This window comes from Streptomyces sp. NPDC086080 (assembly GCF_044540255.1).
GTDB lineage: Bacteria > Actinomycetota > Actinomycetes > Streptomycetales > Streptomycetaceae > Streptomyces.
The window spans coordinates 136,167-193,837 of record NZ_JBITRU010000006.1 but is presented as its reverse complement, the minus strand read 5'-3'; the positions used below and the strand labels follow the sequence as shown (position 1 = coordinate 193,837).

Sequence of the window (57,671 nt, the reverse complement as noted above, 5' to 3'; positions counted from 1 at the left end):
GGGCATGGTGTTGATCTCGTTGATCACGAACTCGCCGCCCTCGGTGAGGAAGAAGTCCGCGCGGACCAGCCCCTCGCAGGACGCCGCGTCGAACGCCTCGACCGCGAGCCGGCGCACCTCGGCCGTCTCCTCCTCGGTCAGCGGCGCGGGCACGAGGCCGGGCGTGGAGTCGATGTACTTGGCCTCGAAGTCGTAGTACGCGTGCGCGTCGGGCGGCGGGATCTCGGCGGGCACCGAGGCGCGCGGGCCGTCCTCGAACTCCAGCACGCCGCACTCGATCTCGCGGCCGCGCAGCGCCGCCTCCACCAGGATCTTCGGGTCGTGGCGCTGGGCCTCGGCGATCGCCTCGTCGAGGCCGGAGAGGTCGTCGACCTTGGTGATGCCGATCGACGAACCCGCGCGGGCGGGCTTCACGAACAGCGGCCAGCCGTGCTCCCCGGCGAAGCCGATGATCTTCTTGCGGGCGGCGGACTCGTCCGTCTCCCACTCGCGCGGCCGGATCACCAGGTACGGGCCGACCTTGAGCCCGAAGGAGGTGAACACCCGCTTCATGTACTCCTTGTCCTGGCCGACGGCGGAGGCGAGCACACCCGAGCCGACGTAGGGGACGCCGGAGAGTTCCAGAAGGCCCTGGAGGGTGCCGTCCTCACCGTAGGGGCCGTGCAGCACCGGGAAGACCACGTCGACCTCGCCCAGGGCCTTGGGCACCGAGCCCGGCTCGCTGTGGACGACCTCACGGTCGGCGGGGTCGACGGGGAGCACCACGGTGCCTTCCGAGGACTCGGCGATCTCGTCCACACTGGGGGTGCGGCGGTCGGTGATCGCCATGCGTTCCGGCTCGTCGGCGGTGAGCGCCCAGCGGCCGTCCTGGGTGATGCCGATCGGCAGGACGTCGTACTTGGTCCGGTCGATGGCGTTGAGGACGGCGCCGGCGGTGACCACGGAGATCCCGTGCTCGGAGCTGCGCCCGCCGAACACAACGGCCACACGCGGCTTGCGGGACGGCTGCTGCTCGGGGCTCTGGGGGAGGTTCTCGGTGCTCATATCGCGATGAGAGTACCCGTTGCCGGAGCCCGGAGTCAGCGCCCGCAACGCCACCCGTGAGCCGAACGGAGGGGGTCCTCGCTCAGCGTCGCTCGGGCTTCGCGCTGCGCGACATGAGTTCCTTGACGGCGACCATCGGCGGCTTGCCCTCGTGCACGATGCGGACGACCGTCTCGGTGAGCGGCATGTCGACGCCGTGCCGCCGGGCCAGATCCAGCACCGACTCGCAGGACTTGACGCCCTCGGCGGTCTGCTTGGTGACCGCGATGGTCTCCGCCAGCGTCAGCCCCCTGCCGAGGTTGGTGCCGAAGGTGTGGTTGCGGGAAAGGGGCGAGGAGCAGGTGGCCACCAGGTCGCCCAGGCCCGCCAGTCCGGAGAAGGTCAGCGGGTCGGCGCCGAGCGCGACACCGAGCCGGGTCGTCTCGGCGAGGCCGCGGGTGATGAGCGAGCCCTTGGTGTTGTCACCGAGTCCCATGCCGTCGGCGATGCCGACGGCCAGCCCGATCACGTTCTTCACCGCGCCGCCCAGTTCGCAGCCGATGACGTCGGTGTTGGTGTAGGGGCGGAAGTACGGGGTGTGGCAGGCGGTCTGGAGCCGTCGGCCCACCGCTTCGTCGGTGCAGGCGACCACGGAGGCGGCCGGCATACGGGCGGCGATCTCCCGGGCCAGATTGGGGCCGGTGACCACGGCGATGCGGTCGGCGCCGACCTTGGCGACGTCGTCGATCACCTCGCTCATCCGCATGGCGGAACCGAGCTCGATGCCCTTCATCAGGGACACCAGGACCGTGCCGGGCGCGAGCAGCGGTGCCCACTCGGCGAGGTTGCCGCGCAGCGTCTGTGAGGGAACGGCGAGGACGGTGAAGTCGGCGTCGCGCGCGGCTTCGGCGGCGTCCGTGGTGGCCCGGAGGTTCTCCGGGAGTTCGATACCGGGCAGGTAGTCGGGGTTGGCGTGGGTGGAGTTGACCGCTTCGGCGAGTTCGGGCCGCCGTCCCCACAGGACGACGTCGCACCCCGCGTCGGCGAGGACCATGCCGAAGGCCGTCCCCCACGATCCGGTGCCGAATACGGCCACCCTGACCGGCTTGCTCACGTGCCCAGCCCTTCTTCCCGCGCGGTGGGCGCGGTGCCCCGCGTCCGGTCCCGCCGTTTCTGCCTGTGTGTCTTGCGGCGCTGCTCGATCCGTTCCCGCCGCGGGTCGTAGGGCGTCTGGGGGGCCTTCTCGCCGCGGATCCGCTCGAGCTGGCGGGTGATATCCGCCATGATGGCCTCGGTCGCCTCCTTGAGCAGTTCCGGGGTCATCTCGCGGTCGTAGAAACGGTCGAGGTCCACCGGGGGCCCGGCCAGCACCCGGCTGGTCTTGCGGGGCAGCAGACTGGGCTTCCTGGCGTACGGCGGCAGCAACTCGTTGGCGCCCCACTGGGCGACCGGGATCACGGGGCACTTGGTCTGCAGCGCGACGCGCGCGGCGCCGGTCTTGCCCATCATGGGCCAGCCGTCCGGGTCGCGGGTGAGGGTGCCCTCGGGGTAGAAGGCGACGCATTCACCGCGCTCCACGGCGTCGATCGCGGCGCGGAAGGCACTGAGTGCGTCCGAACTCTCCCGGTAGACGGGGATCTGACCGGTGCCGCGCATCACGGCGCCGATGAATCCCTTGTTGAAAAGTCCGCTCTTCGCCAGGAATCGCGGAACGCGTCCGGTGTTGTACTGAAAGTGCCCGTAGGCGAAGGGATCGATGTGCGAATTGTGGTTCACCGCGGTGATAAATCCACCCTCGGCCGGAATGTTCTCCATTCCACGCCAGTCCCGCTTGAGCAGAACAACCAGCGGCGGTTTGGAGATCACCGCGGCGAAGCGGTACCAGAAGCCGATTCTGCGGCGCGGCACGAGTACACCTTCCTCTTCCGAATGACAGGGCCCGGACCCGGGGGCCGAACGGGCCGCACAAGTGTCGCCCCGGGCCGCCGGTCTGTCGAGAACACCGTACGCCCGCCCGTCTTGCGCCAGCGCCCTTCCCGGGAGCTCCGCACGCCTCCCCCGGCCCTCCTGCCTTCCGGCGCTCCGGGTGAGAATGGCCGCGACAAGAGAGGGACGTAACACTCGTGCAGTGGACCTTGGTGGTACCCCTGAAGCCGCTGGCCCAGGCCAAGAGCAGGCTCTCGGACACCGCGGACGACGGCCTGCGCCCGGGCCTCGCGCTCGCCTTCGCCCAGGACACGGTGGCGGCCGCGCTGGAGTGTCCGTCGGTACGGGATGTGGTGGTCGTCACGAACGACGCCCTGGCCGCGCGTGAGCTGGCGACGCTGGGCGCCGGAATCGTCCCCGACCTGCCGCGCGGCGGACTGAACGCGGCGCTCGCCCATGCCGCGACGGTGGTGGGTTCCTCCCGGCCGACGGCATCCGTCGCGGCCCTCAACGCCGATCTGCCGGCCCTCCGTCCGCCGGAACTGGCCCGCGTTCTCGATGCGGCGGCCGCGTTCCCCCGCGCGTTCCTCGCCGATGCCGCCGCGCTCGGCACGACGTTGCTGGCCGCGAGCCGGGGCCGGGAACTGCGCCCGCTCTTCGGTCCCGGGTCCCGGGCCCGGCACCGGGCGTCCGGGGCGGTGGAACTGTGCCCGGAGGCGGTGGATTCCGTACGGCAGGACGTGGACACCGGGGACGATCTGCGGGCGGCGCTGGCGCTGGGGGTGGGCCCTCGCACGGCCGCGGTCGCCGCGCGGCTGCTGATAACGGAGCAGTAGGCTGCCGCTATGCAGGCCACCGCGTACACCTACGACCCCGACAGCCGCAGCGGTCAGGTGCTTCTCGACGACGGCACCCCGGTGCCCTTCGACGCCCCGGCGTTCGACGCGGGGGGTCTGCGGCTGCTGCGCCCCGGGCAGCGGGTGCGGATCGAGACCTCCGACGAGGGCGAGGCCCGGCGGATCACGCTGGTGACGCTCCAGACGTTCTGACCGCCCGCCAGCCCGTCTCCCGGCCGCCGGCCCTCCTCGCGGATCCCGGACACACCGCGGGCCGGGCTCCTCGTCGGAGTCCGGCCCGGCACGTGAGAACCGCTTGCCCGAGGGGGCGGACGCGTCCGCTACTTATTGCGGGCGGTGGTCTTCTTGGCGGTGGTCTTGCGCGCGGTCGACTTCTTGGCGGGAGCCTTCTTCGCCGTGGCCTTCTTGGCGGGGGCCTTCGCGGCGGTGCTCTTGGAGGCCGCCGCGGTCTTCGCGGGCGCCTTCTTGGCCGTGGTCTTCTTCGCGGCCGTCTTGGTCGCGGCCTTCTTCGCGGTCGTCTTCTTCGCCGCGGTCTTCTTCGCGGCGGCGGCCTTCTTCGCCGTGGTCTTCTTCGCGGCGGCCTTCTTCACCGTCGCCGAAGCACCGCCGGTCAGGCTGCCCTTGGGTGCCTTCTTGACCGAGACCTCTCCACCACGCGGCAGCTTCTTGGAACCGCTCACCAGGTCCTTGAATCCCTGGCCGGCGCGGAAGCGCGGAACGGAGGTCTTCTTGACCCGAACCCGCTCGCCGGTCTGGGGGTTGCGGGCGTAACGGGCCGGACGGTCGACCTTCTCGAACGAACCGAAGCCGGTGACCGAGACCCGCTCACCCGAGACCACCGCGCGGACGATGGCGTCCAGTACGTGGTCGACGGCGTCGGCGGCCTGCTGGCGGCCGCCCACCTTGTCGGCAATCGCTTCTACGAGCTGCGCCTTGTTCACGTCTTCCCCTTCGGAGACATCGCCAGAACGAATGTGTTCAAGCTTTTTCGCACGTTAGGCAGATATATACCGCAAATCAAACACGAAACGGGCTAATCACCCTTGTGCCGCAACGAACTCGGCTGTCTCGACCGGTTCAGCGTTCCTCTCCGGGGAATCGACCCGCGTCGAGGTCCTCGACGAACCGCTCCAGACGCCTTGCGGCACCGGCGAGATCGTGTTTGGCCGCGGCCGTAATGACCAGCAGCTTCCGGGCCAGCGCCATCCGTACGCCCTCCGGGACTTGCAGTGCGCGCACCCTTGCATGCGCTTCCTTGAGCTGGTCCGCGACGGCCGCATAGAGCTCGAGTTGGCCGTCGCGTTCCATGCACAGATTGTGCCATCTGGGGCGAGTTGTCGCCTGCTCAGGGGGCAACTATCGCCTCGGACCGCCATCCGCGCACACTCCGGGATCACCCGCACGTGACACGTGTACCCCGGCAACCACCTTCCTAACGTGGGAAGTTGAGGAGGCTCAAGGCGGCGCGCGGGGCCGAACGGGTGCAGACACGGCCGTACCCCCGATCGGACCGATCGGGGGTACGGGAGGGGTCCGCGGTGGCCGAAAGTCGACCTCTCGCGAGGACTTCGGCCGGGGCGCGGGTCAGGCCGAGAGCGTCCTCGGCTTGAACGAGGGGCGCTTCGCCTCGTACGCGGCGATGTCCGCCTCGTCGCGCAGCGTGATGGAGATGTCGTCGAGCCCGTTGAGCAGCCGCCAGCGGGAGTTCTCGTCGAGTTCGAAGGCGGCGGTGATGCCCTCGGCACGCACCTCGCGGGCCTCCAGGTCCACCGTGATCTCGACGGTGGGGTCCGCCTCCGTGAGTTCCCACAGCGCGTCCACGGTCTGCTGGTCGAGGACCACCGTGAGCAGCCCGTTCTTCAGCGAGTTGCCGCGGAAGATGTCGGCGAAGCGGGAGGAGATCACGGCCCTGAAGCCGTAGTTCTGCAGCGCCCAGACGGCGTGCTCACGGGAGGAGCCGGTACCGAAGTCGGGGCCGGCCACCAGCACCGAGGCGCCCTCGCGCTCCGGGCGGTTGAGCACGAACTCCGGGTCCTTGCGCCAGGCCTCGAACAGCCCGTCCTCGAAACCGTCCCGCGTCACCTTCTTGAGCCAGTGGGCGGGGATGATCTGGTCGGTGTCGACGTTGCTGCGGCGCAGCGGGACGGCCCGGCCGGTGTGGGTGGTGAATGCTTCCATGACTGATCAGACTCCAGCGGGCGTACGGGCGTCGGCATCGGCGAGGTCGGCCGGGGAGGCCAGGTGGCCGAGGACCGCGGTGGCGGCGGCGACCTGCGGGGACACCAGGTGGGTACGGCCGCCCTTGCCCTGCCGACCCTCGAAGTTGCGGTTGGAGGTGGAGGCGGAGCGCTCACCGGGGGCGAGCTGGTCGGGGTTCATGCCCAGACACATCGAGCAGCCCGCGTGCCGCCATTCGGCGCCGGCCTCCTTGAAGACCACGTCCAGGCCCTCGGAGACGGCCTGCAGACCCACCCGCGCGGAGCCCGGGACGACCAGCATCCGTACGCCGTCGGCGACTTTGCGGCCGTTGATGATGTCCGCGGCGGCACGCAGGTCCTCGATGCGGCCGTTGGTGCAGGAACCTACGAAGACGGTGTCCACGTGGATCGAGCGCAGTTCCTGGCCGGCCTCCAACCCCATGTACTCCAGGGCCTTTTCGGCGGCGAGCCGCTCCGAGGCGTCCTCGTACGAAGCCGGGTCGGGAACGGACGCCGAGAGCGGGGCGCCCTGGCCCGGGTTGGTGCCCCAGGTGACGAACGGCGACAGTTCGGCGGCCTCGATGACGACCTCGGCGTCGAACTCGGCGTCCTCGTCGGACTTCAGCGTCTTCCAGTAGGCGACGGCCGCGTCCCAGTCCTCGCCCTTCGGGGCGTGCGGACGGCCCTCGAGGTAGGCGAACGTGGTCTCGTCCGGGGCGATCATGCCCGCGCGGGCGCCGGCCTCGATCGACATGTTGCAGATGGTCATCCGGGCTTCCATCGAGAGCTTCTCGATGGCCTCACCGCGGTACTCCAGGACATAGCCCTGGCCGCCGCCCGTACCGATCTTCGCGATGATCGCCAGGATCAGGTCCTTGGCGGTGACACCGTCGGGCAGTTCGCCGTTGACCGTGATCGCCATGGTCCTGGGGCGGGCCATGGGCAGCGTCTGGGTGGCCAGGACGTGCTCGACCTGGGAGGTACCGATGCCGAACGCCAGTCCGCCGAAGGCGCCGTGCGTGGACGTGTGCGAGTCACCGCAGACGACGGTCATGCCGGGCTGGGTGAGACCCAGCTGCGGACCGACGACGTGGACGACACCCTGCTCGACATCGCCCAGCGGGTGCAGCCGGACACCGAACTCGGCGCAGTTCTTCCGCAGCGTCTCCAGCTGGACCCGGGAGACCGGGTCGGCGATCGGCTTGTCGATGTCGAGGGTCGGGGTGTTGTGATCCTCGGTCGCGATGGTGAGGTCGAGACGGCGCACCGGGCGGCCGTTCTTGCGGAGGCCGTCGAAGGCCTGGGGGCTGGTCACCTCGTGCAGCAGGTGCAGATCGATGAAGAGGAGGTCGGGCTCGCCCTCGGCGCGCCGGACGACGTGGTCGTCCCAGACCTTCTCCGCGAGTGTCCTACCCATCGCTTTCCCTCCGGCCGGCACCCGTTGTGCGCCGGCCCAACTAGATCTGTGCGGAGACGGCGCCCTCGCCCCTGGTCCCGGGCGTCCGCCGCCAGGCCCGGTGGTCACGGGCCTCATTGCTTCCGTGCTTCAAGAGTGGCGCGTTCCACGGAAAATTGAACTTGCGTTTCACAGAGTGAGACGCAAGTATCGTTTCATGGACAACAGTAGCGGCGTCGGCGTTCTGGACAAGGCGGCCCTCGTCCTGAGCGCTCTGGAGTCCGGTCCGGCCACCCTCGCGGGGTTGGTCGGGGCCACCGGACTGGCACGACCCACGGCCCACCGCCTGGCCGTGGCGCTGGAACACCACCGCCTGGTGGCACGCGACATGCAGGGCCGGTTCATTCTCGGCCCGCGCCTGGCAGAACTGGCCGCGGCGGCGGGTGAGGACCGGCTGCTCGCCACGGCGGGCCCGGTGCTCACCCACCTCCGCGACGTGACCGGCGAGAGCGCCCAGCTCTACCGCCGCCAGGGCGACATGCGCATCTGCGTCGCCGCGGCGGAGCGGCTTTCGGGGCTCAGGGACACGGTCCCGGTGGGCTCCACGCTCACGATGAAGGCCGGCTCCTCGGCGCAGATCCTGATGGCCTGGGAGGAGCCCGAGCGGCTGCACCGCGGCCTGCAGGGCGCCCGTTTCACGGCCACCGCCCTCTCCGGCGTCCGGCGCCGCGGCTGGGCCCAGTCGATCGGCGAGCGCGAGCCGGGCGTGGCGTCCGTCTCGGCGCCGGTGCGCGGTCCCTCGAACCGCGTGGTGGCCGCCGTTTCGGTCTCCGGCCCCATCGAGCGGCTGACCCGCCATCCGGGCCGGATGCACGCACAGGCCATCATCGACGCCGCCGGCCGCCTCTCCGAGGCACTGCGCCGCTCCTGACCACCGCCCCCGCACGTCCCCGGGGGTATACGGGCCCGCCCCAACGCCGCGGCGGGCCCGTATACCCGCTTCAGACCACTGATCCGGGCACTCCTGGCAGCTCCTGGCACTCCCGGCACGACGAAAGCCCCCCACCGAAGTGGAGGGCTTCCCTCATACGTACCCCCGACCGGATTCGAACCGGCGCTACCGCCTTGAGAGGGCGGCGTGCTAGGCCGCTACACAACGGGGGCTCGGATCATGCGTTTCCGCAGATCCTGCTGGTCTACCTGGACTCGAACCAAGACTAACTGAACCAGAATCAGTCGTGCTGCCAATTACACCATAGACCAATGATGGTTTAGACCAGTCAGTACCCCCGACCGGATTCGAACCGGCGCTACCGCCTTGAGAGGGCGGCGTGCTAGGCCGCTACACAACGGGGGCCCTAGCGATCCTGCGTCAAGAAGAGAGGGTGCGACCCGATCTCTCCTCGCGGGAAGGATCTGTACCCCCGACCGGATTCGAACCGGCGCTACCGCCTTGAGAGGGCGGCGTGCTAGGCCGCTACACAACGGGGGCCTGCGGATACGCTCCGCGGTTTGCAGATGAGCTCTGCGAGCTGGCCTACCTGGACTCGAACCAAGACTAACTGAACCAGAATCAGTCGTGCTGCCAATTACACCATAGGCCACTGGAACGCAAGCCCCTGAAGGCTTCTTGTTCTAGTTCGACGCTTCGGGACTCCGGCCTTCCGGCCCGCTCCCCGCGGCGCAGGAAGAACATTACCCGAAGGTCGACGGGGCTCCAAAACGAGTATCGGCACGCAGCAGCGAGGGGAGTTCGGCGAGCGAGGCGATACGGCGCGGCCCCACGGGCGGTTCGACGGTCGCGAAGGTGCCCGCGCGGTCGATCCAGACCGACAGCAGCCCGGCGTCGGCGGCACCCCGGCCGTCGATCTCCGGGTGGTCCCCGACGTACGCGACCTGGTCCGGGGAGAGCGCCAGGGCGTCGCAGGCGGCGAGGAACGCGCCGGCCTCGGGCTTGGAGACGCCCAGCTCGGCGGCGCACAGGATGACCTCGAAACGGTCGTGCACGCCGAGCAGGCGCAGTTTGCGGTCCTGGACGTGGAGGCTGGAGTTGGACAGCACCGCGTGGCGGTGGGTCGGAGTGAGGGCGTCGAGCACGGGCAGCACGTCCGGGAAGAGACTCCACGCGGACTCGTAGTGCGTGACGTACCGCCGGAACCAGTCGTCCGCCTCGGCGTCGGTCAGCTCCGGCCGGTCCAGGAAGACCCGGGTGCGGTCGCGCCGCTGCGTCTCGAAGTCCACCTCCCCGGCCGCGAACCGCGCCCACTGGAGCTCGGTGACCTCCCGCCAGCGCACCAGCGCCTCCTCGGCGGTGGCGTACCCGGCGAGCAGCCCCTCGGCGGCCAGATGGGCCCGCATGCCCTCGCGATCGGCGGTGGTGTAGTCGAAGAGTGTGTCGTCCACGTCCCAGACGACGGCCCGGATCACCATGCCACCGACGGTACCCCCGGACCGGCTGGGGGCCCGGGGGTTATCCCCCGATGTGCGCAGCGTCGAAGAGTGTGTCGTCCACGTCCCGGACGACGGCCCGGATCACCATGCCACCGACGGTACCCGGAGACGGCTGAGGGGACGCCCGGACGACTCCGGGCGTCCCCTCACGGGCCTGTGGCTACGCGACCAGCTTCGTCAGGGCCGCGTCGATCCTGGCCAGCGTCTTCTCCTTGCCCAGGACCTCCAGGGACTCGAAGAGGGGCAGGCCCACCGTGCGGCCGGTGACGGCGACACGGACCGGGGCCTGGGCCTTGCCGAGCTTGAGGCCGTGGGCCTCGCCGGCGGCCAGGACGGCCTCCTTGAGGGAGTCCGGGGACGTCCAGTCGGCGGACTCCAGCTTCTCCCTGGCCGTGCGGAGGAGGGCGTCGCTGCCTTCCTTCATCGCCTTGTTCCAGCTCGCCTCGTCGAAGACCGGCTCCGGGAGGAACAGGAAGTCGACGTTGTCGGTGATCTCCGACAGCACCTTCAGGCGGGTCTGTGCGTGCGGGGCGATGGCGTGCCACTTGGCCTCGTCGAAGGCCTCCGGGGTCCACGGAGCGAAGGGGGCCTTGAGCCAGGGGGCGCAGCGCTCGGTGAAGTCCTTCACGTCGAGCATGCGGATGTGGTCGCCGTTGATCGCCTCGCACTTCTTCAGGTCGAAGCGGGCCGGGTTCGGCTGCACGTCGGCGACGTCGAAGGCGGCGACCATCTCGTCGATCGAGAAGACGTCCTGGTCGGCGGAGAGGGACCAGCCGAGCAGGGAGAGGTAGTTGAGCAGGCCCTCGGGGAGGAAGCCGCGCTCCCGGTAGAGGTTCAGGGACGACTGCGGGTCGCGCTTGGAGAGCTTCTTGTTGCCCTCCCCCATGACGTACGGCAGGTGCCCGAAGGCGGGGGTCCGCTTCGCGATGCCCAGTTCGGTCAGGGCCTTGTAGAGGGCGATCTGGCGCGGGGTGGAGGAGAGCAGGTCCTCGCCGCGCAGGACGTGGGTGATCTCCATCAGGGCGTCGTCGACCGGGTTGACCAGCGTGTACAGCGGGGCGCCGTTGGCGCGCACGATGCCGTAGTCCGGGACGTTCTCCGGGGTGAAGGTCAGCTCGCCGCGGACCAGGTCGGTGAAGGTGATCGTCTCGTCGGGCATCCGGAAGCGGACGATGGGCTCGCGGCCCTGTGCCTGGTACTCCTCGACCTGCGCGTCGGTGAGCGCGCGGCAGTGGCCGTCGTAACCGGAGGGCTTGCCGACGGCGCGGGCGGCCTCGCGGCGGCTGTCCAGCTCCTCCTGGGAGCAGTAGCAGCGGTAGGCGTGGCCGGCCTCCAGGAGCTTCGCGGCGACGTCCTGGTAGATGTCCATACGCTGCGACTGGCGGTACGGCGCGTGGGGGCCGCCGATCTCGGGGCCCTCGTCCCAGTCGAAGCCGAGCCAGCGCATCGAGTCGAGCAGTTGGTTGTACGACTCCTCGGAGTCGCGGGCCGCATCGGTGTCCTCGATGCGGAAGACCAGGGTGCCGCCGTGGTGCTTAGCGAACGCCCAGTTGAACAGGGCGGTGCGGACCAGGCCCACATGGGGGTTGCCGGTGGGCGACGGACAGAAACGGACGCGTACGGGGGAGCCGGGTGCGCTAGCCACGCTTGACAACCTTGTTGGTGAGAGTGCCGATGCCTTCGATGGTGACGGCGACCTCGTCGCCGACGTGGAGAGGGCCGACCCCAGCCGGGGTGCCCGTGAGGACGACGTCGCCGGGGAGCAGTGTCATGGCCTCGGAGATGTTGACGATCAGATCCTCGATGGGGTGGATCATCTCGCTGGTGCGGCCGAGCTGACGCTGCCGGCCGTTGACGGTGAGCTGGATCGTCAGGTCGTTCGCCGAGGCGATGTCGAGGTCCGTCTCCACCCAGGGGCCGAGCGGGCAGGCGGTGTCGAAGCCCTTGGCCCGTGCCCACTGCTTCTCGCGCTTCTGGACGTCGCGCGCGGTGACGTCGTTGGCGCAGGTGTAGCCGAAGATCACGTCCTTGACGCGTTCGCGCGGGACCTCGCGGCACATCCGTCCGATGACCACGGCCAGCTCGGCCTCGTGGTGCACCTCCTGGGAGAAGGAGGGGTACTGGATGGCGTCGCCGGGGCCGATCACCGAGGTGGCGGGCTTGAAGAAGGCGAAGGGGGTGTCGGGTACCTCGTTGCCCATCTCCCTGGCGTGGTCGGCGTAATTGCGGCCGAAGGCGACCACCTTGTTGGGGAGCACCGGGGGCAGCAGCCTGACCTTGCTCAGCGGGACCTTGGTGCCGGAGAGCTCGAAGTCCGCGAACGGGATGCCCTTGATGATGTCCAGGACGAGTTCGTCCTGCTTCTCACCCTCGACCGCGCCGAAGGCGACGTTCCCGTCGATGGAGAATCTGGCGATGCGCACGGGATGCTTGTCCCCTTGACCGATCGGCTGGAGTCTGACGCTCCAGGCTAGCGCGGTGAAGCCGGAGGGCTTCGCAATAACGAGGGGCGTCCCACCACGGGTGGGACGCCCCTCGTTGTCGCGCGGAGGGCTTTGAGCGTTTTCCGGCCACCGTGCGTATGGACCGGTGTCAGACCGCGGCGCCTGCCGCGACCGGGATCTCCATGAGGACGGTGCGCTTGGGATTGGCAGTCTGGGCCGGGAGTTCGACGGTGTGCTCCTGCTGGAGGGGCGTCTGCAGATCGTCGGCGCCGTCGAGGTGGGCCAGCGTCGTACGCCGCGGGTTGGCGATCTTGTGGAACATCGTCGTCGTCTTCACTGTTTACTCGACCCTTGTCCTGTTTCACGGGCACCCGAGGGGTCTGTGACCCCGGGCGGGCGCGGGTTGTCGGTTCTGCCGTCCCTGTAAAGCGTCAGGCTAAACATGCGATTCCCCGCCGATCGGGCCGGGTGTGCGTGATCTAGGTGTGAGTTTGCTCACTGACGGAGGGACAAACGGACCAATCCGGGCCTGCTCCACGGGAGCCGGAATCGGGCATTGTGCTCCTGAAGCCACCATTCCGCTCCTGATCATGCCGACTGGGACACGCGACCTCCCCGGGCGGTACGCCCTGATCCTCCGGTTATGGACCAGATCACTTTCTACCCTCGGTGACCCTCCACTCACACCGTGTCACGTAACCCACCTGTAAGGCTGTGGGCCTTGTTGGAGATCCTGCACTGTGCTGGAATTCCACGGACCGCCGCAGGTATCGAGCCGGTGCACAGGGGGCGCACAGACGCGCCGAGTGGCGGGTGAGAAGGGGGAACCAGCGCCGGTCACTCACCATCACCACTGGGGCGTATTCAGGGCGCCCCTATGACGCCGACACCGTGCCTCGCCGTTCACGCGGAGGGGTGCCTGGTTCAGAGGTTGCGACGCTAGTGCAGGGACGTTTCAAGAGGGATGGCAGCGCTTCGGCAGAGCCGGAGCCGCAGGGCGGGACTGGCCCCAAGGCCGTCAGCTCCTCGCCCCAGCACGCCCAGAACCAGGGGCCGACCACGCCCGGGAACCACGGCGAACGGGCAGGTGCCACGGCACCGACGGCACCGCCGGCTCCGGCCGCCCCCAAGGCTCCACCCGGCCCCGGGTCACGAATAGCACTGCGCAACTGGCGCATCTCGACCCGTCTGGTGTCGCTGCTCGCCCTGCCGGTGGTCGCGGCCACCTCGCTGGGCGCCCTGCGTATCCAGCAGTCGATGGACGACATCCAGCAGCTCGACAACATGAAGCTGCTGACGGACATGACCCAGCAGGCCACCGAACTGGCCCACGCGCTCCAGGAGGAGCGCGACCAGTCCGCCGGCCCGCTGGCGCACGGCGGCAAGGGCACCGACTTCGCGGTCAAGGGCCAGCGCGAGAAGACCGACCGCGCGATGTCGAACTTCCTCGACAGCTCCGAGGACATCGACGCCGCGAGCAAGGACGGCAACCTCAAGGGCGTCCGCGACAACCTGGTGCAGATCGCCGGCGACCTGGGCGAACTCGCGAAGATCCGCAACACGGCCTTCCAGACGGAGAAGAACTCCACCCAGACCGTCGAGGGCTACCACCGCCTGATCGAGAACCTGATCGACCTCTCGCAGGACATGGCGGAGGCGACCAGCAACCCCGACATGATCCAGCGCACGCGTGCCCTGGCGTCCTTCTCCTCCGCCAAGGAGTACGCGTCGATCCAGCGCGCGGTCCTCGCCGCGGCGCTGCCCACGAGCAACATCACCAAGGGCGACCTCTCCGAGAACGACCGGCTCTACGCCGAGGGCGCCCTGGCCAGCCAGAAGTCCGAGCTCCGCAGCTTCAAGAGCATCTACGGCGAGGCGAACGCCTCCGTGCTGCTGCTGCCGATCGAGGAGGGCAACAGCACGATCAAGGCCACCGACGAGTACGCCGGCCGCGCGCTGGCCTCGGAGTTCGGTCTCGCCTCGGTCGGCGCCCGCTCCTACCGGGACTGGCTGGACGACAGCTCCACCAAGATCCAGCAGATGAAGAACATCGAGCTCTCCCTGCTCGAGGAGATGGAACAGAAGGCCCGTGAGCTGCGCAGCGCCACCGAGCGCGACGCGATCATCTCCGGTGCGCTGATCCTGATCGTGCTCGGCGTGTCCCTGGTCGGCGCCTTCATCGTGGCCCGCTCCATGATCCGCTCGCTGCGCCGGCTGGAGGAGACCGCGACCAAGGTCGCCCAGGAGCGTCTGCCCGACCTGGTCAAGCAGCTCTCCGAGACGGACCCGCAGGACGTCGACACGTCCGTGGAATCCGTCGGTGTGCACTCCCGGGACGAGATCGGCCGCGTGGCCGCGGCCTTCGACGACGTGCACCGCGAGGCGGTCCGCCTCGCCGCCGAGCAGGCCCTGCTGCGAGGGAACGTCAACGCGATGTTCACCAACCTCTCGCGCCGCTCCCAGGGTCTGATCCAGCGCCAGCTGTCGCTGATCTCCGAGCTGGAGTCCCGCGAGGCCGACCCGGATCAGCTGTCCTCGCTGTTCAAGCTGGACCACCTCGCCACGCGTATGCGCCGTAACGGTGAGAACCTCCTCGTCCTCGCGGGTGAGGAGCCCGGCCGCCGGTGGACCCGGCCGGTTCCGCTGGTCGACGTGCTGCGTGCCGCCGCGTCCGAGGTGGAGCAGTACGAGCGCATCGAACTGGCCTCCGTGCCGACCACCGAAGTGGCCGGCCGGGTCGTCAACGACCTCGTGCACCTGCTCGCCGAGCTGCTGGAGAACGCGACCTCGTTCTCCTCGCCGCAGACCAAGGTCAAGGTCACCGGTCACGCGCTGCCCGACGGCCGTGTGCTGATCGAGATCCACGACACCGGTATCGGTCTGTCGCCGGAGGACCTGGCGGCGATCAACGAGCGGCTCGCCTCGCCGCCCACGGTGGACGTCTCCGTCTCCCGCCGCATGGGTCTGTTCGTGGTCGGCCGGCTGTCCCAGCGCCACGGCATCCGTATCCAGCTCCGCCCGTCCGACTCCGGTGGCACCACCGCACTGGTGATGCTGCCCGTCGACGTCGCCCAGGGCGGCAAGAAGCCGCAGGGCAAGCCCGGTCAGCCGGGTACCGGCGGTGGTGGTCCCGCCGCCGCGCAGGCTGCCGCCGGTGCCGCCGCCGCACGGCGTGCCGCGGGTGCCGGCCAGTCCGCCGGCGGTGCGCTCGGCGCCGGCTCTCCCGGTGGCCGGCTCGGTGCCGGCCAGGGTCCGCGTGCCGCGCTGCCCGGGCGGGACGGCGGTGGCCGTCCCGGTGGCCGGGGACCGCAGGGCCCGTCGGGCAACCAGACTCCGTCGCTGTTCGACCAGGGCGCGCCCTCCGGTCCTCCGCAGGGCCGTCCCGCGCCCGCCGGCGCGGGTGCCGGCTACGGGGCGCCCGGTGCCTCGCAGGGGATGCAGACCCCGGGTCCGCAGGGCAAGCAGGACGGCCAGGACGTCTTCGGTGGCGGCCGGGGCCAGGTCCCGCCGCAGCGCGGCAACTCCGAGCGTGGCCGTACCCCGCAGCTCCCGCCGCGCGGTGCCGGTGCGCGCCCCGAACTGCCCGGCGGTGACCAGCAGCAGCGTGTACCCAGCTGGAGCGACGAGAACGCCCAGCCGCCGGTGCCCCGTGCCTCGCTGGACACCCCGCGTGGTCACGAGGAGCCCGATGTCTCCCGTACCGCGCCCATGCCGCGGTTCGACGACCGGCAGGGTCCCGGCGCGACGTCGGAGATCCCCCGGTTCGACGAGCGGCAGAACACCGGCGCACCCGCCTACGGTTCCCCCGCCACGCAGAACACGGGCCAGTACGCCCGGCCCGGTACGAACGACGCCCAGAACACGGGCCAGTACGCCCGGCCGGGTGGGAACAACGGTCAGAACACGGGCCAGTACGCCCAGCCCGGTACGAACGACGCCCAGAACACGGGCCAGTTCGTCCGCGGCGACATCTTCGGGGGCTCGCAGGGCGGGCAGAACCCCTCCACGACAGGCCAGTTCCCCGCTCCGCAGGGATACGACAACGGCTCGACCGGCCAGTACCCGGCACCCCGCCAGGACAACGGCTCCACGGGCCAGTTCGAGCGTCCGCAGATGAACGGCACGCACGGCGCGGGCCTCGGTGCCCCGCGTCCGCCGGTGCCGCCGGTCCCGCCGTCCCCGCCGCAGCAGCGGCCCGACGACGGGCGCGGAGCGTCCGACGCCTGGGCGCTGCCGCCGGCGACCGGCCCCGGCGACGGTCGTACACCGTTGTACGACACGCTCGAGACCAACTGGTTCCACGGCGGCGGTGGCGCACAGGAGCAGGGCAACGGCCAGGCTCCGGCGCCTCAGCAGTCACCCCAGCAGTCCCAGCCCCAGCAGTCCCAGCCCCAGCAGCCGCAGGGCCCCACCGGCCCGCAGCGGTCCGCCTCCGCCGCCTGGCGCAGCTCGCCCAACGACGAGCTGGTCCGGCAAGCGGAACGCGTCCGGCAACCGGCCGCGGGCGGCGTCACCACCTCCGGCCTGCCGCGCCGGGTACCCAAGGCGAACCTCGTCCCGGGTACGGCTCAGCAGCAATCGCACCAGAGCGGTCCTCAGGTCTCGCGCGCCCCCGATGACGTGCGCGGCCGGCTGACCAATCTCCGTCGGGGTATCGCACAGGGTCGTCAGGCCGGGTCCGCCCAGACCGGCAACTTCCCGCACCCCACTCACCAGCAGGAGCGTTAGTTGAGCCCGATGAGCCAGGCGGCACAGAACCTCAACTGGTTGATCACCAATTTCGTGGACAACACCCCCGGTGTGTCCCACACGGTCGTCGTATCCGCCGACGGTCTCCTTCTCGCGCTCTCCGAGGGCTTCCCGCGCGATCGCGCGGACCAGCTCGCGGCCGTCGCTTCGGGACTGACCTCCCTGACGGCCGGCGCCTCCCGGATCTTCGAAGGCGGCAACGTCGCCCAGACGGTCGTCGAGATGGAACGAGGGTTTCTCTTCCTCATGTCCGTCTCCGACGGCTCGTCCCTGGCCGTTCTCGCGCACCCCGACTGCGACATCGGCCTCGTCGGCTACGAGATGGCGCTGCTGGTCGACCGCGCGGGGGCGGTCCTCACCCCGGACCTGCGCGCCGAACTACAGGGAAGTCTGCTCCACTGATCGGCTCGGCACCACCCGTGTTACCAAATCACCGTCCGGCCGCCACATTCCCCCCACCGGCCCCGTCAGACGGCTTGACTGACCGACTTGCTGTCCCGCCCGGAGGATCCATGACCCCGCCCACCGCCTCTCATGATCCGTACGCGGAGCCGTACGAGGACGAGGGCGACCAGCCACTGGTCCGTCCCTATGCGATGACCGGTGGCCGGACCAGGCCGCGTTACCAACTGGCCATCGAGGCTCTGATCAGTACGACGGCCGACCCGGCAGCGCTCATGGGGCTCCTTCCGGAGCACCAGCGCATCTGCCATCTGTGCCGTGAGGTGAAGTCGGTCGCCGAGGTCTCGGCGCTGCTCAACATGCCCCTGGGTGTTGCCCGGATCCTGGTGGCCGACCTGGCGGAGGCGAGCCTCGTCGCCGTGCACCAGCCGGGCGGCGACGAGACGACCGGCGCCCCGGACGTGACACTGCTCGAAAGGGTGCTCAGTGGACTTCGCAAGCTCTAGCGGCGGGGCGGTCTCCGAAAGCCGCGCCACCACCTCGGCCAAGATCGTGGTGGCGGGTGGCTTCGGCGTGGGCAAGACCACGTTCGTCGGGGCCGTTTCGGAGATCAACCCGCTGCGCACGGAGGCCGTCATGACGTCCGCTTCGGCGGGCATCGACGACCTGACCCACACCGGAGGCAAGACCACCACCACGGTGGCCATGGACTTCGGACGTATCACCCTGGACCAGGACCTGATCCTTTACCTGTTCGGTACGCCCGGTCAGGACCGCTTCTGGTTCATGTGGGACGACCTGGTGCGCGGCGCCATCGGCGCCATCGTGCTGTGCGACACCCGCCGGCTGGCGGACTGCTTCCCGGCCGTGGACTACTTCGAGAACTCGGGGCTACCGTTCGTCGTCGCCCTCAACGGCTTCGACGGCGAGCAGCCGTACACACCCGAGGAAGTGCGCGAGGCGCTGCAGATCGGGCCCGACGCCCCGATCATCACGACGGACGCCCGACATCGCTCGGATGCGAAGAGTGCGCTGATCACACTGGTCGAGCACGCCCTTATGGCGCGTCTCAGGTAGAGCCGAGCCAGAAGCGACATACAGCGGTTGTCGTAGATGTACCGGTGCCGGTTGTGTCCTTTGACACGACCGGCCCTGGTGTTCATAACGTTTCGGCAGAGGAATCGGGGGATGCCGACACGCGACGCGGTCGCGCGGTATCACTGCGCGCACGAACGGCTCGTCTTTTGCCGGAGGTCGCTCCGTATGACCGATTTATCTGGGACTTACATCACTCGAATTCCCCGCCTTCCCATGTTTGGAAGAGCGCTGGTCGGCATGCTGGAATGCTTGAACTGCCCATTAGTCAAAGACGTACTCAGTAGTCGATGGCATGCCGGGCTCTGAGACGCAGCGGCACGACGAAGGTGCCGACCGCCGAGAGGTTGTTGGTCGAGTGAGGCGAAGCAAGAACAGTCCCGAGCCGTCGGCCCGGGGCAACTTCACGCCGCCGCCGCGCACAGCGGCGCCCGCCCCCGTACCCGGTCCCGAGCCCACGGCCGCGCCCGCCCAGAGCGGAGGTCGCCTCTCCCCGCGCAACTGGCGGGTGGCGACCAGACTGAACGCGATCCTGCTCATACCCGTGCTGGTCGGCCTGGTCATGGGTGGATTCCAGGTGAAGAGCTCGATCGACACCTGGAACGAGGCCGAGGACGCCGAGAACACCGCGCGTCTGGTGCAGGCCTCCCTCGTCTACGCCAACGCCCTCTACAACGAGCGTGACGTCACCGCGGTGCCGCTGCTCCAGGGCAAGGGGCAGAACGACCCGGACGTCGTCAAGGCACGCGAAGCCACCGACAAGGCGGCCGACGCCTTCGACGAGGCCGCGCAGAGCATGCCGTCCAAGCCCGGTCTCGAGCGCCGCCTGCGGCTGTTCCGCGAGGGCGAGCCGAAGCTGACCGACCTGCGGGCCGCCGCGTACACCTCCAAGCTGAAGGGCGTACAGACCGAGGAGGGCTACGTCGAGGTCGGCCACCCCCTGATGGAGTTCGCCAACGAACTCGGCCTCGGCACCGGCAACATCACCAGCTACGGACGTACGGTCTACGCGATCTCGCTGACCAAGGCGGCGCTGTCGCTGGAGCGTTCCATCGGCATGCACCTGCTGGTCAAGCCGGGCCCGACCGACAGCCAGCTCGCCAGCCAGCGGGTCGCCCTCACCTCGTACGCCTATCTCGAGGGCATCGCCATCGAGGAGTACAAGGGCGGTGGCACCGAGGCCGACGCGGCCAAGCTGGAGGAGACCGCGCAGCGGATCCAGGCCGAGGGCGCAGCCATGGCCAGGGCGGCCGCCGAGCAGGACCCGGACTATGTTCCGCCGCCCGCCAAGCCGGAGACGATGATCTCCGAGGTCGGGCGCCTCTCCACCACGGACCCGGCCGCGCGCGCCGAGCTCGCCGAGAAGGGCATCACCCCCGCCAACTGGTGGGCCGTGAACACCCTCAAGTTCGACGGCTATCAGGAGATCGAGTCGGATCTGGCCGACGCCGCGGTGACCGAGGCCGCCCAGATCGCCGACGACGCCCAGCGCGACGCCTTCATCACCGGTGCGGCCGTCGTCATCGCCCTGCTCACCGCGTTCATCCTGGCCGGCATGGTGGCCCGCCAGATGAGCCGCTCCATGCGCCAGCTCCGCAACGCCGCCTTCGGTATCGCCGAGCAGCGTCTGCCGATGCTGGTCGACCAGCTCTCCCGGACCGACCCCGGCCGGGTCGACACCCAGGTCGCGCCGATCCCGATCTCCTCCACTGACGAGATCGGCGAGGTCGCCCGGGCCTTCGACCAGGTCCACCGCGAGGCCGTCCGGCTCGCCTCCGAGCAGGCCCTGCTGCGGGGCAACATCAACGCGATCTTCACGAACCTGTCGCGCCGCAACCAGTCGCTGATCGAGGGCCAGCTGACCCTGATCACCGACCTGGAGAACAACGAGGCCGACCCGGACCAGCTGGAGAACCTCTTCCGTCTGGACCACCTGGCCACCCGTATGCGCCGCAACGGCGAGAACCTCCTGGTCCTCGCCGGCGAGGAGCCCGGCCGCCGCTGGGACCAGCCGGTGCCGCTGGTCGACGTGCTGCGGGCCGCCTCCTCCGAGGTGGAGCAGTACGAGCGCATCGAGCTGTCCGGCGTTCCGGAGGCCGAGATCCACGGCCGCGCGGTGACCGACCTCGTGCACCTGCTCGCCGAGCTGCTCGAGAACGCCACCACGTTCTCGTCCCCGCAGACCAAGGTCCGCGTCACCGCGACCCGTCTGCCCGACGGCCGCGTGATGATCGAGATCCACGACAAGGGCATCGGCCTCACCGCCGAGGACTTCGCGGACATCAACCACAAGCTGGCCAACCCGCCGACCGTGGACGCCGCGATCTCGCAGCGCATGGGTCTGTTCGTGGTCGGCCGGCTGTCCGACCGGCACGGCGTCCGGGTCCAGCTGCGTCCCTCGGGCGAGCAGGCCGGCACCACCTCGCTGGTCATGCTGCCCGACGCGATCACCCACGGTGGTGGCGGCGAGCAGCAGCAGCAGCCGGACCGCGACGAGTTCACGGTCTCGCAGATCATCCCCGAGCAGCACTTCCAGGGTGAGAACTTCAACCAGCAGCCGCTGCGCACCGCCGCGGAGCTGGGCTTCGACGACAGCCGCTACGCGGAGGTCCCCGACGACATCCGCGATCTGGACCCGGTCGGCCGTTCGCTGCTGCGCGGGGAGCGCCGGGCGGCCCTGGAGTCCCAGACGGGGTCCGAGGAGTCCGAGCCGACCGCCGCGAACGCCCAGGAGGCCCCCGAGGGGGCCGGCTACCCGGACGAGTTCGCCGTCCCGCAGGGCTACGACGACGGCCAGGGTTACCAGGACGACGGCCAGGCTTACGAGGTCAACGGCCAGGGCTACAACGGTCAGGGCTTCGACGGGTTCCAGCAGCAGCAGGGCGCCGGGTACGACCAGCAGGCGTACGACAACGGGCAGCAGACGGCGTACGACGATCAGCAGCAGCAGTCGTACGGCGAGAGTTACTACGCCCAGAACGGCCACCTGCCGCAGAACGACTCCTTCTCGTCGGGCGGTGGATACCAGGACGCCTCCTACGCGGAGCCGGCCCAGGGCGACCACGCGGCGGCGGGTGCCGCCGACGGCTTCCCGGCCTTCACGGACCGGGGTCAGCAGGACGACTGGCCGCAGGACGGCTACCGCAACGGTTACCCTGCCCAGTACCCTGCTCAGGCCCCGGATGCGGAATCAGCGCAGGCCTCTGACGTACGCGAGCAGGACGGCGTAGGCTTCGAGCGTCCGGGACCTGCTGCCTCCGAGGGTCACGACCTGACCAACGCCGGGCTTCCCCGCCGCGGATCCACCGCGAGCGGTGCGAACGGCACGGGTGGTGCACCTCGCGCGACCCCGGAGCCGCCTGCCTCCCGTGCGGAGAGCAACGGCGACAGCGGCTGGCGTTCGGCGAACGACGAGCGCTGGCAGCAGGCATCGTCGCTGCGGAAGCCCAAGGCAGGCGGAGTGACCTCCTCCGGTCTGCCGCGGCGGGTCCCCAAGGCCAACCTGGTCGAGGGAGCCGCCGAAACCACACCTCAGGGAGGCCCACAGGTCTCCCGCGCCCCGGAAGACGTCCGGGGCAGGCTGAGCAACCTGCGTCGCGGTGTCCAACGGGGCCGCAACGCGGGCAGTGAAACGAACGGCCAGGGCCTCGGTCCTGACAGCACCTACAACCAGGAGCGTTAGTGTGAGCCCGATGAGCCAGGCGGCACAGAACCTGAACTGGTTGATCACCAACTTCGTGGACAACACCCCGGGGGTGTCCCACACGGTGGTGGTCTCCGCCGACGGACTCCTTCTGGCAATGTCCGAAGGCTTTCCTCGCGACCGCGCCGACCAGCTCGCGGCTGTCGCCTCCGGTCTGACGTCCCTGACGGCAGGCGCCTCCCGGATCTTCGAGGGCGGCAGCGTGAACCAGACGGTTGTGGAGATGGAGCGGGGATTCCTCTTCCTCATGTCCATTTCCGACGGTTCGTCGCTCGCGGTTCTCGCACATCCTGAGGCGGACATCGGCCTCATTGGGTACGAGATGGCCCTTCTGGTCGACCGTGCCGGTACGGTCCTGACACCGGACCTCCGTGCGGAGCTGCAAGGGAGCCTGCTCAACTGAAGGACGATCGGTGCGGTTCGGCGTCCTGGGGCCGTAAGGTTTCGGGACGCGGCTCCACAGTGATAGGTGCCAGGCACAGTCGGAGGAGGAGACAGTGGCAACACCCCCAGGCGGTTCGTCGTCGGGCAACTGGTCGTACGGTCCCGTACAGGGCCAGAACGACGGTGGCCAGAGCGGGTACGGCTACCCTTCTGCCCCGGACCACCGGCAGCCGTACGCGCCGCAGGGCCCCGGCCCTTCGCCGTACGACCAGCCGCACGCGCCCCGCATCCAGCCCGTGCAGCCGCAGCGCCGCACCCCCGAGCCGGCGCCCGCAGGGGCGTCGAACAACCCCCTGGTGCGCCCGTACGCGATGACGGGCGGCCGCACCAGGCCGCGGTACCAGCTCGCCATCGAGGCACTGGTGCACACCACCGCGCAGCCGCACCAGATGCAGGGCCAGTTGCCCGAGCATCAGCGGATCTGCCACCTCTGCCGGGAAATCAAGTCGGTGGCCGAGATCTCGGCCCTGCTGACCATCCCTCTCGGCGTGGCCAGGATCCTCGTCGCCGACTTGGCGGAGGCGGGACTGGTCGCCATCCATCAGCCCGGCGGCGACGAGAACGCCGGCGGCCAGCCAGACGTGACACTGCTCGAAAGGGTGCTCAGTGGACTTCGCAAGCTCTAGCGGCGGTCCTTCCCGCTCCACCACCTCGGCGAAGATCGTGGTGGCGGGTGGCTTCGGCGTGGGCAAGACCACGTTCGTCGGGGCCGTTTCGGAGATCAACCCGCTGCGCACGGAGGCCGTCATGACGTCTGCTTCGGCAGGCATCGACGACCTCACCCACACCGGGGACAAGACGACCACGACGGTCGCCATGGACTTCGGCCGCATCACCCTGGACCAGGACCTGATCCTGTACCTGTTCGGTACGCCCGGTCAGGACCGCTTCTGGTTCATGTGGGACGACCTGGTGCGCGGCGCCATCGGCGCCATCGTGCTGGTGGACACCCGGCGTCTCGCCGACTGCTTCCCGGCGGTCGACTACTTCGAGAACTCGGGGCTGCCGTTCGTGATCGCCCTCAACGGCTTCGACGGCCAGCAGCCGTACAACCCGGACGAAGTCCGGGAGGCTCTGCAGATCGGTCCGGACACGCCGATCATCACGACGGACGCGCGGCATCGTGCCGACGCGAAGTCGGCGCTGATCACTCTCGTGGAGCATGCGCTGATGGCCCGCCTCCGCTAGCGGCTGCCGCCGGGGCGGGCCGGCCACCCCGCCTTTCGCCGACGCAGCCACCCCGCACGGCGTCCCGCCGCCTGGGGCGGCCCGTACCTGCGGCTTCCCAGGCTGCCTGCGTTCACCTGCCGCCGCCTGCGGGCAGTCGTACCCCCAGGGCGATGGGGGTCCCCCCGCTCGAGCGAGGCCGAGAGTGGGGGAGGGTGGGCGCAGGCGGCACCCCGTGACGCCGGGCTGCGTGACACCCCCCGGCCCCGTGTCTGCCGGGTACTTGTGCAACGCCGGGTGCGGATTGCATGGGGTTGAGCGCGCGGTTCCCCGCGCCCCTGGGGGCGGGACCCGTGTATGCCGGGTGCGGATTGCATGGGGTTGAGCGCGCAGTTCCCCGCGCCCCTGGGGGCGGGACCCGTGTATGCCGGGTGCGGATTGCATGGGGTTGAGCGCGCGGTTCCCCGCGCCCCTGGGGGCGGGACCCGTGTATGCCGGGTGCGGATTGACTGGGGCAGGGCGCGCAGTTCCTCGGGCCCTTGGGGTGGAATGGGCAGGGCCCCTCCCGTGTGGGAGGGGCCCTGTCTGTTGCGTGGCGGAGGTCAGCGCCAGCTGTGCGGCGCGCGGAAGCCCGGCTCTCGTTCCAGGCGGCGCCAGCCGGCCCGCGCCCGGCCCTGGTGAGCGGGAGCCGACGCCGGCGTCGCCGCCCGCGCCAGCAGGATCGCCGTGATCGCGGCGACTTCCTCGGGCTCGGCGTGGCCCTTCTCGACACGGATGTCAGATGTGGTCATGGCTCTCAGTCTCCCTGGGAGAGATGTCCGCCGTGTTACTGCGGCGGGTTGCCGTGCTTACGGGACGGCAGATCGGCGTGCTTGGTCTGCAGCATCGCCAGCGAACGAATCAGCACCTCACGCGTCTCCGCGGGGTCGATCACGTCGTCGACCAGACCGCGCTCGGCCGCGTAGTAGGGGTGCATCAGCTCGGACTTGTACTCCTTGACCATGCGGGCCCGCACGGCGTCGGGGTCCTCGGCCTCGGCGATCTGCCGGCGGAAGATGACGTTGGCCGCGCCCTCGGCGCCCATCACGGCGATCTCGTTGGTCGGCCAGGCGTAGGTGAGGTCCGCCCCGATGGACTGGCTGTCCATCACGATGTAGGCGCCGCCGTACGCCTTGCGCAGGATCAGCGAGATCCGCGGCACGGTGGCGTTGCAGTACGCGTACAGCAGCTTGGCGCCGTGCCGGATGATGCCGCCGTGCTCCTGGTCGACGCCCGGGAGGAAGCCGGGGACGTCCAGGAAGGTGAGGATCGGGATGTTGAAGGCGTCGCACATCTGGACGAAGCGCGCGGCCTTCTCGGACGCCTCGATGTCGAGCACGCCCGCCAGTGACTGCGGCTGGTTGGCGACGATGCCGACGACCTGGCCGTCCATCCGGGCCAGCGCGCAGATGATGTTGCGCGCCCAGCGCTCGTGGACCTCCAGGTACTCGCCGTCGTCGACGATCTCCTCGATGACCTTGGCCATGTCGTAGGGCCGGTTGCCGTCGGCCGGGACCAGGTCCAGCAGGACCTCGCTGCGGCGCTCCGCCTCGTCGGAGCACTCCACGCGCGGCGGGTTCTCCCGGTTGTTCTGCGGGAGCAGCGAGAGGAGGTAGCGCACCTCGTGGATGCACGTCTCCTCGTCGTCGTAGGCGAAGTGGCAGACGCCGGAGGTCTCGGCGTGCACGTCCGCGCCGCCGAGGCCGTTCTGGGTGATCTCCTCGCCGGTGACCGCCTTGACCACGTCCGGGCCGGTGATGAACATCTGCGACGTCTCACGGACCATGAACACGAAGTCGGTGAGGGCGGGGCTGTAGGCCGCGCCGCCCGCGCACGGGCCGAGCATCACGCTGATCTGCGGGATGACGCCGGACGCCTTGGTGTTGCGCTGGAAGATGCCGCCGTACCCGGCGAGGGCCGACACACCCTCCTGGATGCGGGCGCCGGCGCCGTCGTTCAGCGACACCAGCGGCGCGCCGGCCGCGATGGCCATGTCCATGATCTTGTGGATCTTGGTGGCGTGGGCCTCGCCCAGCGCGCCGCCGAAGATCCGGAAGTCATGGGCGTAGACGAAGACCGTGCGGCCCTCCACCGTCCCCCAGCCGGTGATCACACCGTCGGTGTACGGCTTCTTCTCCTCCAGACCGAACCCGGTGGCCCGGTGCCTGCGCAGCTGCTCGACCTCGCGGAAGGACCCCGGGTCCAGCAGCAGTTCGATGCGCTCCCGCGCGGTCAGCTTGCCCTTGGCGTGCTGCGCCCGGGTCGCCTTCTCGCTCGGGCCGGCCAGTGCCTGCGCACGGATCTCGTGCAGTTCGGCCACGCGTCCACGCGCGTCGGCCGGCTCACCTGGCGCCTCATCCAAAACGGTCATGCAGTGACCTTACGAAGCACACCGGGGAATGCGAGCCGTCGACTCCTCACAGTCTCCGGGGCGTTTTCCTGGTACCACTGAACAGAACCGTGGCGACACGCAGGCGTTCCGACTGCTCAGAGGGCGTTCGGCTTGTAGAAGTCACACAAAGACGTCACCTGAGAGCCGCCTCACATTCATGCGTGGCGCATGCCGCCGCGAGGGTGACACGCGGCTTCGGCCCGGGAAGCCGGTGCCCGGGTTTCCCAGGGAGTGCGGGTCCTTCAGCGGCCCGCGCCCCGGGTGGTGCCGGACATTCTCCACCGGTTCACCCGTTCGGGTCGCCCGCTCACGCAGAGCGTAGCGGTACGGCCGGGGCGGCGGAGCAGCGCACTCCCGCGGAGCCGGCGGGAACCCCGACATGCGGGCGCCGCCGGCCGCGCCTGCGGGTCAGCCGAAGCGGTGGAGGAGTCTGCGGTAGAGGTTCGGGGTGAGGGCGCGTACCCGGCCCGGGAGGGTGAGCCAGGCGGGGATGTACGTGTCGTCGCGCGACCGGGAGACCGCGTCCCAGACGGCGGCGGCGACCCGGCCGGGCGAGGTGGGCCGTGGGTGGGCGCGATGGTACGGCCTGCCTCGGCGGGCGAAGAAGCCCGTCTCGACCGGACCGGGCACGATCAGGCTCACGCCCACACCCGTACCGCGCAGTTCCTGCCGGAGCGCCTCCGCGAACGCGGCGAGTCCCGCCTTGGCGGCGGAGTACACCGCCTCTTCCCGCACTCCCACGCTGCCGGCCACCGAGCCGACGAGCACCACGCGGCCCCGGCCTGCCGCCACCATGGCGGGCAGCACCTCCCGTACGAGGTGCAGTGTCGCGTTGAGATCCAGGAAGAGCACCCGGTCGATGTCGGTGTGCGGCATGGTCAGGAACGGGCCCGCCCAGCCGATGCCCGCCCCGGCGACCAGCACGTCGATCCGGCCGGCCTCCCGCAGCGCGGCCTCCGCCAGCAGCTTCGCCCCGTCCGGGGCGGCGAGGTCGGCAGGCAGCAGGACCGCCGAGGTTCCGGACGCCGTCTCCTCCAGCCGGCGCCGGTCCCGTCCACTGAGCAGCAGGTGCCAGCCCCCGGCGGCGAAGCGCCGCGCGGTGGCCGCGCCGATGCCCGAGGAGGCGCCGGTGACGAGGGCGACCCGCCGGTCCGTGCGCGGCGGTCCGTGCCGGCGTGCCCCCGTGCGGGCGGCGGCGCGGGCGGCACCGCGTTCCGGGTCCGCCGGGGGGTCGTAGGTGGGGCCGGAGCCGGTGGTGGTCACGAGTCGGTCTCCCCTGCGCTGTCGCTGCGGTCCTCGTCATCCAGGACACCCCGGGCCCGTCGTACCCCGCCAGCGCTGGAGCCCGTCCGTCCGCCCCCGCGACGCCCGCCGGACGCGGAACCCTTCCCGGTCGGCGCGCGGAGCACCGGTCCGCCGGGGCCCGGTACGCCGCGCCTCAGGACCACTCCTGCGTGCCAGGGATGCGGCCATGCGGGCGTACGGGGCGTACGGGGCGCGGTCCGCCGGGTTACGAAGGGGGCGGCATCCTTCCGTGTCCGGTTCGTCCGGCCCCCGTGACGAGGTCCCTCATGCGTCTGCTGCTCGTCCATCCCAGCGCCCTGATGTACTCCGAGATCTTCCTCCGGCTCGAGCCCCTCGGCCTGGAGCGGGTGGCGGGCGCCGCCCGGGAGGCGGGTCACGAGGTCCGGGTCGTCGACCTGCAGGTGCTCGGTGTGCGGCAGTTGCGCGACGAGGTGCGGTCCTTCCGGCCGGAGGCGCTCGGCATCTCACTGAACTATCTGGCGAACATCCCCGAGGCGATCGCGCTGGCCAAGAGGGTGAAGCAGGAGGTGCCGGGCTGCTTCGTGTTCCTCGGCGGGCACAGCGTCTCCTTCGTCGCGGAGGAGGTCATCGAGCAGGCGGCGGGCGCGGTCGACGCGGTGATCCGCGGCGAGGGGGAACCGGCCGTCGCGCCGCTGCTGGAGGCGGTGCGCGACGGCGGTGTGCAGGGTGTGCCGGGTGTCGTCACGGCCGCCGGACGCGGCCCCGCGCCGCTGATGCTGCACAGCATCGACGAACCGCTGCCGGCCCGGGATCTGATGCGCAACCGACGCCGCTACTTCATCGGCGAGCTCGATCCGTGCGCCTCGATCGAGTTCACCCGCGGCTGCCCCTGGGACTGCTCGTTCTGCTCGGCGTGGACCTTCTACGGCCGCAGCTACCGCAAGGCGTCACCCGAGGCGGCGGCGGAGGACCTGGCGAGGATCCGGGAGCCCAACGTGTTCATCGTGGACGACGTGGCGTTCATCCGGCCGGAGCACGGGAACGCCATCGCCGCCGAGGTGGAGCGGCGCGGCATCCGCAAGCAGTACTACCTGGAGACCCGCTCCGACGTCCTGCTGCGTCATCCCGAGGTGTTCGAGCGGTGGGCGCGGCTGGGGCTGCGCTACATGTTCCTCGGCATGGAGGCGATCGACGCCGAGGGGCTCGACCTGTACCGCAAGCGGGTCAGCCCCGACGAGAACATGAAGGCCCTGGAGACGGCCCGCCGACTCGGCATCAGGGTCGCGATCAATCTGATCGTGGACCCGGCCTGGGACGAGGAGCGCTTCCGCGTGGTGCGGGAGTTCGCGCTGGCCGTGCCGGAGATCGTGCACTTCACCGTGATGACGCCGTACCCGGGTACGGAGATCTGGCACACCGAGTCGCGCCGGCTCACCACCAGGGACTACCGCCTCTTCGACATCCAGCACGCGGTGGTGCCCACGAAGCTGCCGCTGGCGCGGTTCTACGAGGAGCTGGTGCGCACCCAGGCGGTGATCAACCGCAAGCACCTGGGGATGCGCACGGCGTTCGGCGCGGCGCGGGTGCTCGCCCGCAATCTGGCGCACGGGCAGACGAACTTCGCCCGCATGCTGTGGAAGTTCAACCAGGTGTACAACCCGCGCCGGCAGCTCGCCGACCACGCGCGGCCGGTGCGCCACGAGCTGCCGCTGCCGCAGCCTCTGGACGTCGGCGACCGGCGCGCGCTGTACATCCACACGCGGGACACCGGCCGGGGCGCGCCCGCCGGATCCCAACCGCCGAGGACGTAGCCGGCCCCGCTCCGAGGCCGTGTGCGGCCGGTGCCGCGGGGAACCCGGAGCGGGCCGCGCCGGGTGCGGCCCGGGTCGTCCCGGCGCTTCGGACGACCGGGTTTCCGGGCGATCAGGGACATGATCGCGCCACCCCTCCCCAAAGATGTTGAACTTTGAAGGGAATGGGTCTACGGTAGGCCTTGTTCAGTTAGTTGAACATTAAACCTGATCCCCCCAGGAGGAACACCATGGGCATCTTCGGCCGCAAGAACGACGAAACCGCCACCGCGACCACCGCCGGCGCGGTGAGCCCGGACCTGGCCGCGCTGACCGGCGAGTACACCATCGACCCGGCGCACACCACGATCGGCTTCGTCGCCCGCCACGCGATGGTCACCAACGTCAAGGGCGGCTTCCAGGACTTCACCGGCACGCTGCAGCTCGACGGATCGGACCCGTCCAAGTCCACGGCGACCATCGACGTGGTGATGGACAGCATCGAGACGGGCAATGCCGACCGTGACGGTCACCTGAAGAGCTCGGACTTCTTCAAGACGGACGAGTTCCCGACGATGACCTTCCGCACCACCAAGGCGGAGGCCCTCGGCGGCGACGACTACCGCATCACCGGTGACCTGACCATCCTGGGCACCACCAAGCCGCTCACCATCGACCTCGAGTTCAACGGCGCCGCGACCGACCCGTTCGGCAACCAGCGCGTCGGCTTCGAGGGCAAGTCGGAGATCCTGCGTTCGGAGTGGGGTCTGACCTGGAACGCGGCGCTGGAGACGGGCGGCGTGCTGGTCTCCGACAAGATCAAGCTGAACTTCGACATCTCGGCGATCCGCAAGGCCGACGCCTGATCCGCCCCCCGGGGCGCTGCCCCCGGACCCCCGCTCCTCAAACGCCGGAGGGGCTGTTTCAGCCCCTCCGGCGTTTGAGGAGCGGGGTCCGGGGCGGAGCCCCAGGGTCGGGACGGGAACGCGGGTCTCAGAAGCCGCCGCCGAAATCGCCGCCGCCGCCGAAGTCTCCCCCGCCGAATCCGCCACCGAAGTCTCCGGGGTCGAAGTCCGCCCCTGAGACATCGCCGCCCCCGTAGCCTCCGAAGTCGCCGTACCCCGCGCCGTAGTCGGCCGCGTAGCCGGGGCCGGCCATCATGCCGCCGAGCATGGTGCCGACCAGCAGACCGGGCAGCAGCCCTCCGCCGAAGTAGCCGCCGGCCCAGGGACCGTAGGCGGGGCCCGCCTCCCAGTACGGGCGGCGGCCGTGATCGGTGTCGACCTCACGGACCGCGGGGTCCTCGCCGTCGGCCAGGCGGGCCCGGTCGGCCGCGCACACCGGGACCTCGCGTTCGGCTCCGCCCGGGGGTGTCCAGGTGGCGTCGGCGACCGAGGGGCCGTGCCGCGGATCGAAGAAGCACGGCGGGCGGCGTTCCGGCAGCGGGCGCTTGTCGCGGCGGGCGTCGAGGACCGCCAGGGCGAAGCGGCCGTCCTCCACGGCCTGGGTGACGGCCCGCACGTCCTCCGGCTTCCGGGCGGCGGCCATGTACGACTTGGACTGCTCGTAGGCGTCCAGCGCGTGCTCGTAGTCCGCGCGCATCGCATCGTCCGCGCCCGGTTCGCCGGGGTGGAAGTCGAGGCGGTCGAGTTCCTCGCCGAACGCGGTGATGTCCTCGTCGACCACCACCCGCAGCTTCTCCAGCGCGGCCCGCTGCTCCTCCTCGTGGCGGCGCCGGTTGCGGCGGGTCACGGCGTACACGCCCGCGCCGCCGGCCGCCAGCACCGCGCCGGCGGTGATCAGCCCGCCGACGGGGACATCACCGCCGGACCCGTCGGTCCAGGAACCCGGAGCGCCACCGCCGGTGTTGCGCAGGGCGCTGTCGACGAAGTCGTTCAGCTGGGCCTTGGCATCCCCGGCGCCCTGCACGGACGTGACCAGATTCCGCACACCCTGCGGGCTCAGCACACTGCTGTCGGCGCGGGCGTCGAACTGGTCGCCGAGCCGGATGCCGTACAGGCCGGTGACGCCGGTCTCGGTGCGCAGGTTCCGGAAGAGGTTGTCCGTCGGATAGTCCGAGGGGAGGACGGCGACGAAGACGGGTTTGTCCGCGTCCTCGATCTTGGCGGCGAGCGCCTCGGCGTCGGACTCCGCGAGGATGTCCCGTGCCTCGGGATCGACGTAGACGGGACTCTCGCGGAGTTTCTCGGCGATCACCGAGATGTCCGTGGCCGCCTGCGCCCCAGGCGCACCGGCCATCAGGACCGCCAGAGCGGCGGCCACCGGCACGATCAGCAGGCGTACGAAAGTACGCGTCCACGCGACCTTCATATCTTCGAAGCTACCCGAATCGGGGCGGAAACGGGCATCCGGACCGGCAGAGGTTTCCGGTGGCCCCTCTGCCGGAACCGGATGAAGCGGTGGCCGGGCTTGTGGCTGGTGCCGCGGCAGGCAACGTTTACCCAAGGAGCGGCATCCGGTGCGTGCTCCCGGCGTGCAGGCCGGAAGTTCCACGTACTGGACGTACTCGGGCTTTCGGCCGGTGCGGCGAGTGGGGTCCCCCCTCCGGGGGAACGTGCCGGGCGTCGCGACCGGGCGAACGTTGCCCGCCGCGGCGCTAGGCCGCCGGTTCCACGCCCGCCCGCAGCAGCCCGTAGGTGTACGCGTCCTCCAGCGCCTGCCAGGACGCGGCGATGACGTTCTCCGCGACGCCCACCGTCGACCACTCCCCCGCCCCGTCCGAGGTGGAGATCAGGACCCTGGTGGTCGACTGTGTGCCGTGCTTGCCTTCGAGGATGCGGACCTTGTAGTCGACCAGCTCCAGCTTCGCCAGCTGGGGGTAGATCTTCTCCAGGGCGACCCGCAGGGAGCGGTCCAGGGCGTTGACCGGGCCGTTGCCCTCCGCGGTGGCGACGATGCGCTCGCTCTTGGCCCACAGCTTCACGGTGGCCTCGTTGGCGTGGCTGCCGTCGGGCCGGTCCTCGACGATCGCGCGCCAGGACTCGACCTCGAAGTACTTCAGCGGCCGGCCCTCGGCCTCCGCGCGGAGCAGCAGTTCGAAGGAGGCGTCGGCGGCCTCGTACGTGTAGCCGTTGAGTTCGCGCTCCTTGACCCGCTCCACGACCCGGCCGACCAGTTCGCGGTCGCCGCCGAGGTCGATGCCGAGTTCCTTGCCCTTGAGCTCGATGGAGGCGCGGCCTGCCATGTCGGAGACCAGCATGCGCATGGTGTTGCCGACCTGCTCGGGGTCGATGTGCTGGTACAGGTCGGGGTCGACCTTGATCGCGGAGGCGTGCAGGCCCGCCTTGTGCGCGAAGGCGGAGACGCCGACGTACGGCTGGTGGGTGGAGGGGGTGAGGTTGACGACCTCGGCGATGGCGTGCGAGATCCGGGTCATCTCACGCAGCCGGCCGTCCGGGAGGACCTTCTTGCCGTACTTCAGCTCCAGGGCCGCCACGACGGGGAACAGGTTGGCGTTCCCGACCCGCTCGCCGTAGCCGTTGGCGGTGCACTGGACGTGGGTGGCACCGGCGTCGACGGCGGCGAGGGTGTTGGCGACGGCGCAGCCGGTGTCGTCCTGGGCGTGGATGCCGAGCCGGGCACCGGTGTCGGCCAGCACGGTGGCGACCACGGCCTGGATCTGCGCGGGGAGCATGCCGCCGTTGGTGTCGCACAGGACGACGACGTCGGCACCGGCCTCGGAGGCGGCGCGGACGACCGACTTCGCGTACTCGGGGTTGGCGCGGTAGCCGTCGAAGAAGTGCTCGCAGTCGACGAAGACCCGGCGGCCCTGCCCCTTGAGGAAGGACACCGTGTCCCGGACCATCGCCAGGTTCTCGTCGAGGGTGGTGCGCAGCGCGAGCTCGACATGACGGTCGTGGGACTTCGCGACCAGCGTGATCACCTGCGCGCCGGAGTCGAGCAGCGCCCTGACCTGCGGGTCCTGCTCCGCGGTGGTGCCTGCGCGGCGGGTGGCGCCGAAGGCGACCAGCGTCGCGTGCCGGAACTCGATCTCCTGCTGGGCACGGGCGAAGAACTCGGTGTCCCGGGGGTTCGCGCCGGGCCAGCCCCCCTCGATGAAACCGACGCCGAACTCGTCCAGGTGCCGTGCGATGGCCAGCTTGTCGGCGACGGTGAGGTTGATGCCCTCACGCTGGGCGCCGTCGCGCAGGGTGGTGTCGAAGACGTGGAACGAGTCGTCGGGCTCGCTGGTTGCGGTCATGGTCTGAAGGCTCCTGAATTGATCTCGGTCTACCGGAATGACCGGTTCCACCGTTCTCCCATGGTCCCTCACGCTCGTCCCCCGGCTGCGGTTGGGCCAGGAAACAGAAAAACCTCTCGCGGGTGCGAGAGGTCTGCGCGCGGGTCGAGGACGACGGTGTCCGCCCGTACGGTGTCGTACGTGCGGTCACTGCGGACCGGCGCGCCTGCTGCCAATAATCGTGGCGAACGAGAGCACGGAGGCAGTCTGGCACAACCGCCCCCGCGCTCACGATCCGTCTCAGGATGCGGGCGGCCCCGAGGACTTCGAGCCGTCCGGGACCGGGCGGGGGGCCGGGGCGGGAACCGGAATGCCCGCTTCTCGGCCCGCCGAGCAGGGTGGTGGGTGGGGAGGACAGGCACGGGGGCCGAGGGGGGAGTCCCGCCCCCGGTGCCCGCCCGGCCCCGGAGCCCGCGCCTACGCCAGGGTGTGCATCCAGCCGTGCCGGTCCTCGGCGGTTCCGCGCTGGATGTCGAGCAGCGCCTGCCGCAGGCGGAGCGTGACCTCGCCGGGCTCGCCCCCGCTCTGCTGCCACTGGGCGCCGTCCCTCTTCACGGTGCCGACCGGGGTGATCACGGCCGCCGTGCCGCAGGCGAAGACCTCGGTGAGGCTGCCGTTCGCCGTGTCGCGCTGCCACTGCTCTGCGGAGACCCGCTCCTCGACCGCCTCGTAACCGAGGTCGCGGGCGACGGTCAGCAGGGAGTCCCGGGTGACGCCCTCCAGAATGGAGCCGGTGAGGGTGGGGGTGACGATCTTGTCACCGTAGACGAAGTACAGGTTCATGCCACCCAGTTCCTCGACCCACTTGTGTTCCACGGCGTCGAGGTAGCAGACCTGGTCGCATCCCTTCGCTGCGGCCTCGGCCTGGGCCAGCAGGGAGGCCGCGTAGTTGCCACCGGTCTTGGCGTCGCCCATGCCGCCGGGGACGGCGCGGACACGGTCCTCGGAGACCCAGATGGAGACCGGCTTCACCCCGCCCGGGAAGTAGGCACCGGCCGGGGAGGCGATGACCAGGAACAGGTACTCGTTGGCGGGCTTCACGCCCAGCCCGACCTCGGTCGCGATCATGAACGGGCGCAGATACAGGGACTCCTCGCCGCCGTGCGCCGGCACCCACGCCTTGTCCTGTTCGACCAGGGCGTCGCACGCCTCGATGAAGGTCTCGACCGGCAGCTCGGGCATGGCGAGACGGCGCGCGGACCGCTGGAAGCGCTCGGCGTTCTTCTCCGGGCGGAAGGTGGCAACGGATCCGTCGGGCCGGCGGTAGGCCTTCAGGCCCTCGAAGATCTCCTGCGCGTAGTGCAGCACCGTGGTCGCGGGGTCGAGGGAGATCGGCGCGTACGGGACGAGCCGGCCGTCGTGCCAGCCGCGGCCCTCGGTCCACTTGATCGTCACCATGTGATCGGTGAAGTGGCGGCCGAACCCGGGGCTGGCCAGGATCGCCTCGCGCTCCGCGTCGGAGAGCGGGTGGGCCGAGGGCTTGAGCTCGATCGTGGGCGTCGTCATGAGTAGGTGTCCTTCACCGGTTGTAGTGACGGGCCGCGCACACGCCCGTCCGGCCGGTGGCCAGTGCTTGGACGTCCGAGCATTCCCTCATTCCGCGGCTCCGCGTTCGATTATCGCCCGGAGGCGTCGGCGGAAGAAACGGGGTGAATGCGGCCCGGTGGTCGATGGTGACACCCGGCGGGGACAGGGGGAAGCCGCCGGGTGCGGTTGCGACCCGGCGGCTTCGAATGGTGTCGAGAGGGGCGCCGGGTCAGCCGGCTACTCGTGCGGCGAGTGCGTCGCCGATCTCCGAGGTGCTGCGGGCGGGCAGACCGCCGCGCTCCGCGAGGTCGGCGGAGACGGCGTCCTCGATACGGGCGGCCTCGGCGTGGTGACCGAGGTGGCGCAGGAGCAGTGCGACGGAAAGGACCGTGGCACTCGGGTCGGCCTTGCCCTGGCCGGCGATGTCCGGGGCCGAGCCGTGCACCGGCTCGAACATGGACGGGAACACGCCGGCGGGGTTGATGTTCCCGCTCGCGGCAACGCCGATACCGCCGGAGACGGCCGCGGCGAGGTCGGTGATGATGTCGCCGAAGAGGTTGTCGGTGACGATGACGTCGAAGCGGGCCGGGTCGGTGACGAGGTAGATCGTCGCGGCGTCGACGTGGATGTAGTCGGTGGTGACCTCGGGGAACTCCTCGGCCACCTTGTTGAAGACGTTCGTCCACAGATGGCCGGCGAAGGTCAGCACGTTGTTCTTGTGGACCAGCGTGAGCTTCTTGCGGGGGCGGGCCTGGGCGCGGGCGAAGGCGTCACGGACCACGCGCTCGACACCGAAGGCCGTGTTGACGGAGACCTCGGTGGCGACCTCGTGCTCGGTACCCTTGCGGATGGTGCCGCCGTTGCCCGTGTACGGACCCTCGGTGCCCTCACGGACCACGACGAAGTCGATCTCGGGCTGCCCGGCGAGCGGGGTGGCCACACCGGGCAGGAGCTTGCTCGGCCGCAGGTTGACATGGTGGTCGAAGGCGAACCGGAGCTTGAGCAGGAAGCCGCGCTCCAGGACACCGGAGGGGACCGACGGGTCACCGATGGCGCCGAGCAGGATCGCGTCGTGCCGCTTCAGTTCGTCGAGGTCGGCGTCGGTGAGCGTCTCACCGGTGGCGTGGTAGCGCTTGGCGCCGAAGTCGTAGTTCTTGGTCTCCAGCTTCACATCCTGCGGAAGGACGGCGGAGAGGACCTTCAGGCCTTCGGCCACGACTTCCTGGCCGATGCCGTCACCGGGGATCACTGCGAGATTGATGCTGCGAGACATGCGGGCACCCTACTCCTCGTCCCACGGGATGACATACGGCGTCCGGCATGCGGACGCCATCGGCGTGTCAGTGGCCGGTCGAGCCGCCGTTGTCCCGGCGGTCGAGGGCGCGCTGGAGGGCGGCCGCGGCGTTCTTGCGGTCGGATTCGCTCGTACGGGAGGTGTGGCGGACGCGGCGGCGAATGGTCGTCTCGGCCATGGCGCATCGACTCCTTCGGCATACACGGAGTACGGAAAGGGGATTACGACGGACGCCGGGGCGGGGAGCGACGGGCCGCAGGGGTTGCCTGCACCGGGCCCGGCTCACGACCGCTTTCGCTCGATCGAGCGGGTCGTTCGGCTCCTACAAAAGTAGGGGAGCCGGGCGCACCTGTCTGCACAATTACTCGGACTTCCTACTATCTGAGACGGTGGACCGGGTCACACCGCTCCCACCTGCGAACATGCCGGACGGGCCAGGTCGGGGGGGGAGACCTGGCCCGTCCGGGGTCGGGTGGGCGTCAGCCCATGTGCGGGTACGTGTAGTCGGTCGGCGCGACCAGCGTCTCCTTGATGGCGCGGGTCAGCGTCCAGCGCATCAGGTTCTGCGGGGCGCCGGCCTTGTCGTTGGTGCCGGAGGCACGGCCGCCGCCGAAGGGCTGCTGGCCGACGACGGCGCCGGTCGACTTGTCGTTGATGTAGAAGTTGCCGGCCGCGTAGCGCAGCTTCTCCATCGTGTACGCCGCCGCCGCGCGGTCGCCCGCGATGACCGAGCCGGTGAGGGCGTACTCGGACACCGACTCCATCTGGGTCAGCATCTCCTCGTACGTGTCGTCCTCGTAGACGTGGACGGCGAGGAACGGGCCGAAGTACTCGGTGCGGAACACCTCGTTCTCCGGGTCGGAGCACTCGACGACCGTCGGGCGCACGAAGTAGCCGACCGAGTCGTCGTAGGAGCCGCCCGCCACGATCGTGCAGGTCGGGTCCTGCTTGGCACGGTCGATCGCGGCCTTGTTCTTGGCGAAGGCCCGCTCGTCGATGACGGCGCCCATGAAGTTCGACAGGTCGGTGACGTCACCCATGGTGAGGTGGTCGACCTCGGCGGCGAACTCCTCCTTGAAGCCGCCGTTCCAGATGGACGCCGGGATGTACGCACGGGAGGTGGCGCTGCACTTCTGGCCCTGGTACTCGAAGGCACCCCGGGTCAGGGCGGTCTTGAGCACGGCGCGGTCGGCGCTCGGGTGGGCGACCAGGAAGTCCTTGCCGCCGGTCTCGCCGACCAGACGCGGGTAGGTGCGGTACTTCTCGATGTTGTTGCCGACCGTCTTCCACAGGTGCCGGAACGTCTTGGTCGAGCCGGTGAAGTGGATGCCGGCCAGGTCCCGGTGGACCAGCGCGACCTCGGAGACCTCGATGCCGTCACCGGTGACCAGGTTGATGACGCCCTTGGGCAGACCGGCCTCCTCCAGCAACTCCATGAGGAGCACGGCGGCGTGGGTCTGCGTCGGGGACGGCTTCCAGACCACCACGTTGCCCATCAGGGCCGGGGCGGTGGGCAGGTTGGCCGCGATCGCGCTGAAGTTGAAGGGCGTGATCGCGTAGACGAACCCCTCCAGCGGGCGGTGGTCCATACGGTTCCACACGCCCGGCGAGTTGGCCGGAGGCTGCTCGGCCAGGATGCCCCGGGCGTAGTGGACGTTGAAGCGCCAGAAGTCGATCAGCTCGCAGGGGCTGTCGATCTCGGCCTGCTGGGCCGTCTTGGACTGGCCCAGCATGGTCGAGGCGGCGATGGTCTCGCGCCACGGGCCGGACAGCAGTTCGGCGGCGCGCAGGATGATCGCCGCGCGGTCGTCGAAGGACATCGCGCGCCAGGCGGGCGCGGCGGCCAGGGCCGCGTCGACGGCGTCCTGCGCGTCCTGCCGGGTGGCGTTGGCGTAGGTACCCAAGCGGGCCTTGTGGTTGTGCGGCTGCACGACGTCGAAACGCTCGCCGCCGCCCATCCGCTTCTCGCCGCCGATGGTGCAGGGGAGGTCGATCGGGTTGTCGGCCAGTTCCTTGAGCTTGGCCTCCAGCCGGGCGCGCTCGGGCGTCCCGGGGGCGTAGCCGTGCACCGGCTCGTTGACGGGGGTGGGGACCTGGGTCACAGCGTCCATGGGTGGCGTAACTCCTTGTCGTGAGCGGTGTGGTGTCAGCCCTTGGTGATCATGCTTCGCGCGAAGAAGCGCGGGTTCGCCGGCTTCTCCGCCGGCCGCGGCATACCGTGCTTTCCCGGGGGACAACCCCCGGACCCCCGGCCGGAACCAAGACCGCGGCACAGCCACGTCCGCTCAGCCACGGCTGATCACGCTCCGCACGAAGAAGCGCAGGTTCGCCGGCTTCTCCGCAAGACGCCGCATGAAGTAGCCGTACCAGTCGGTGCCGTAGGCCGTGTACACCCGCATGCGGTGGCCCTCGGCGGCCAGTCGCAGGTGTTCCTCGCCGCGGATGCCGTAGAGCATCTGGAACTCGTACTCGTCGAGCTTGCGCCCGGCGGTGCGGGCCAGCTCCTGGGCGATGGAGATCAGACGCGGGTCGTGGGACCCGATCATCGGATATCCGTCGCCTTCCATCAGCGTCCGCAGGATCCGCACGTACGCCTTGTCGATCTCGTGCCTCTGCTGGTGTGCGACCTCTGCGGGCTCCTTGTAGGCGCCCTTCACCAACCGTACGCGGCTGCCTGCCGCGGCGAGGCGGCGCGCGTCCTCCTCGGTGCGGAAGAGGTAGGCCTGGATGACACAGCCCGTCTGCGGGGCGTCCTTCCGCAGTTCCTCGTGGATGGCGAACATCGAGTCGAGGGTGGTGTGGTCCTCGGCGTCCAGCGTGACCGTGGTGCCGATCCCGGCGGCGGCCTCGACGACCGGGCGGACGTTGGCGAGCGCCAGCTCGTGACCGCCGGGGAGCGCCTGCCCGAACATCGACAGCTTCACCGACATCTCGGCACGGCTGCCCAGCTCCAGCGGTCCGATCCGGTCGATCAGCTCCAGATACGCGTCCCGCGCCGCGGCGGCCTGCTCGGGGGTGGTGATGTCCTCACCCACGACGTCCATGGTCAGTTCCAGGCCGTTGCCGGTGAGCTCCTCGATGATCGGCAGGATCTCCTCGACGGTCTCACCGGGGATGAACCGGTCCACGACCTGCTTGGTGACCGGTGCCGCCGAGATCAGGCGTCGCATCCGATCGCTGCGCGACGCGGCGAGAATCACGGGACCCAGCACGGGGCACCTCCACAAGCTGCACGAGGCCGTCACCCGACCTTTCGGGAACGGAACGGAGAACCACCGTGAAACCTAAGGATGACCCCGATCGTGGGCCATCGACAGCTGTCACGCATCCGTGCGGCAGATCTCAGACAGATGTATGAAGGGCTCGGGTGGTGCGGCAGAATGCCCGGGGTGACGTCGGAACACAGGGATGACTACCAGGAGCTGGTGGACGAGATCTCGGAGCTGCTCGGCGCTCCGGCGACCCTGGAGAACCGCGATTTCGAGCTGATCGCCTTCGGGGCGTACGACAGCGAGGGCGATCTCGATCCGTCCGCGCTGGACCCGGTACGCACCCGGTCGATCCTGACCCGCCGTTCCACGGCCGCGGTCCGCTCCTGGTTCGAAGGCTTCGGCATCACGCGCGCGACCGGCCCGGTCCGTATCCCGCGCACCCCCGAGGCAGGCGTGCACCGGGGGCGTGTCTGCCTGCCGGTACGCCATCGGGGTGTCGTCCTCGGTTACGTCTGGCTGCTCGACGACGACCCGGGCCCCTCGGACCAGCAGCTGGACGCGGCCATGCGGGTGACCCTGCGGATCGGGGCGCTGCTGGCGGACGAGGCGCAGCACGGCGCCGACCTCACCCGCGAACTGCGGGCGGTGCTCACCGCACAGCGGGGCTGGCAGCGGGAGATGGCCCTTGCCGAGCTGCGCTCCGCCCTCGGCAACCGGGCCGACGGTCCGCACACCGTGGTCTGTGTCGCCCCCTGGCCCTCCGTCGACCCCGACGACGCCCCGTCGGTCCGTACGGTGCCGGGGGCCACCGCGTTGTGCACCCTGCCGTGGGACAGGGCCTCCCACGCCCCTGACGGAGCGGGAGAGGCCCTGTCCCTGGCCCTGCTGCTGCGGCTGCGCTCGACGGACGTACCGGCCCCCGCGACGACCGCGGCCTCGCGGCTGCTGGAACGGGTGCGGGACAGCGGTCCGGGCGGCCGGGGCGGTGGTTCCGCGGTGGCCGCCGGGATCGCCGCTCCCCGGGCGGGCCTCGCCGAGCTGGGCACGGCGTGGGAGGAGGCAGCGGCCTCGGCGCGGGCGGCGCTGGCCGAGCCCCGGCTGGGACCGGTCGCCTCATGGGCGTCGATCGGCCCCTTCCGGCTGCTGACGGCGCTGCCCCCGGGTTCCGCCCGTGACCCCGCCGTGAGCCCGCTGCTCTCCCCCACGCACACCGAGCTGGCCCGCACCGCCGAGATCTACCTGGACTGTGCGGGCCAGGCCGGCCGTACGGCGGCCGAGCTGGGCATTCACCGCCAGACGCTCTACTACCGCCTGTCGCGGATCGAGAAGCTCACGGGCCTCGACCTGGACGACGGCGAGAACCGCCTGCTGCTGCACATGGCGCTCAAGGCGGCGCGGCTCTGACCGGTCTGCCGTCCGGGCGCCCGCTCAGGTGCGGTAGGCGTAGTAAGCGGCGTTCGGGTACGAGGCGATGATGCTCGACACCGACCGGCGGTTGGTGTTGGTGGAGTGGTACGTCAGGTACGGCACGCCCTGCTGGCTGCGGTACGTGACGATCATCGTGTGGTCCTTGGACCCGTCCTTGTCGAAGTCCACCTGGAGCACGTCCCCGACGTCCATCTGGTACACGTTGGCGAGGCTGGTGACACGCTCGGAGTTCAGCCCGAACCAGGACCACTCGTTGACCCCGATGAACGAGTGCGACTGGATGCTGGCGTTGCCGAACCACCTGGTGTAGTCGTACACATAGCCGGGCACGTGCTTCCAGCCGCCCGCCTTCAGCGACTGGCTGACGAAGTTGGTGCAGTCACCGCCGGCGCCCTGCCCGTCGAAGCTCGGGTAGTCCGGGTTGTAGTCGCGCCAGTGCTTCTCCGCGTAGGCGGCCATCGCCTTGTAGTCGTACTCGCCGCCCGTGAGGTTCTTCGGAGCGGCCGGAGCGGGCCGGGTGGTGGCCGCCCGCGGGGACGACGGCGTGGTGGTGGCCGCGGCCTTGGTGGAAGCGGACGCCGTGGGCGTGGGCGTGGGTGTGGCGATGGGCGCGGGGTCGACCGCGGGCGGGTCCGGCTGGTTGACCGCGAGCTGGTCGTCGCCGGCCTCGCGGACGCCGGTCAGACGCCAGTTGCCGCGCCGGTCGGCCTCGAAGGTCAGCTCGTGGTCCGCCTGGAACCCGGTCGTCCTCGGCTCGTCGCCGCGGACCTTCTTGTACGTCAGCGTCGTGGTCTCGGTGACCGCGACAACGGCCTTGCGGCCGGTGACACGGGCCTTGTTCAGCGTGACGGTGGTGTTGGCCGCGCTGTACTTCTCGCCGTGCTTCGCGAGCCGGTCCCTGCGGTCACCGAGCCGGTTCAGGGCCTTGTCCTCGACGCGGGCCGTCCCGGAGGACAGCGCGACCTTGCCGGAGAAGCCGTCGGTCAGCGACTTCTTTCCCTTGCCGGGCCTGTCCACCAGCGCGTTGGTGCGGTCGGTGAAGACCGCGTCGGCCAGCTGCTGGAACGTTGCCTTCGTCCGGGCGTCCACCGTGGGCTCGGTCGTGGTGGAGGCGCCCGCACTCCAGTTGGGAAGCAGCGCCGCTCCCGCGATGGCCGAAGCGGCGGCCGCCGTGAGTATGGTCGCGCGGCGCCGCGTACGGCTCAGCCTTCTTGACTTCACTGAAGCTCCCCTCTTTCCCGGCGGATTGTTGCCGAGTGAGCGGAGTCTCGCATGCCGCATGTGACTGATGTGAAGGGGGTGTCGCCTTTACCCGCACGGTAGTTACCGGACCGTCACCACTTCGCCCGCACGGGCCCGCCGCCGGTCACTTCACGACCGTGGACCAGTTCGGGGACTGCGCCGGATCCAGGGTACGCAGCCGCTGCAGCGTGGCCGGCTTCTGGACGTCCATCCAGTCCGCGAGCTCCCTGAACGACACGCACTTGACGTCCTTCTTCGGGCACACGGTCTTGATGACCTCCTCGACGGCCTTCATGTAGATGCCGCCGTTCCACTCCTCGAAGTGGTTGCCGACGAACAGCGGTGCCCGGCTGCCGTAGTAGACGCGGTTGAAGCCGCCCATATAGGTGTCAAAGGTCTCCTGCTGCCACCGCGGGTACTGGGCCGGGTCGCCCTCGGTCTCCCCTTCGGACTGGTTGTAGAGGAAGTTGAAGTCCATGGACAGCCCCTGGTACTTGCCGCCCTCGTACGGCAGCATCTGGAGCGGAAAGTCCCAGACGCCGTTCTTCTTCGTCGGCCAGATCTGGAAGTCACCGGCGGAGCTGGCGTCGTAGCGCCAGCCGTATTCCTTGGCCACCTTCAGCAGGTTGGCCTGGCCCTCCAGGCAGGGGGCACGGCCGCCGACGACCTCCTTCTCGATGTCGAAGGGCAGCGGATCGATGTCGGTGAAGCCGGTGTTGGTCTTCCACTTCTTCACGAACCCGTAGAACTGGTCGATCTCGCTCTTCCACTCCTCCGTGCTCCAGTCACCGCCGCCCTTGCTGCCGCAGAAGTGGCCGTTGAAGTGGGTGCCTATCTCGTGGCCGTCCTTCCAGGCGCCCGAGAGCTGTTCCAGGGTGGTACGGATGTGTTCGTCGGTGGGGAGGCTGATCGCCGCGCTGCCGGTGGGGTGCTGCGGCGGGTCGTACAGGTCCTTCTGGCTCTTGGGCAGGAGATAGATGCCCGTGAGGAAGAAGGTCATGTGGGCGTCGTACTGCTCGGCCGTCTCCCGGAAGTGGGCGAAGAGCCCGTCGTCGCCCTGGAGCGCGCCGTCCCAGGAGAAGACCACGAACTGGGGCGGCTTCTGCCCGGGCTTGAGCGGCTCCGCCTTGAGCTGGTTCTCCTGGGGCCCGGTGTACGAGGTCGAGCCGTCACCGATCACTTCGGTCCTGCCGTCCCACTCCGGCTCCCCGGTCGCCCGCGGGGCCGACCGCTTCGGTGAACCGTCCTTGGCGGACGCGGTGGGGGCGGTGCGGTCGTCACGGGCGAGGAGCAGGTAGCCGACGACGAGGGAGGCGACGACGAGGGCCGCCGTCAGGCCGAGGAGGTTTCGGCGGGCGACTGGAGGGCGGGGTGCTCGGGCCTTGCGGCGGCGGCCCGACGGCTGCTTCATCTGCGGCTCGACTTCTGTGGGGGGAGGGCGGGGGGGCAGGTGCGGGGGCCGGTGCGGTGCGGTTCCGGACGCACCGGCGACCCGGCCCCGCGGTCAGTGGGCACTGGACCAGATGCCGTACGGGACGCTGTCGGCGGGTGTGCCGCCCAGGCCCTTGATCGGCAGGGGTTCGAGGCTCTCCTTCAGATCGATGCGGTAGACGACGACAGCGGTGGTCACCTTCTTCACGCTGCCGACGTACCAGGCCGCGGTGTCCTTCTCGGTCGTTCCCGCCTTGCCGGCGGCCCCCTCCGGAGCGTCCGGGTGGGCGGTGCGGGACGCGTCGGTCAGGGCGGACTGGACCGCGCGGGCCGTGTCCTCGCTCACCGCGCGACGGGCGGCGGGACGGGGGAGGGCCACCTTGTGGCCGTTGTGGGTGATCTTCCGTACCGAGTAGGGCTCGGTGTGCACCCCGTCGGCGACGAAGGTGGCGTAACCGCTGGCCATGCGAATGGCGCTGGGGGTGGAGCTGCCGGTGGCCAGGGTGGGCACCTGGGCGCCGATGCTGGAGGAGAGCAGCCCCGCGGCCTCGGCGGTGGCGCGGACCTTGTCCAGCCCGGTGTCCATGCCCAGTTGCATGAAGGGGGTGTTGACGGACAGGGCCAGCGCCCGGTGCAGGGAGATCTGGCCGTAGGACTTGCCGCCGTCGTTGCGGGCGGCGACCTTGCGGCCGCTGCGGTCCCAGTAGGGGCCCTCGGGCGTGGTGACGGGAACCCCGTCGTCGCCGTTGTAGAGGGTCTCGCCGGTCACCGGCGTGCGCTCGCCGTCACGGGTCTTGCGCACCCCGTGCTCCAGGCCGGCGGCATACACGAACGGCTGGAACGCCGAACCCGCGGGCACGGTGGTCGCGTTGGACTCGTTGTAGCCCTGCTTGCGGTGGTCGGGACCGCCGTGAACGGCCAGGATCCTGCCGTCGGCGGAGACGGAGGCGGCACCGTAGTGGGCGTCTCCCGCGACCTTCGGATGATCCTTCCGGCCCTGCTCACGGGCCTTGGTGACGGCCTTGGTGAGGCTTTCCTCGCGACCCTTCTCGAACGTCGTGTAGATCTGGTAGCCACCGAGGTCGAAGTCCCGCTCGGAGATCTTCGCGTTCTTCTTGACGTACTGGGCGGCGAGTTGCACCAGATAGTCGCTCTGCTCACCCGTGTCGTACAGCGGGTTGCTCTCCAGCGGTTCGGGGAACTCCCGGTACTCGGCGCGTTCCCGCGGCGACAGCTTGCCGATCGACACCATCCGGTCGAGGATCCACGACCAGCGCTCCACCGCCCGCTCGCGATTGGCCGCGCTGAGCGTGGGGTCGTACAGGCCGGCGCCCTTGAGGAGGCAGGAGAGGAAGGCGGCCTCGCTGACGTCGAGGTCCTGGACCTCCTTGCCGTAGTAGGCCTGTGCGGCGCGCTGGATGCCGTAGGTGCCCCGGCCGTACCAGCTGGTGTTGAGGTAGCCCTCCAGGATCTTGTCCTTGCTCATCTCGTTGTCGAGCTTGAGCGCGATCATCGCCTCGTCGAACTTGCGGCCGATCGTGCGGTCCTGGCTGAGGTAGACGTTCTTGACGTACTGCTGGGTGATGGTGGAGCCGCCCTCCGTGTCACCCTGGCCCAGAGTGCGGAACACGGCGCGCGTGATGCCCTTCATGGAGATGCCCGGGTCGCTGTAGAACGTGTCGTTCTCGGCGGCGAGTACGGCCCAGCGGACGTCCTCGGGGATCTCCTCCAGCGGCATCGCCTGCCGCTGCACCCAGCCGGTACGGGCCAGCGGGGTGCCGTCGGCCCAGAAGTACACGTTGTCCTGCTGGGTGGCATAGGTGTTGAGGTCGTCCGGGATGTCGGTGGTGGCGTAGGCGACCACCAGGAACATGGTGCTCAGGCCGAAGGAGGCGAGGAGGCCCCCGAGCGTCTGCCGCCACGAGGGGATCCAGCGGCGCCACCCCGTGCGCCCCGGCCGGGGGTAGTGCGGGCGCAGCCGGCGCACGTAGGGACCGAGCAGGGCGGCGACGGGACCGAGGACGGGCTCGAGCCGGTCACGCAGCAGCGAGGTGGGGCGGGAAGCGGGTCGACGGGCGGCCCGGCGGGAGGACCTGGCATCGGGCGCGACCCGCTCGGGTATGCCGCCCTCGGGTATGCCGCCCTCGGGCACGCGCAGTTGCATGGTCTCATCGGCAGCGGCATCGACAGCGGCGGCAGCGGCCGTAGCCGCCCGCACCTGCTCGACCCCGAGTTGCATGGTGGCGTCGGGCGCGGGGGGCAGCGTCTCGCTGTCCCCCTCGTCCCCGTCCCCCTGACCGACCCGGGTCATGCCCGTGCCTCCCTCCGCACTTCGTGCGGCCGCCTGGGCGACCGCACGAATATACGAGAGTCGCGGTCCGCGACCGAGTCACCGGCCACCGATCCGCACTCCCCCACCTCACCAACAACACAACACACACACTATTAACCCTCTGACCATATAAGTTCGACGGGCCTCACAGGGGTGGTTGTCGGGGAGGCCCTCATCACCAGACGGGCCGGGGTGAGGACACCGTGCCACGGGCCATGGGTTACGGGCTATGGCCATCGGCTGTGAGCTACGGCTACGGCTACGGCTACGGCTACGGCTACGGCTACGGCTACGAAGGATCCGGCCCCGCCGCGGCTGGGGTCGTGACCGCGGCGGAGTCGATCAGCCGGCGGAGCCCTTCGGTGAGCTGCTCGGCCTCGGGGGCCCGCTCGGGATCGAAGGCCCACTGCGCCATGAGCCCCATCAGCAACGTCGTATAGAGACTGCCGAGCGTGTCCACGTCCCGCTCCGGCACGTCCTCCTCGCGGCCGCCCATGAGCAGCGCGACCAGACCGCGGGCTCCGTCCCGCTGGGCGCGGGAGAGATGGTCGCGCACCTCGGGCACCTGATCGCCCATGACCACGACCTCCAGGCTGAGCCGCCACACCGAGCCCGGGTCCCGCATGGTGCCGATGATGTTCGACCACACCGAGGCGAAGCGCTCCAGCGAGCCGTCCGCACCCCGCACATCACCGTCGAAGACCTCGGACAAGCCCTCCACCAGTTCCAGGTAGGCCTGCGCCAGCAGAGCGTCCTTGGACCCGTAGTGATAACCGATGGACGCCAGGTTGGTCCCCGACTCCTTGACGATGTCCCGCGCCGTGGTGCGCACGAACCCCTTGGCGAGCAGGCAGCGCTTGGCGCCCTCGAGCAGATCCTCACGGTGTCCCATGGCGTCAGCCTACCCACCTGCCCATACAGGCGTCTTACACGTGCGTTCTATACAACCGTATAAGACATGCGTACAGTCGCCGGTATGACAACGACCCCTCCCCGCGCGGGCCGACGGGAATGGACCGCGCTCGCCGTCCTGATGCTTCCGCTGCTGCTGGTCTCGATGGACGTCTCCGTCCTCTACTTCGCCATCCCCGACATCAGCGCGGACCTGGAACCGAGCGGTACACAGCTGCTGTGGATCTTCGACATCTACGCCTTCGCCGTGGCCGGTCTGCTGATGACCATGGGCTCGGTGGGCGACCGCGTCGGGCGCCGCAGGCTGCTGCTGATCGGAGCCGCCGCCTTCGGCGCGGCCTCCCTGGTGGCGGCCTACGCCCGCAGCCCCGAAGCCCTGATCGGGGCCCGCGCCGTACTCGGCATCGGCGGCGCGACCCTGATGCCCTCCACCCTGGCGCTGGTCCGCACGCTCTTCACGGACGCCGCGCAGCGGGCGGCGGCAATCGCCGTCTGGTCCGGTGTGCTGACGGCGGGCGTGGCGCTCGGCTCCGTACTGAGCGGGCTGCTGGTGGAGTTCTTCTGGTGGGGGTCGGTCTTCCTGGTGAACCTGCCGGCGATGGTGCTGCTGCTGACCCTCGGTCCCCTCCTCCTGCCGGAGTCCAGGGATCCCGAACCCGGGCGCTTCGACTGGCCGAGCGTTCCCCTGTCGATGGCCGCCGTACTTCCGGTCGTCTACGGACTCAAGGAGATCCCGTCCGAGGGCTGGAACGTGCGGTACGTCGTGTCGGTCACCGTCGGTCTGCTCTTCGCGGCCCTATTCGTGCACCGGCAGCGGACCACCGGCTCCCCGATGATCTCCCCGGCCCTGTTCCGGGCACGCGGCTTCTCCCCCGCCGTAGGCCTCAACCTGGTCACCATGTTCGGAATGATGGGCTCCGCGTTCTTCACCACGCAGTACATCCAGTCCGTGCTCGGCAAGAGTGCCCTGGAGGCGGCCCTGTGGGCGCTGCTGCCGTCGGTACCCATCGGCTTCGCGGCACCGTTCGCGGCCCGTCTGGTGCGAGAAGGGGTCCATCGCGCCCATGTGGTGACGGCCGGCTTCATCGCCGCCGCGTGCGGCTGGGCGCTGCTCTGGTTCGCGGACACGGACGCGCTGATCCTGGTCCTGATCGCCTGCGGCGTGCTGGCCTCGGGCGTCACCATGGTGATGTCCCAGATCATGGATCTCGCGCTGGGTGCCGCCCCGGTGGAGCGGGCGGGCTCGGCGTCCTCCCTGATGGAGACCGGCGCCGAGTTCGGCGGGGCGCTGGGCATGGCGGTCCTCGGCTCCATCGGCACCGCCGTGTACCGCGGCGAGATGCCGGGCTCCGCCCCGGCAGCGGCCCACGAGACGCTGGGCGGCGCGCTGGCCGTCGCGGGGCAGCTGCCCGGACGGACGGGAGCGGCCCTGGCAACGGCGGCGCGGGAGGCGTTCACCCACGGGATGCGGGGGGCAGCGGTCGCGGGCGCGCTGGTGTTCGCCGGAGCCGCGGTGCTGGCGTGGGTGACGCTGCGCCGGGTGCGGGTGCGGGAGGAACCGTGCGCGGAAAGCGCCGGCCGGGCTGACCAGGTCAGCCCGGCCGGCGAGGACGGGCCCGTTCAGGGCGAACGGGGGTGTGAGGGCGGGGCGCCCGGTGTCGTCAGACCAGGTTGATCGACCGAGCGGAGTTCGCGCCGATCTCCGCCGACAGTTCGGCCAGCACCCCGGTGGACACGGTGTCGTCGACCGTCAGTACGGCGAGCGCCTCGCCGCCGACCGTCGCGCGGGCCACCTGCATGCCGGCGATGTTGATACCAGCCTCGCCGAGGACGCGGCCCACGGTGCCGACGACACCCGGACGGTCCTCGTAGCGCAGGACGACCATGTGGTCGGCGAGCGCCAGGTCCACGTCGTACTCACCGACGGCCACGATCTTCTGCACATGCTTGGGGCCGGCCAGCGTGCCGGAGACCGAGATCTCCTCGCCGCCGGAGAGGGTGCCCCGCACGGTGACGACGTTGCGGTGGTCGGCCGACTCCGAGCTGGTGGTCAGGCGGACCTCGACGCCGCGCTCCTGGGCGAAGAGCGGGGCGTTGACGTAGGACACGGTCTCGTCGACGACGTCCTCGAAGACACCCTTGAGCGCGGAGAGCTCCAGCACCTTCACGTCGTGCTGGGTGATCTCGCCGTACACCTCGACGTCGAGGCGGACCGCGACCTCACCGGCGAGCGCGGTGAAGATCCGGCCGAGGCGCTCGGCGAGCGGCAGGCCCGGCTTGACGTCCTCGGCGATGACCCCGCCCTGCACGTTCACCGCGTCGGGGACCAGCTCACCGGCGAGCGCGAGGCGCACCGAGCGGGCGACGGCGATACCGGCCTTCTCCTGGGCCTCGTCGGTGGAGGCGCCGAGGTGCGGGGTGCAGACGACCTGGTCGAACTCGAACAGCGGGGAGTCGGTGCACGGCTCCTTGGCGTACACGTCGAGGCCGGCGCCGGCGACGCGGCCCTCCTTGAGCGCCGAGTACAGCGCCTCCTCGTCGACGATGCCGCCGCGCGCGGCGTTGATGATGCGCACGCTCGGCTTGACCTTGCGCAGCGCCTCGTCGCCGATCAGACCGAGGGTCTCGGGGGTCTTGGGCAGGTGGACGGTGATGAAGTCGGAGACCTCGAGCAGCTCGTCCAGGGACAGCACCTTGACGCCCATCTGCGCGGCACGGGCGGGCTGTACGTAGGGGTCGAAGGCGACGACCTTCATGCCGAAGGCGGACATGCGCTGTGCCACGAGGGCACCGATCCGGCCCAGACCGACCACACCGAGGGTCTTCTCGGCGAGCTCGACGCCCGTGTACTTGCTGCGCTTCCACTCGCCGTTCTTCAGCGCCGCGTTGGCCTGCGGGATGTTGCGCGCGGTGGCGACGATCAGACCACAGGCGAGTTCGGCGGCGGTCACGATGTTCGAGGTGGGGGCGTTGACGACCATCACGCCGGCCTTGGTGGCGGCGGAGACGTCCACGTTGTCGAGGCCGACGCCGGCGCGGGCGACGACCTTGAGCTTGTTCGCGGCGGCGATCGCCTCGGCGTCGACCTTGGTGGCCGAGCGGACCAGGATCGCGTCCACGTCGGCGATGGCCGGAAGCAGCTCCGCGCGGTCCGCGCCGTTGCAGTGGCGGATCTCGAAGTCCGGCCCGAGCGCGTCCACGGTGGCGGGCGACAGCTCTTCAGCGATGAGTACGACGGGTTTCGAGCTCACGTGAGTCCTCACAAGTCCAATGCGGACGGCCGTCCCGACGGCCGCAGGCGGTGAAGAAGTGCTAGCCGCGTGGAAGACGCACGACGCTGTGGGCCTGACGCGTTTGTTGTTCAACAGTCTAGTGGCGCGTGGCGGGTCGTCTTGCGCCTCTGCGGAATGATCACCGATTCGGCCCCTCCGGCGGGTGAGGAGCCGGGTGTGGGCGAGTGCTCCGCGACGGCGCCGGGCGGACACGGCACCGTCGCGGGGCACATCCGCTCACGCCTCCTCGTCGACCCAGCTCATCAGCTTGCGCAGCTCCTTGCCGGTGGTCTCCAGCAGGTGCTCGGAGTCCTGCTTCTTGTACTCGTTGTACTTCTTCAGACCGCCGTGGTACTCGTCCATCCAGTTCCGGGCGAACGTGCCGTCCTGGATCTCGGCGAGGACCTTCTTCATCTCGGCCTTGGTGGCGTCGGTGATGATCCGCGGGCCGGTGACGTAGTCGCCCCACTCGGCGGTCTCGGAGATCGACCAGCGCATCTTCTCCAGGCCGCCCTCGTACATGAGGTCCACGATCAGCTTCAGCTCGTGCAGGCACTCGAAGTAGGCGATCTCCGGCTGGTAGCCGGCCTCGGTCAGGGTCTCGAAGCCCGCCTTGACCAGCGCCGCGGTGCCACCGCAGAGGACGGCCTGCTCACCGAACAGGTCGGTCTCGGTCTCCTCGGTGAAGGTGGTCTTGATGACGCCCGCGCGGGTGCCGCCGATGCCCTTGGCGTACGACAGGGCCAGCGCGAAGGCGTTGCCCGTGGCGTCCTGCTCGACGGCCGCGATGCAGGGGACGCCGCGGCCCTCCTCGTACTGGCGGCGCACCAGGTGGCCCGGGCCCTTCGGGGCGACCATGCAGACGTCCACGCCGGCCGGGGGCTTGATGAAGCCGTAGCGGATGTTCAGGCCGTGGCCGAAGAACAGGGCGTCGCCGTCCTTCAGGTTGTCCTTGATGTGCTCCTCGTAGACCTGGGCCTGGATCGGGTCCGGAACGAGGATCATGATGACGTCGGCCTCGGCGGCCGCCTCGGACGGGCTCACCACGCGCAGGCCCTGCTCCTCGGCCTTGGCCTTGGACTTCGAGCCCTCGTGCAGACCGACGCGCACATCGACGCCGGAGTCACGCAGCGACAGGGCGTGGGCGTGGCCCTGGCTGCCGTAACCGATGACCGCGACCTTGCGGCCCTGGATGATGGACAGGTCGGCGTCGGCGTCGTAGAACAGCTCGGCCACTTTGGGTTCTCTCCTTGAGTGCAGGTGTTGCGTCCCACCGTATGACGGCGGGGGGAGGTGAAGTTTCGGAGTCTCGGAATACGGGCGGCCGGTGTCGCGTCCGGTCACCCGTTTCCCCGACTTACGCCGACCGGTCCAGGGCGCGCAGCGACCGGTCCGTGATCGAGCGGGCACCGCGTCCGATCGCGATCGTGCCGGACTGGACCAGCTCCTTGATGCCGAACGGCTCCAGCATCTTGAGCATCGCGGACAGCTTGTCGCTGCTGCCGGTGGCCTCGATGGTCACGGCCTCCGGGGAGACGTCCACGGTCTTGGCGCGGAACAGCTGGACGATCTCGACGATCTGGGAGCGCGTCTCGTTGTCGGCGCGCACCTTCACCAGAACGAGTTCACGCTGGACGGCGTGCCCGGGTTCGAGCTCGACGATCTTCAGCACGTTGACGAGCTTGTTGAGCTGCTTGGTCACCTGCTCCAGCGGGAACTCGTCGACGCTGACCACGATGGTGATGCGGGAGATGTCGGGGTGCTCGGTGACACCGACGGCGAGGGAGTCGATGTTGAAGCCGCGGCGGGAGAACAGGGCGGCGATCCGGGCCAGGATGCCGGGGGTGTTCTCCACCAGGACGGAGAGCGTGTGCTTGGACATGATCTGCTTCCTTTACGGCTCTCAGTCGTCTTCGTTGTCGCCGAAGTCGGGGCGGACGTCCCGGGCGGCCATGATCTCGTCGTTGGAGGTGCCGGCGGCGACCATCGGCCACACCATCGCGTCCTCGTGGACGATGAAGTCCACGACGACCGGGCGGTCGTTGATGGAGTTCGCCTCCTCGATGACCTTGTCGAGGTCGGCGGGGTCCTCGCAGCGGATCGCGTGGCAGCCCATGGCCTCGGACAGTTTCACGAAGTCGGGGACCCGGGTGCCCGCGCTCTTCTCCGCGGCGCCCGCGCCGGGGCCGGAGTGCAGCACCGTGTTGGAGTACCGCTGGTTGTAGAACAGGGTCTGCCACTGGCGGACCATCCCGAGGGCGCCGTTGTTGATGATGGCGACCTTGATCGGGATGTTGTTCAGGGCGCAGGTGGTGAGCTCCTGGTTGGTCATCTGGAAGCAGCCGTCGCCGTCGATCGCCCAGACGGCGCGGTCGGGCACGCCGGCCTTGGCGCCCATGGCGGCCGGAACCGCGTAGCCCATGGTCCCGGCGCCGCCGGAGTTCAGCCAGGTGGCGGGCTTGTCGTACCGGATGAAGTGCGCGGCCCACATCTGGTGCTGGCCGACACCGGCCGCGAAGACCGTGCCCTCGGGCGCCAGCTGCCCGATGCGCTCGATGACCTGCTGCGGGGAGAGCGAGCCGTCCTCGGGCTGGTCGTAGCCGAGCGGGTAGGTCTCGCGCCAGCGGTTCAGGTCCTTCCACCAGGCGGTGTAGTCGCCGCGGTTGCCCTCGGCGTGCTCCTTCTGGACGGCCTGGACGATGTCGGCGAGGACCTCGCGGGCGTCACCGACGATCGGCACGTCGGCGGCGCGGTTCTTGCCGATCTCCGCCGGGTCGATGTCGGCGTGGACGATCTTGGCGTACGGGGCGAAGCTGTCCAGCTTGCCGGTGACGCGGTCGTCGAAGCGGGCTCCGAGGGCGACGATCAGGTCGGCCTTCTGCAGCGCGGTGACGGCGGTGACCGCACCGTGCATGCCCGGCATTCCCACGTGCAGCTCGTGGCTGTCGGGAAATGCGCCGAGTCCCATCAGGGTGGTGGTGACGGGAGCTCCGGTGAGTTCCGCGAGGACCTTCAGCTCGGCGGTGGCGCCGGCCTTGATGACTCCGCCGCCGACGTAGAGCACCGGCCGCTTCGCGGCGGTGATCAGCTTGGCGGCCTCCCGGATCTGCTTGGCGTGCGGCTTGGTGACGGGCCGGTAGCCGGGCAGGTCCATGGTGGGCGGCCAGGAGAAGGTGGTCTTCGCCTGGAGGGCGTCCTTGGCGATGTCCACCAGCACCGGGCCGGGGCGGCCGGTGGAGGCGATGTGGAACGCCTGCGCGATCACCCGCGGGATGTCCTCGGCCTTGGTGACCAGGAAGTTGTGCTTGGTGATCGGCATGGTGATGCCGACGATGTCCGCCTCCTGGAAGGCGTCCGTGCCGATCGCCTTGGAGGCGACCTGGCCGGTGATCGCGACCACCGGCACGGAGTCCATGTGCGCGTCGGCGATCGGGGTGACCAGGTTGGTGGCGCCGGGTCCTGAGGTCGCCATGCAGACGCCCACCCTGCCGGTGGCCTGCGCGTAACCGGTGGCCGCGTGGCCGGCGCCCTGCTCGTGCCGGACCAGGACGTGCCGGACCCGGGTGGAGTCCATCAGCGGGTCGTAGGCGGGAAGGATCGCACCGCCGGGAATGCCGAATACCGTGTCGGCGCCGACCTCCTCGAGAGAGCGAATGAGGGACTGTGCGCCCGTGACGTGCTCGACGGGTGCGGACTGTCCTCCGGATCGGGGCCGGGGCTGCGGGTGATGGGCCCCGGTGGCCTGCTCGGTCATCGGCTTCTCTTCTCGATGCTGAGGGTTTTTGCGAAGTTCGTGCGGGTGACGCGTGCTGCTCGGCAGGTGCCTGTGCAACAAAAAACCCCTCGTGCCGAAAGGCAAGCGAGGGGAAGCGCGCCGGGTGGGTGGTCGCTGAGCGATCAGGGCTCAGCGTCAGCCGACGCGCTGTCCAAGTACGAGAATTCGGGTGCGCATGGAAACGACCCTCCACCCGGCGCGCACCCACTGTCAAGTGGGTGGGACGGGAGTCTCATGATGTGAGCGGAGTGCCGTACCACCTTGGAGTACGGCGGTCGCTCCCGCGGAGTACACGCCCGGCCCGCCGCCGACGAACATGGGCTCGGCCGGTTCGCGCGGCACCGGACAGTACCCGGCGGCCAGCGCCCTGCGCAGCCGGTACTCGTCCAGCGGTCCGTAGAAGGCCGTGCCCTGACCGTGCGTACAGCCCATCGCGCGCAGGGCCGTGGCCTGCTCGGGCGAATCCACTCCCATGGCCACGGAGTGCATCCCGAGGTCGGAGGCGATCCGCAGCAGTCCTCCGGTGATCTTGTGCAGCCGCACGGACTCCACCACCCCGTCGACCAGGCTGCGGTCGAGCTTGAGTACGTCCACGGGGAGCCGTCTGAGCGCGGTGATCGCCGCGAGTCCGCCGCCGAAGCCGTCGAGCGCGATCCTGACACCGAGCCGCTTGAGGACGGTCAGCCGGCGCTCCAGCTCGTCGAGCGGGACCCGGGGGTCGGTATCGGCCAGCTCGACGACCAGGGAGCCGGACGGCAGCCCGTGCCGGGTGAGCAGGGCCTCGATCGAGCCCAGCGGCAGCGACCGGTCCAGCAGCCGGTGGGCGCTCAGCCGGACCGCCACGGGTACCGGCAGACCGGTCGCGTGCCGTTCGGCGGCCTGCTCGACGGCCTCCTCCAGCACCCACCGGCCCAGCTCGGCGGTCTTCTCGCTGTCCTCGGCAACCCGCAGGAACTCCGCGGGCGTGAAGAGCACGCCCTGGGACGAGCGCCAGCGCGCCTGGGCGCAGACCGAGGTGATCCGGCCGTCCGCCAGACACACCACCGGCTGGTGCAGCAGGGCGAACTCACCGTGGTGCAGTGCCGCGCGCAGCCGCGTGGCCAGCTCCGCCTTGCGGACGACGTCCTGCTGCATGTGCGGCCTGTACAGCTCCACCCGGCCCTTGCCGGCCGCCTTCGCCCGGTACATCGCAAGGTCCGCGTTGCGCAGCAGCTCGCCCGCGCCGACGCCGGGCTCGGCGAAGGCGACGCCGATGGAGGCGTTGACCCGGACATCGTTGCCGTCGATGACGTAGGGCTGGGAGAGGGCCGCTCTGAGGCGGTCGGCGAGCTCCAGCATATGACGCTCCCGCGCGTCCCGGTCCCGGACGCCGTCCCCGGCGATCAGGGCCGCGAACTCGTCACCGCCCAGCCGGGCGGCGGTGTCGCCCTTGCGCACCGCGTCGTGGAGTCTGCGGGCGGCCTGGACGAGCAGTTCGTCCCCGGCCTGGTGCCCGATGGTGTCGTTGACGCCCTTGAAGCCGTCGAGGTCGATGAAGAGCACGGCCGTGCCCCTGAGGGCGGCCCCGCGGTCCGAGGCCCGGCGGCCGGACAGCGCCTGCTGGACGCGCCGGGTGAACAGGGCGCGGTTGGGAAGGTCGGTGAGCGGGTCGTGCTCCGCGTTGTGCTGGAGCTGCGCCTGGAGCCGCACGCGCTCGGTCACGTCACGGCTGTTGAAGATGAGGCCACCGTGGTGCCGGTTGACGGTCGATTCGACGTTCAGCCAGCCACCGTCGCCGGAGCGGAAGCGGCACTCGATGCGCGTCGTGGGTTCCTCGGCCGGGCTGGCGGCGAGGAACCGGCGCACCTCGTGCACGACACAGCCGAGGTCCTCCGGGTGGATGAGACCGGCCAGTTCCGTACCGACCAGATCCTCCGCGGGACTGCCGTACACCCCGGCGGCGGCCGGCGAGACGTAGCGGAGGATGCCGCTGGGCGCGGCGATCATGATGACATCGCTGGAGCCCTGCACCAGGGAGCGGAAGTGGTTCTCCTTCTGCGCCAGTTCCTGGGTGAGGGTGATGTTGTCGAGCAGCATGATGCCCTGGCGCACGACGAGCGCGAGCACCACGGTGCCCCCGGTGATCAGCACGACACGGTCCACGCTGCGGCCGTTGAGGACGTTGTAGAGGATCCCCAGGGTGCACACGGCGGCGGCGAGGTACGGCGTGAGGGCGGCGAGGGAACCGGCGATGGGCCGGGAGAGCGGATACCGGCCCTGCTCGCCACCGGGCGCGGGCGGATGAGGGTGGTCCGGCCCGCCACGCCGCCCCGGCAGGTGCTCGCGGACCACACGCGTGTGCCCCTCCCGCTCGGGCGGGCCTCCGCGCGGCGCGGTCCAGGGGGCGTACGCCAGGAGCAGGGAGCCGGCGAACCAGCCCGCGTCGAGCAGTTGCCCGGAGCGGTAACCGGCGTGCAGCAGTGGTGAGGTGAACAGGGCGTCGCACATCACGGTCAGCGCGAGGGCGCCGATCGCGGTGTTGACCGCGGACCGGTTCACCGCCGAACGCCGGAAGTGCAGCGCGAGCACCATGCTGACCAGGGCGATGTCGAGCAGCGGGTACGCCAGTGACAGCGCGGTGTGCGCGACCGAGGGGCCCTCGGCCTGGGCGGCCTGGGCGAGGGCGAGGCTCCACGCGAGGGTGAGCAGGGAGCCGCCGATCAGCCAGGCGTCCAGGGCGAGACAGCCCCAGCCGGCCTTGGTCACGGGCCGTTTGGCGAGTACCAGCAGTCCCACAATCGCGGGAGGCGCGAAGCACAGGAAGAACAGATCGGCGTAGCTGGGGCTGGGCACGGGGACGCCCAGCACCACCTCGTACCACCCCCAGACCAGGTTGCCCAGGGAGGCCATGGCCGAGGAGAGGCCGAACAGCAGCCAGGCGGGGCGGAACCGGGTGCGGGGGCTGCGGGCGTAGAGGACGCAGGAGACGGCCGCGGCAGCCGCGGCGGCACTCAGTCCGAAGTCACCCATGATCAGCGCGAGTTGCTCCGAGCCCCAGCCGAACGCGGCACCGACGGCGTAGGCCGCGCAGACGAACACCAGGACGAATTGCGCGACCGGGCCCGGCCGGCGGTCGGCGGCCGGCACACCGGGCAGCGGCGCCCGCGCGGCGGGCGGCGGGCGCAGTGGTCCGTCGAGGGTCGGTGTGGGCGCGCTCACCGGCTTCCCCCGGTCCGCGCCGCTCCCGGACCCTTCGGCCCCCGATGCACCGGGCGGACGTGCCTCCTGGGGCCGGCATGCGGCCGGCGAGGAAGACCGGGGCTGTCGGGCCGACCGCCCTGCCGGGTGTGCCGGCCGCCGTGGCGACCGCGGCTGCGCGCGTCCGCGCGCCATGGTCGCCACCGATGGCTCCGCCGCGTCGGATCGCTGGTCCACAAGCCGTGCATCGTCCGTCGCCCCCCTCGCACTCTCCGTATCCATCCCCCGCGCCGTTGGTCAGTGGCGCAGCCCCTGTCGGGACGATACACCAGGATCGTCACTCAGGGACATAGGTTCTCTACGCTCCGTAACGATCAACTGCTGTACGCGTACCCACCGCGCCCGGGACGACGCGGACGGTACTCGAAGCGGACTACATGCCTACCGCTCCCGTGACCAGGACCAC

46 protein-coding genes and 5 tRNA genes (2 of these 51 cut by a window edge) are annotated in these 57,671 nt (G+C 70.1%); 15 read left to right on the top strand and 36 right to left on the bottom strand.

What is annotated here, in order from left to right; all coding sequences use genetic code 11:
- From ACIF9R_RS10335 to ACIF9R_RS10325, 3 genes are all read right to left on the bottom strand, one after another.
- A protein-coding gene (locus tag ACIF9R_RS10335; RefSeq protein ID WP_399977039.1) for a D-alanine--D-alanine ligase family protein crosses the window boundary here: on the bottom strand, positions 1-1,044 show its 5' portion. It extends 117 nt beyond the left edge of the window; 1,044 of the gene's 1,161 nt are visible here — the first part of the coding sequence; the start codon lies at positions 1,042-1,044; the stop codon falls past the left edge of the window.
- An 82-nt stretch (positions 1,045-1,126) separates the two neighbouring features.
- Complete coding sequence (locus ACIF9R_RS10330; RefSeq protein WP_399977036.1) at positions 1,127-2,137, bottom strand: NAD(P)H-dependent glycerol-3-phosphate dehydrogenase; 1,011 nt, start codon at positions 2,135-2,137, stop codon at positions 1,127-1,129.
- Positions 2,134-2,931, bottom strand: a complete 798-nt coding sequence (locus tag ACIF9R_RS10325) for a lysophospholipid acyltransferase family protein (protein WP_399977033.1) — start codon at positions 2,929-2,931, stop codon at positions 2,134-2,136. Before ACIF9R_RS10325 ends, ACIF9R_RS10330 begins: the two co-directional genes overlap by 4 nt.
- Positions 2,932-3,146: 215 nt before the next feature.
- On the opposite strand from ACIF9R_RS10325, the gene cofC reads away from it, so the two are divergent.
- Together cofC and ACIF9R_RS10315 are read left to right on the top strand one after the other, a co-directional pair.
- Entirely contained in the window at positions 3,147-3,785 is a 639-nt protein-coding gene (cofC, locus tag ACIF9R_RS10320; RefSeq protein WP_399977030.1) for a 2-phospho-L-lactate guanylyltransferase, read from the top strand.
- Between the two features lie 9 nt (positions 3,786-3,794).
- Positions 3,795-3,998: a hypothetical protein gene (locus ACIF9R_RS10315; protein WP_399977027.1), complete on the top strand. Its 204-nt coding sequence runs from the start codon at positions 3,795-3,797 to the stop codon at positions 3,996-3,998.
- A gap of 128 nt (positions 3,999-4,126) precedes the next feature.
- Here the strand turns inward: ACIF9R_RS10315 and ACIF9R_RS10310 are convergent, their stop codons facing one another.
- The 4 genes from ACIF9R_RS10310 to leuC form a co-directional block, all read right to left on the bottom strand.
- Positions 4,127-4,747, bottom strand: a complete 621-nt coding sequence (locus ACIF9R_RS10310; protein WP_399977024.1) for an HU family DNA-binding protein — start codon at positions 4,745-4,747, stop codon at positions 4,127-4,129.
- A 136-nt stretch (positions 4,748-4,883) separates the two neighbouring features.
- Positions 4,884-5,114 carry a hypothetical protein gene (locus ACIF9R_RS10305; protein WP_399977021.1) on the bottom strand — a complete coding sequence of 77 codons (231 nt, stop codon included), beginning with the start codon at positions 5,112-5,114 and terminating at the stop codon, positions 4,884-4,886.
- Positions 5,115-5,390: 276 nt separating this feature from the next.
- Entirely contained in the window at positions 5,391-5,984 is a 594-nt protein-coding gene (leuD, locus tag ACIF9R_RS10300; RefSeq protein WP_399977019.1) for a 3-isopropylmalate dehydratase small subunit, read from the bottom strand.
- Between the two features lie 6 nt (positions 5,985-5,990).
- Positions 5,991-7,421 carry a 3-isopropylmalate dehydratase large subunit gene (leuC, locus tag ACIF9R_RS10295; RefSeq protein ID WP_399977016.1) on the bottom strand — a complete coding sequence of 477 codons (1,431 nt, stop codon included), beginning with the start codon at positions 7,419-7,421 and terminating at the stop codon, positions 5,991-5,993.
- A 196-nt stretch (positions 7,422-7,617) separates the two neighbouring features.
- Between leuC and ndgR the strand changes: the two genes are divergently transcribed.
- The gene (gene ndgR / locus ACIF9R_RS10290; RefSeq protein WP_399977013.1) at positions 7,618-8,331 is read left to right on the top strand and encodes an IclR family transcriptional regulator NdgR; all 714 of its coding nucleotides are present in this window, start codon (positions 7,618-7,620) and stop codon (positions 8,329-8,331) included.
- Between the two features lie 160 nt (positions 8,332-8,491).
- Here the strand turns inward: ndgR and ACIF9R_RS10285 are convergent.
- The 9 genes from ACIF9R_RS10285 to ACIF9R_RS10245 all read right to left on the bottom strand — a co-directional run bounded on the left by ACIF9R_RS10285 (position 8,492) and on the right by ACIF9R_RS10245 (position 12,632).
- Positions 8,492-8,564: transfer RNA gene (locus ACIF9R_RS10285), tRNA-Glu, on the bottom strand.
- Positions 8,565-8,591: 27 nt separating this feature from the next.
- Positions 8,592-8,663: transfer RNA gene (locus ACIF9R_RS10280), tRNA-Gln, on the bottom strand.
- A 21-nt stretch (positions 8,664-8,684) separates the two neighbouring features.
- Positions 8,685-8,757, bottom strand: a tRNA-Glu gene (locus ACIF9R_RS10275).
- 62 nt (positions 8,758-8,819) lie between these two features.
- A tRNA-Glu gene (locus ACIF9R_RS10270) sits at positions 8,820-8,892 on the bottom strand.
- A gap of 40 nt (positions 8,893-8,932) precedes the next feature.
- Positions 8,933-9,004, bottom strand: a tRNA-Gln gene (locus ACIF9R_RS10265).
- A 91-nt stretch (positions 9,005-9,095) separates the two neighbouring features.
- Positions 9,096-9,830, bottom strand: a complete 735-nt coding sequence (locus tag ACIF9R_RS10260; protein ID WP_399977011.1) for an HAD family hydrolase — start codon at positions 9,828-9,830, stop codon at positions 9,096-9,098.
- A gap of 181 nt (positions 9,831-10,011) precedes the next feature.
- Positions 10,012-11,496, bottom strand: a complete 1,485-nt coding sequence (gltX, locus tag ACIF9R_RS10255) for a glutamate--tRNA ligase (RefSeq protein ID WP_399977009.1) — start codon at positions 11,494-11,496, stop codon at positions 10,012-10,014.
- Positions 11,489-12,274, bottom strand: coding sequence for a fumarylacetoacetate hydrolase family protein (locus tag ACIF9R_RS10250; protein WP_399977007.1), 786 nt, complete (start codon positions 12,272-12,274; stop codon positions 11,489-11,491). Before ACIF9R_RS10250 ends, gltX begins: the two co-directional genes overlap by 8 nt.
- 169 nt (positions 12,275-12,443) lie before the next feature.
- Positions 12,444-12,632 (bottom strand): hypothetical protein, encoded by a 189-nt coding sequence (locus ACIF9R_RS10245; protein WP_399977292.1) that lies wholly within the window; start codon positions 12,630-12,632, stop codon positions 12,444-12,446.
- 605 nt (positions 12,633-13,237) lie between these two features.
- Between ACIF9R_RS10245 and ACIF9R_RS10240 the strand changes: the two genes are divergently transcribed.
- The 8 genes from ACIF9R_RS10240 (at position 13,238) to ACIF9R_RS10205 (ending at position 23,876) form a co-directional block, all read left to right on the top strand.
- Positions 13,238-17,023, top strand: coding sequence for a nitrate- and nitrite sensing domain-containing protein (locus ACIF9R_RS10240; RefSeq protein WP_399977005.1), 3,786 nt, complete (start codon positions 13,238-13,240; stop codon positions 17,021-17,023).
- A gap of 9 nt (positions 17,024-17,032) precedes the next feature.
- Entirely contained in the window at positions 17,033-17,446 is a 414-nt protein-coding gene (locus ACIF9R_RS10235) for a roadblock/LC7 domain-containing protein (protein ID WP_037933198.1), read from the top strand.
- A 110-nt stretch (positions 17,447-17,556) separates the two neighbouring features.
- Positions 17,557-17,952 (top strand): DUF742 domain-containing protein, encoded by a 396-nt coding sequence (locus ACIF9R_RS10230; RefSeq protein ID WP_399977003.1) that lies wholly within the window; start codon positions 17,557-17,559, stop codon positions 17,950-17,952.
- The gene (locus ACIF9R_RS10225; RefSeq protein ID WP_215207012.1) at positions 17,933-18,523 is read left to right on the top strand and encodes an ATP/GTP-binding protein; all 591 of its coding nucleotides are present in this window, start codon (positions 17,933-17,935) and stop codon (positions 18,521-18,523) included. The genes ACIF9R_RS10230 and ACIF9R_RS10225 overlap by 20 nt, the downstream gene beginning before the upstream one ends.
- A 376-nt stretch (positions 18,524-18,899) precedes the next feature.
- Positions 18,900-22,223 carry a nitrate- and nitrite sensing domain-containing protein gene (locus ACIF9R_RS10220; protein ID WP_399977001.1) on the top strand — a complete coding sequence of 1,108 codons (3,324 nt, stop codon included), beginning with the start codon at positions 18,900-18,902 and terminating at the stop codon, positions 22,221-22,223.
- Between the two features lie 10 nt (positions 22,224-22,233).
- The gene (locus tag ACIF9R_RS10215) at positions 22,234-22,647 is read left to right on the top strand and encodes a roadblock/LC7 domain-containing protein (RefSeq protein WP_030948713.1); all 414 of its coding nucleotides are present in this window, start codon (positions 22,234-22,236) and stop codon (positions 22,645-22,647) included.
- A gap of 94 nt (positions 22,648-22,741) precedes the next feature.
- Complete coding sequence (locus ACIF9R_RS10210) at positions 22,742-23,314, top strand: DUF742 domain-containing protein (protein WP_399976998.1); 573 nt, start codon at positions 22,742-22,744, stop codon at positions 23,312-23,314.
- A complete protein-coding gene (locus ACIF9R_RS10205; protein ID WP_009314218.1) occupies positions 23,295-23,876 on the top strand; it encodes an ATP/GTP-binding protein in 582 nt (193 codons plus the stop codon). The genes ACIF9R_RS10210 and ACIF9R_RS10205 overlap by 20 nt, the downstream gene beginning before the upstream one ends.
- 581 nt (positions 23,877-24,457) lie before the next feature.
- Here the strand turns inward: ACIF9R_RS10205 and ACIF9R_RS10200 are convergent.
- From ACIF9R_RS10200 to ACIF9R_RS10190, 3 genes are all read right to left on the bottom strand, one after another.
- Positions 24,458-24,646, bottom strand: a complete 189-nt coding sequence (locus tag ACIF9R_RS10200; RefSeq protein ID WP_399976995.1) for an acyl-CoA carboxylase subunit epsilon — start codon at positions 24,644-24,646, stop codon at positions 24,458-24,460.
- Positions 24,647-24,681: 35 nt separating this feature from the next.
- Complete coding sequence (locus ACIF9R_RS10195) at positions 24,682-26,265, bottom strand: acyl-CoA carboxylase subunit beta (RefSeq protein ID WP_399976993.1); 1,584 nt, start codon at positions 26,263-26,265, stop codon at positions 24,682-24,684.
- Positions 26,266-26,694: 429 nt separating this feature from the next.
- On the bottom strand, positions 26,695-27,549 hold the full coding sequence (locus ACIF9R_RS10190) for an SDR family NAD(P)-dependent oxidoreductase (protein ID WP_399976991.1): 855 nt from the start codon (positions 27,547-27,549) through the stop codon (positions 26,695-26,697).
- Between the two features lie 308 nt (positions 27,550-27,857).
- Between ACIF9R_RS10190 and hpnR the strand changes: the two genes are divergently transcribed.
- Positions 27,858-29,363, top strand: a complete 1,506-nt coding sequence (gene hpnR / locus ACIF9R_RS10185; protein WP_399976989.1) for a hopanoid C-3 methylase HpnR — start codon at positions 27,858-27,860, stop codon at positions 29,361-29,363.
- Positions 29,364-29,593: 230 nt separating this feature from the next.
- Positions 29,594-30,208 carry a YceI family protein gene (locus tag ACIF9R_RS10180; protein ID WP_399976987.1) on the top strand — a complete coding sequence of 205 codons (615 nt, stop codon included), beginning with the start codon at positions 29,594-29,596 and terminating at the stop codon, positions 30,206-30,208.
- A 127-nt stretch (positions 30,209-30,335) separates the two neighbouring features.
- On the opposite strand, the gene ACIF9R_RS10175 is transcribed toward ACIF9R_RS10180, so the two are convergent.
- From ACIF9R_RS10175 to ACIF9R_RS10145, 7 genes are all read right to left on the bottom strand, one after another.
- Complete coding sequence (locus ACIF9R_RS10175) at positions 30,336-31,673, bottom strand: hypothetical protein (RefSeq protein WP_399976985.1); 1,338 nt, start codon at positions 31,671-31,673, stop codon at positions 30,336-30,338.
- Between the two features lie 286 nt (positions 31,674-31,959).
- Positions 31,960-33,564 carry a citramalate synthase gene (gene cimA, locus ACIF9R_RS10170; RefSeq protein ID WP_399976982.1) on the bottom strand — a complete coding sequence of 535 codons (1,605 nt, stop codon included), beginning with the start codon at positions 33,562-33,564 and terminating at the stop codon, positions 31,960-31,962.
- 456 nt (positions 33,565-34,020) lie between these two features.
- Positions 34,021-35,109 carry a branched-chain amino acid aminotransferase gene (locus ACIF9R_RS10165; protein ID WP_399976980.1) on the bottom strand — a complete coding sequence of 363 codons (1,089 nt, stop codon included), beginning with the start codon at positions 35,107-35,109 and terminating at the stop codon, positions 34,021-34,023.
- A gap of 250 nt (positions 35,110-35,359) precedes the next feature.
- Positions 35,360-36,403, bottom strand: a complete 1,044-nt coding sequence (locus tag ACIF9R_RS10160; RefSeq protein WP_399976978.1) for a 3-isopropylmalate dehydrogenase — start codon at positions 36,401-36,403, stop codon at positions 35,360-35,362.
- A 67-nt stretch (positions 36,404-36,470) separates the two neighbouring features.
- Positions 36,471-36,602, bottom strand: a complete 132-nt coding sequence (locus ACIF9R_RS10155; protein WP_399976976.1) for a hypothetical protein — start codon at positions 36,600-36,602, stop codon at positions 36,471-36,473.
- Positions 36,603-36,903: 301 nt separating this feature from the next.
- Positions 36,904-38,535 (bottom strand): L-glutamate gamma-semialdehyde dehydrogenase, encoded by a 1,632-nt coding sequence (gene pruA / locus ACIF9R_RS10150; RefSeq protein ID WP_399976973.1) that lies wholly within the window; start codon positions 38,533-38,535, stop codon positions 36,904-36,906.
- Positions 38,536-38,709: 174 nt separating this feature from the next.
- Positions 38,710-39,636: a proline dehydrogenase family protein gene (locus ACIF9R_RS10145; RefSeq protein ID WP_399976971.1), complete on the bottom strand. Its 927-nt coding sequence runs from the start codon at positions 39,634-39,636 to the stop codon at positions 38,710-38,712.
- 138 nt (positions 39,637-39,774) lie between these two features.
- Between ACIF9R_RS10145 and ACIF9R_RS10140 the strand changes: the two genes are divergently transcribed.
- The gene (locus ACIF9R_RS10140; protein WP_399976970.1) at positions 39,775-41,040 is read left to right on the top strand and encodes a PucR family transcriptional regulator; all 1,266 of its coding nucleotides are present in this window, start codon (positions 39,775-39,777) and stop codon (positions 41,038-41,040) included.
- Positions 41,041-41,064: 24 nt separating this feature from the next.
- Here ACIF9R_RS10140 and ACIF9R_RS10135 read toward each other — a convergent pair whose 3' ends face one another.
- From ACIF9R_RS10135 to ACIF9R_RS10120, 4 genes are all read right to left on the bottom strand, one after another.
- On the bottom strand, positions 41,065-42,285 hold the full coding sequence (locus ACIF9R_RS10135; protein ID WP_399976968.1) for an amidase domain-containing protein: 1,221 nt from the start codon (positions 42,283-42,285) through the stop codon (positions 41,065-41,067).
- A 145-nt stretch (positions 42,286-42,430) separates the two neighbouring features.
- Entirely contained in the window at positions 42,431-43,717 is a 1,287-nt protein-coding gene (locus tag ACIF9R_RS10130) for a hypothetical protein (RefSeq protein WP_399976965.1), read from the bottom strand.
- A 93-nt stretch (positions 43,718-43,810) separates the two neighbouring features.
- Positions 43,811-46,048 (bottom strand): transglycosylase domain-containing protein, encoded by a 2,238-nt coding sequence (locus tag ACIF9R_RS10125; protein WP_399976963.1) that lies wholly within the window; start codon positions 46,046-46,048, stop codon positions 43,811-43,813.
- Between the two features lie 310 nt (positions 46,049-46,358).
- Entirely contained in the window at positions 46,359-46,961 is a 603-nt protein-coding gene (locus ACIF9R_RS10120; protein WP_399976962.1) for a TetR/AcrR family transcriptional regulator, read from the bottom strand.
- A gap of 84 nt (positions 46,962-47,045) precedes the next feature.
- On the opposite strand from ACIF9R_RS10120, the gene ACIF9R_RS10115 reads away from it, so the two are divergent.
- Positions 47,046-48,656 carry an MFS transporter gene (locus tag ACIF9R_RS10115; RefSeq protein ID WP_399976960.1) on the top strand — a complete coding sequence of 537 codons (1,611 nt, stop codon included), beginning with the start codon at positions 47,046-47,048 and terminating at the stop codon, positions 48,654-48,656.
- Here the strand turns inward: ACIF9R_RS10115 and serA are convergent.
- From serA to ACIF9R_RS10085, 6 genes are all read right to left on the bottom strand, one after another.
- Complete coding sequence (serA, locus tag ACIF9R_RS10110) at positions 48,643-50,232, bottom strand: phosphoglycerate dehydrogenase (RefSeq protein ID WP_399976958.1); 1,590 nt, start codon at positions 50,230-50,232, stop codon at positions 48,643-48,645. The two genes, ACIF9R_RS10115 and serA, sit on opposite strands and share 14 nt — an antisense overlap.
- A gap of 258 nt (positions 50,233-50,490) precedes the next feature.
- Positions 50,491-51,489 carry a ketol-acid reductoisomerase gene (gene ilvC / locus ACIF9R_RS10105; protein ID WP_399976956.1) on the bottom strand — a complete coding sequence of 333 codons (999 nt, stop codon included), beginning with the start codon at positions 51,487-51,489 and terminating at the stop codon, positions 50,491-50,493.
- A 121-nt stretch (positions 51,490-51,610) separates the two neighbouring features.
- Entirely contained in the window at positions 51,611-52,135 is a 525-nt protein-coding gene (gene ilvN / locus ACIF9R_RS10100) for an acetolactate synthase small subunit (protein WP_024888027.1), read from the bottom strand.
- Between the two features lie 21 nt (positions 52,136-52,156).
- Positions 52,157-54,007: an acetolactate synthase large subunit gene (locus ACIF9R_RS10095; protein ID WP_399976953.1), complete on the bottom strand. Its 1,851-nt coding sequence runs from the start codon at positions 54,005-54,007 to the stop codon at positions 52,157-52,159.
- A 231-nt stretch (positions 54,008-54,238) separates the two neighbouring features.
- Positions 54,239-57,226: a putative bifunctional diguanylate cyclase/phosphodiesterase gene (locus ACIF9R_RS10090; protein ID WP_399976950.1), complete on the bottom strand. Its 2,988-nt coding sequence runs from the start codon at positions 57,224-57,226 to the stop codon at positions 54,239-54,241.
- A gap of 412 nt (positions 57,227-57,638) precedes the next feature.
- A protein-coding gene (locus ACIF9R_RS10085; RefSeq protein WP_399976948.1) for a 2-hydroxyacid dehydrogenase crosses the window boundary here: on the bottom strand, positions 57,639-57,671 show its end. The gene runs 921 nt beyond the window's last position; 33 of the gene's 954 nt are visible here — the last part of the coding sequence; its start codon lies off the right edge, out of view — the gene reads right to left on this strand; the stop codon is at positions 57,639-57,641.

Bases quoted from the DNA above. Each gene is read 5' to 3' on its own strand.
- ACIF9R_RS10315 (WP_399977027.1), top strand. From the start codon at position 3,795: ATGCAGGCCACCGCGTACACCTACGACCCCGACAGCCGCAGCGGTCAG.
- ACIF9R_RS10305 (WP_399977021.1), bottom strand. From the start codon at position 5,114: ATGGAACGCGACGGCCAACTCGAGCTCTATGCGGCCGTCGCGGACCAG.
- leuD (WP_399977019.1), bottom strand. From the start codon at position 5,984: ATGGAAGCATTCACCACCCACACCGGCCGGGCCGTCCCGCTGCGCCGC.
- leuC (WP_399977016.1), bottom strand. From the start codon at position 7,421: ATGGGTAGGACACTCGCGGAGAAGGTCTGGGACGACCACGTCGTCCGG.
- ndgR (WP_399977013.1), top strand. From the start codon at position 7,618: ATGGACAACAGTAGCGGCGTCGGCGTTCTGGACAAGGCGGCCCTCGTC.
- ACIF9R_RS10260 (WP_399977011.1), bottom strand. From the start codon at position 9,830: ATGGTGATCCGGGCCGTCGTCTGGGACGTGGACGACACACTCTTCGAC.
- ACIF9R_RS10235 (WP_037933198.1), top strand. From the start codon at position 17,033: ATGAGCCAGGCGGCACAGAACCTCAACTGGTTGATCACCAATTTCGTG.
- ACIF9R_RS10230 (WP_399977003.1), top strand. From the start codon at position 17,557: ATGACCCCGCCCACCGCCTCTCATGATCCGTACGCGGAGCCGTACGAG.
- ACIF9R_RS10215 (WP_030948713.1), top strand. From the start codon at position 22,234: ATGAGCCAGGCGGCACAGAACCTGAACTGGTTGATCACCAACTTCGTG.
- ACIF9R_RS10200 (WP_399976995.1), bottom strand. From the start codon at position 24,646: ATGACCACATCTGACATCCGTGTCGAGAAGGGCCACGCCGAGCCCGAG.
- ACIF9R_RS10195 (WP_399976993.1), bottom strand. From the start codon at position 26,265: ATGACCGTTTTGGATGAGGCGCCAGGTGAGCCGGCCGACGCGCGTGGA.
- hpnR (WP_399976989.1), top strand. From the start codon at position 27,858: ATGCGTCTGCTGCTCGTCCATCCCAGCGCCCTGATGTACTCCGAGATC.
- ACIF9R_RS10180 (WP_399976987.1), top strand. From the start codon at position 29,594: ATGGGCATCTTCGGCCGCAAGAACGACGAAACCGCCACCGCGACCACC.
- ACIF9R_RS10175 (WP_399976985.1), bottom strand. From the start codon at position 31,673: ATGAAGGTCGCGTGGACGCGTACTTTCGTACGCCTGCTGATCGTGCCG.
- cimA (WP_399976982.1), bottom strand. From the start codon at position 33,564: ATGACCGCAACCAGCGAGCCCGACGACTCGTTCCACGTCTTCGACACC.
- ACIF9R_RS10165 (WP_399976980.1), bottom strand. From the start codon at position 35,109: ATGACGACGCCCACGATCGAGCTCAAGCCCTCGGCCCACCCGCTCTCC.
- ACIF9R_RS10160 (WP_399976978.1), bottom strand. From the start codon at position 36,403: ATGTCTCGCAGCATCAATCTCGCAGTGATCCCCGGTGACGGCATCGGC.
- ACIF9R_RS10155 (WP_399976976.1), bottom strand. From the start codon at position 36,602: ATGGCCGAGACGACCATTCGCCGCCGCGTCCGCCACACCTCCCGTACG.
- pruA (WP_399976973.1), bottom strand. From the start codon at position 38,535: ATGGACGCTGTGACCCAGGTCCCCACCCCCGTCAACGAGCCGGTGCAC.
- ACIF9R_RS10140 (WP_399976970.1), top strand. From the start codon at position 39,775: ATGTATGAAGGGCTCGGGTGGTGCGGCAGAATGCCCGGGGTGACGTCG.
- ACIF9R_RS10130 (WP_399976965.1), bottom strand. From the start codon at position 43,717: ATGAAGCAGCCGTCGGGCCGCCGCCGCAAGGCCCGAGCACCCCGCCCT.
- ACIF9R_RS10125 (WP_399976963.1), bottom strand. From the start codon at position 46,048: ATGACCCGGGTCGGTCAGGGGGACGGGGACGAGGGGGACAGCGAGACG.
- ACIF9R_RS10120 (WP_399976962.1), bottom strand. From the start codon at position 46,961: ATGGGACACCGTGAGGATCTGCTCGAGGGCGCCAAGCGCTGCCTGCTC.
- ACIF9R_RS10115 (WP_399976960.1), top strand. From the start codon at position 47,046: ATGACAACGACCCCTCCCCGCGCGGGCCGACGGGAATGGACCGCGCTC.
- ilvN (WP_024888027.1), bottom strand. From the start codon at position 52,135: ATGTCCAAGCACACGCTCTCCGTCCTGGTGGAGAACACCCCCGGCATC.
- ACIF9R_RS10095 (WP_399976953.1), bottom strand. From the start codon at position 54,007: ATGACCGAGCAGGCCACCGGGGCCCATCACCCGCAGCCCCGGCCCCGA.